The sequence below is a fragment of the Kitasatospora aureofaciens genome (assembly GCF_019192735.1).
GTDB lineage: Bacteria > Actinomycetota > Actinomycetes > Streptomycetales > Streptomycetaceae > Kitasatospora > Kitasatospora aureofaciens_A.
The window spans coordinates 1-56681 of the sequence record NZ_JAHTKP010000044.1; the positions used below are offsets into that span (position 1 = coordinate 1).

50 protein-coding genes, 2 tRNA genes, 1 pseudogene and 1 riboswitch (1 of these 54 running past the window's edge) are annotated in these 56681 nt (G+C 74.2%); of the genes and pseudogenes, 19 read left to right on the forward strand and 34 right to left on the reverse strand.

Annotated features, from left to right (window positions below; all coding sequences use genetic code 11):
• From KV557_RS30485 to KV557_RS30525, 9 genes and pseudogenes are all read right to left on the reverse strand, one after another.
• Positions 1-283 (reverse strand): annotated as a pseudogene (locus tag KV557_RS30485) (hypothetical protein); the annotation flags it as partial.
• Positions 280-714 carry a DUF6507 family protein gene (locus tag KV557_RS30490; RefSeq protein ID WP_218204777.1) on the reverse strand — a complete coding sequence of 145 codons (435 nt, stop codon included), beginning with the start codon at positions 712-714 and terminating at the stop codon, positions 280-282. The gene KV557_RS30490 and the pseudogene KV557_RS30485, both read right to left, overlap by 4 nt.
• A gap of 42 nt (positions 715-756) precedes the next feature.
• Positions 757-1074, reverse strand: coding sequence for a pore-forming ESAT-6 family protein (locus KV557_RS30495; RefSeq protein WP_218204778.1), 318 nt, complete (start codon positions 1072-1074; stop codon positions 757-759).
• Between the two features lie 99 nt (positions 1075-1173).
• Positions 1174-1506 (reverse strand): hypothetical protein, encoded by a 333-nt coding sequence (locus KV557_RS30500; RefSeq protein WP_218204779.1) that lies wholly within the window; start codon positions 1504-1506, stop codon positions 1174-1176.
• 141 nt (positions 1507-1647) lie between these two features.
• Complete coding sequence (locus KV557_RS30505) at positions 1648-3066, reverse strand: DUF6177 family protein (protein WP_218204780.1); 1419 nt, start codon at positions 3064-3066, stop codon at positions 1648-1650.
• A 17-nt stretch (positions 3067-3083) separates the two neighbouring features.
• Complete coding sequence (gene eccCa, locus KV557_RS30510; RefSeq protein WP_218204781.1) at positions 3084-7058, reverse strand: type VII secretion protein EccCa; 3975 nt, start codon at positions 7056-7058, stop codon at positions 3084-3086.
• Between the two features lie 2 nt (positions 7059-7060).
• Complete coding sequence (locus tag KV557_RS30515; protein WP_218204782.1) at positions 7061-8203, reverse strand: MinD/ParA family ATP-binding protein; 1143 nt, start codon at positions 8201-8203, stop codon at positions 7061-7063.
• Positions 8204-8330: 127 nt separating this feature from the next.
• Entirely contained in the window at positions 8331-9686 is a 1356-nt protein-coding gene (gene eccD / locus KV557_RS30520) for a type VII secretion integral membrane protein EccD (protein ID WP_218204783.1), read from the reverse strand.
• A gap of 62 nt (positions 9687-9748) precedes the next feature.
• The gene (locus KV557_RS30525; RefSeq protein ID WP_256178180.1) at positions 9749-10102 is read right to left on the reverse strand and encodes a hypothetical protein; all 354 of its coding nucleotides are present in this window, start codon (positions 10100-10102) and stop codon (positions 9749-9751) included.
• Positions 10103-10376: 274 nt separating this feature from the next.
• Here KV557_RS30525 and KV557_RS30530 point away from each other — a divergent pair, with 274 nt between their 5' ends.
• The 9 genes from KV557_RS30530 to KV557_RS43220 all read left to right on the forward strand — a co-directional run bounded on the left by KV557_RS30530 (position 10377) and on the right by KV557_RS43220 (position 20897).
• The gene (locus KV557_RS30530; RefSeq protein WP_218204784.1) at positions 10377-11075 is read left to right on the forward strand and encodes a hypothetical protein; all 699 of its coding nucleotides are present in this window, start codon (positions 10377-10379) and stop codon (positions 11073-11075) included.
• Between the two features lie 245 nt (positions 11076-11320).
• On the forward strand, positions 11321-13054 hold the full coding sequence (locus KV557_RS30535; RefSeq protein ID WP_218204785.1) for an LCP family protein: 1734 nt from the start codon (positions 11321-11323) through the stop codon (positions 13052-13054).
• 116 nt (positions 13055-13170) lie between these two features.
• Positions 13171-13620, forward strand: a complete 450-nt coding sequence (locus tag KV557_RS30540) for an SRPBCC family protein (protein WP_218204786.1) — start codon at positions 13171-13173, stop codon at positions 13618-13620.
• 235 nt (positions 13621-13855) lie between these two features.
• A complete protein-coding gene (locus tag KV557_RS30545; RefSeq protein ID WP_218204787.1) occupies positions 13856-14656 on the forward strand; it encodes a VOC family protein in 801 nt (266 codons plus the stop codon).
• Between the two features lie 145 nt (positions 14657-14801).
• Positions 14802-15548 carry an HAD family hydrolase gene (locus KV557_RS30550; protein ID WP_218204788.1) on the forward strand — a complete coding sequence of 249 codons (747 nt, stop codon included), beginning with the start codon at positions 14802-14804 and terminating at the stop codon, positions 15546-15548.
• A 177-nt stretch (positions 15549-15725) separates the two neighbouring features.
• Positions 15726-18134: a glycoside hydrolase family 65 protein gene (locus KV557_RS30555; RefSeq protein WP_218204789.1), complete on the forward strand. Its 2409-nt coding sequence runs from the start codon at positions 15726-15728 to the stop codon at positions 18132-18134.
• 156 nt (positions 18135-18290) lie between these two features.
• A complete protein-coding gene (locus KV557_RS30560) occupies positions 18291-20024 on the forward strand; it encodes a pyruvate dehydrogenase (RefSeq protein WP_308130148.1) in 1734 nt (577 codons plus the stop codon).
• A gap of 62 nt (positions 20025-20086) precedes the next feature.
• Positions 20087-20719: a helix-turn-helix domain-containing protein gene (locus KV557_RS30565; protein ID WP_218204790.1), complete on the forward strand. Its 633-nt coding sequence runs from the start codon at positions 20087-20089 to the stop codon at positions 20717-20719.
• Positions 20720-20729: 10 nt separating this feature from the next.
• The gene (locus tag KV557_RS43220; protein WP_256178181.1) at positions 20730-20897 is read left to right on the forward strand and encodes a DUF6126 family protein; all 168 of its coding nucleotides are present in this window, start codon (positions 20730-20732) and stop codon (positions 20895-20897) included.
• Between the two features lie 46 nt (positions 20898-20943).
• On the opposite strand, the gene pdxR is transcribed toward KV557_RS43220, so the two are convergent.
• Positions 20944-22371 (reverse strand): MocR-like pyridoxine biosynthesis transcription factor PdxR, encoded by a 1428-nt coding sequence (pdxR, locus tag KV557_RS30575; RefSeq protein ID WP_218204791.1) that lies wholly within the window; start codon positions 22369-22371, stop codon positions 20944-20946.
• Between the two features lie 153 nt (positions 22372-22524).
• Here pdxR and KV557_RS30580 point away from each other — a divergent pair, with 153 nt between their 5' ends.
• Together KV557_RS30580 and KV557_RS30585 are read left to right on the forward strand one after the other, a co-directional pair.
• Positions 22525-23409 carry a sigma-70 family RNA polymerase sigma factor gene (locus tag KV557_RS30580; RefSeq protein ID WP_218204792.1) on the forward strand — a complete coding sequence of 295 codons (885 nt, stop codon included), beginning with the start codon at positions 22525-22527 and terminating at the stop codon, positions 23407-23409.
• 109 nt (positions 23410-23518) lie between these two features.
• Positions 23519-24208 (forward strand): alpha/beta fold hydrolase, encoded by a 690-nt coding sequence (locus KV557_RS30585; protein WP_218204793.1) that lies wholly within the window; start codon positions 23519-23521, stop codon positions 24206-24208.
• A 94-nt stretch (positions 24209-24302) separates the two neighbouring features.
• On the opposite strand, the gene KV557_RS30590 is transcribed toward KV557_RS30585, so the two are convergent.
• The 3 genes from KV557_RS30590 to KV557_RS30600 all read right to left on the reverse strand — a co-directional run bounded on the left by KV557_RS30590 (position 24303) and on the right by KV557_RS30600 (position 26472).
• Complete coding sequence (locus KV557_RS30590; protein WP_218204794.1) at positions 24303-25223, reverse strand: undecaprenyl-diphosphate phosphatase; 921 nt, start codon at positions 25221-25223, stop codon at positions 24303-24305.
• A 140-nt stretch (positions 25224-25363) separates the two neighbouring features.
• Positions 25364-25558: a hypothetical protein gene (locus tag KV557_RS30595; protein ID WP_218204795.1), complete on the reverse strand. Its 195-nt coding sequence runs from the start codon at positions 25556-25558 to the stop codon at positions 25364-25366.
• A gap of 131 nt (positions 25559-25689) precedes the next feature.
• Entirely contained in the window at positions 25690-26472 is a 783-nt protein-coding gene (locus KV557_RS30600) for an NRDE family protein (protein ID WP_218204796.1), read from the reverse strand.
• 147 nt (positions 26473-26619) lie between these two features.
• Between KV557_RS30600 and KV557_RS30605 the strand changes: the two genes are divergently transcribed.
• Both KV557_RS30605 and KV557_RS30610 read left to right on the forward strand, forming a co-directional pair.
• A complete protein-coding gene (locus KV557_RS30605) occupies positions 26620-27108 on the forward strand; it encodes a carboxymuconolactone decarboxylase family protein (RefSeq protein ID WP_218204797.1) in 489 nt (162 codons plus the stop codon).
• A gap of 9 nt (positions 27109-27117) precedes the next feature.
• Positions 27118-27945, forward strand: coding sequence for an isocitrate lyase/PEP mutase family protein (locus KV557_RS30610; RefSeq protein WP_218204798.1), 828 nt, complete (start codon positions 27118-27120; stop codon positions 27943-27945).
• Positions 27946-27999: 54 nt separating this feature from the next.
• On the opposite strand, the gene KV557_RS30615 is transcribed toward KV557_RS30610, so the two are convergent.
• From KV557_RS30615 to KV557_RS30660, 11 genes are all read right to left on the reverse strand, one after another.
• Positions 28000-28257 carry a hypothetical protein gene (locus tag KV557_RS30615; protein ID WP_218204799.1) on the reverse strand — a complete coding sequence of 86 codons (258 nt, stop codon included), beginning with the start codon at positions 28255-28257 and terminating at the stop codon, positions 28000-28002.
• 43 nt (positions 28258-28300) lie between these two features.
• The gene (locus KV557_RS30620) at positions 28301-29407 is read right to left on the reverse strand and encodes a cytochrome P450 family protein (protein WP_308130149.1); all 1107 of its coding nucleotides are present in this window, start codon (positions 29405-29407) and stop codon (positions 28301-28303) included.
• Positions 29371-30834 carry a cytochrome P450 gene (locus tag KV557_RS43225; RefSeq protein ID WP_256178182.1) on the reverse strand — a complete coding sequence of 488 codons (1464 nt, stop codon included), beginning with the start codon at positions 30832-30834 and terminating at the stop codon, positions 29371-29373. Before KV557_RS43225 ends, KV557_RS30620 begins: the two co-directional genes overlap by 37 nt.
• A complete protein-coding gene (locus KV557_RS30625; RefSeq protein ID WP_374106695.1) occupies positions 30831-31457 on the reverse strand; it encodes a GTP-binding protein in 627 nt (208 codons plus the stop codon). The genes KV557_RS43225 and KV557_RS30625 overlap by 4 nt, the downstream gene beginning before the upstream one ends.
• Complete coding sequence (locus tag KV557_RS30630) at positions 31435-31782, reverse strand: DUF742 domain-containing protein (RefSeq protein ID WP_218204801.1); 348 nt, start codon at positions 31780-31782, stop codon at positions 31435-31437. The genes KV557_RS30625 and KV557_RS30630 overlap by 23 nt, the downstream gene beginning before the upstream one ends.
• The gene (locus KV557_RS30635; RefSeq protein WP_218204802.1) at positions 31779-32192 is read right to left on the reverse strand and encodes a roadblock/LC7 domain-containing protein; all 414 of its coding nucleotides are present in this window, start codon (positions 32190-32192) and stop codon (positions 31779-31781) included. Before KV557_RS30635 ends, KV557_RS30630 begins: the two co-directional genes overlap by 4 nt.
• Positions 32176-33447, reverse strand: coding sequence for an ATP-binding protein (locus tag KV557_RS30640; protein WP_256178192.1), 1272 nt, complete (start codon positions 33445-33447; stop codon positions 32176-32178). Before KV557_RS30640 ends, KV557_RS30635 begins: the two co-directional genes overlap by 17 nt.
• A gap of 285 nt (positions 33448-33732) precedes the next feature.
• Positions 33733-34842, reverse strand: coding sequence for a PP2C family protein-serine/threonine phosphatase (locus tag KV557_RS30645; RefSeq protein ID WP_218204804.1), 1110 nt, complete (start codon positions 34840-34842; stop codon positions 33733-33735).
• A 379-nt stretch (positions 34843-35221) separates the two neighbouring features.
• On the reverse strand, positions 35222-35791 hold the full coding sequence (locus KV557_RS30650; protein ID WP_218204805.1) for a TetR/AcrR family transcriptional regulator: 570 nt from the start codon (positions 35789-35791) through the stop codon (positions 35222-35224).
• Positions 35792-35825: 34 nt separating this feature from the next.
• Positions 35826-36653, reverse strand: coding sequence for an alpha/beta fold hydrolase (locus KV557_RS30655; protein WP_218204806.1), 828 nt, complete (start codon positions 36651-36653; stop codon positions 35826-35828).
• A gap of 139 nt (positions 36654-36792) precedes the next feature.
• Complete coding sequence (locus KV557_RS30660; RefSeq protein WP_256178183.1) at positions 36793-37071, reverse strand: YiaA/YiaB family inner membrane protein; 279 nt, start codon at positions 37069-37071, stop codon at positions 36793-36795.
• A gap of 256 nt (positions 37072-37327) precedes the next feature.
• Positions 37328-37486: riboswitch (cyclic di-AMP (ydaO/yuaA leader) on the forward strand.
• A 12-nt stretch (positions 37487-37498) separates the two neighbouring features.
• On the opposite strand from KV557_RS30660, the gene KV557_RS30665 reads away from it, so the two are divergent.
• Positions 37499-38332, forward strand: coding sequence for a M23 family metallopeptidase (locus KV557_RS30665; RefSeq protein WP_308130150.1), 834 nt, complete (start codon positions 37499-37501; stop codon positions 38330-38332).
• 143 nt (positions 38333-38475) lie between these two features.
• On the opposite strand, the gene KV557_RS30670 is transcribed toward KV557_RS30665, so the two are convergent.
• Positions 38476-39348, reverse strand: coding sequence for a hypothetical protein (locus tag KV557_RS30670; protein WP_218204808.1), 873 nt, complete (start codon positions 39346-39348; stop codon positions 38476-38478).
• A gap of 240 nt (positions 39349-39588) precedes the next feature.
• On the opposite strand from KV557_RS30670, the gene KV557_RS30675 reads away from it, so the two are divergent.
• Together KV557_RS30675 and KV557_RS30680 are read left to right on the forward strand one after the other, a co-directional pair.
• Positions 39589-40326 (forward strand): sensor domain-containing protein, encoded by a 738-nt coding sequence (locus tag KV557_RS30675; RefSeq protein ID WP_218204809.1) that lies wholly within the window; start codon positions 39589-39591, stop codon positions 40324-40326.
• A gap of 109 nt (positions 40327-40435) precedes the next feature.
• Positions 40436-41194 (forward strand): phage tail protein, encoded by a 759-nt coding sequence (locus KV557_RS30680; protein WP_218204810.1) that lies wholly within the window; start codon positions 40436-40438, stop codon positions 41192-41194.
• A 55-nt stretch (positions 41195-41249) separates the two neighbouring features.
• Here the strand turns inward: KV557_RS30680 and KV557_RS30685 are convergent, their stop codons facing one another.
• From KV557_RS30685 to KV557_RS30720, 8 genes are all read right to left on the reverse strand, one after another.
• Positions 41250-42398 carry a hypothetical protein gene (locus tag KV557_RS30685; RefSeq protein ID WP_218204811.1) on the reverse strand — a complete coding sequence of 383 codons (1149 nt, stop codon included), beginning with the start codon at positions 42396-42398 and terminating at the stop codon, positions 41250-41252.
• A 484-nt stretch (positions 42399-42882) separates the two neighbouring features.
• Positions 42883-42956 (reverse strand) — tRNA-Met (locus KV557_RS30690).
• A gap of 50 nt (positions 42957-43006) precedes the next feature.
• On the reverse strand, positions 43007-44317 hold the full coding sequence (locus KV557_RS30695) for a PrsW family intramembrane metalloprotease (RefSeq protein WP_218204812.1): 1311 nt from the start codon (positions 44315-44317) through the stop codon (positions 43007-43009).
• Positions 44318-44432: 115 nt separating this feature from the next.
• Positions 44433-45263 carry a tRNA (guanosine(46)-N7)-methyltransferase TrmB gene (gene trmB / locus KV557_RS30700; protein ID WP_308130151.1) on the reverse strand — a complete coding sequence of 277 codons (831 nt, stop codon included), beginning with the start codon at positions 45261-45263 and terminating at the stop codon, positions 44433-44435.
• Positions 45264-45354: 91 nt separating this feature from the next.
• Positions 45355-46623, reverse strand: coding sequence for an L-2-hydroxyglutarate oxidase (lhgO, locus tag KV557_RS30705; protein ID WP_218204813.1), 1269 nt, complete (start codon positions 46621-46623; stop codon positions 45355-45357).
• A gap of 235 nt (positions 46624-46858) precedes the next feature.
• A complete protein-coding gene (locus KV557_RS30710) occupies positions 46859-48436 on the reverse strand; it encodes a TROVE domain-containing protein (protein WP_218204814.1) in 1578 nt (525 codons plus the stop codon).
• Between the two features lie 417 nt (positions 48437-48853).
• Positions 48854-48915, reverse strand: a tRNA-Ser gene (locus KV557_RS30715).
• 73 nt (positions 48916-48988) lie between these two features.
• Entirely contained in the window at positions 48989-50416 is a 1428-nt protein-coding gene (locus tag KV557_RS30720; RefSeq protein ID WP_218204815.1) for an MFS transporter, read from the reverse strand.
• Positions 50417-51214: 798 nt separating this feature from the next.
• Between KV557_RS30720 and KV557_RS30725 the strand changes: the two genes are divergently transcribed.
• The 3 genes from KV557_RS30725 to KV557_RS30735 all read left to right on the forward strand — a co-directional run bounded on the left by KV557_RS30725 (position 51215) and on the right by KV557_RS30735 (position 54950).
• A complete protein-coding gene (locus KV557_RS30725) occupies positions 51215-53395 on the forward strand; it encodes an asparagine synthase-related protein (RefSeq protein ID WP_218204816.1) in 2181 nt (726 codons plus the stop codon).
• Positions 53396-53647: 252 nt separating this feature from the next.
• A complete protein-coding gene (locus KV557_RS30730) occupies positions 53648-54169 on the forward strand; it encodes a universal stress protein (protein WP_218204817.1) in 522 nt (173 codons plus the stop codon).
• A 76-nt stretch (positions 54170-54245) separates the two neighbouring features.
• Entirely contained in the window at positions 54246-54950 is a 705-nt protein-coding gene (locus KV557_RS30735) for a DsbA family oxidoreductase (RefSeq protein ID WP_218204818.1), read from the forward strand.
• A 39-nt stretch (positions 54951-54989) separates the two neighbouring features.
• On the opposite strand, the gene KV557_RS30740 is transcribed toward KV557_RS30735, so the two are convergent.
• A protein-coding gene (locus KV557_RS30740) for a sigma-70 family RNA polymerase sigma factor (protein WP_308130152.1) crosses the window boundary here: on the reverse strand, positions 54990-56681 show its 3' portion. Its footprint extends 594 nt past the window's final position; the window shows 1692 of its 2286 coding nt (coding positions 595-2286); its start codon lies off the right edge, out of view; it ends in the stop codon at positions 54990-54992.

Sequence of the window (56681 nt, forward strand, 5' to 3'; positions counted from 1 at the left end):
CGGCGTCCTTGGAGTACTGCCCCAGCGCGCCCGAGATCGTGCAGATGTCCTGGCTGAGCTTCAGCCCGAGGTCGGACACCGGCTTCGTCGTCGCGAACAGCTGGTCGGCCTCGGGCGCCTTGTAGAAGGCGCTCAGCCCGCCGAAGCTGGTGTGAACGTCCCCCGCGGCCGTGGCGATCGTCGCCCCGCCCGTCGAGATCGACTTGACCTTCTCGTCGAGCGTGGTCAGGTTGCCCGTGAAGACCGGCACCTCGGCCGGGTTCACCGGGTTTTCGTCGCTCACTTGCTCTTGTCCTCCGGCTGGATGCCGAGCGCCTTGAGGTCTACGGACTTCGCTGCGTTCTGGGCGTTCTTCGCGGCGGTCAGGTCACCGGCGATGTACTCGTTGACGGCCTTGACCGTGCCGGTCAGGCAGGCCTCGATGCGCTCCGACATCGACTTCAACTCGGCCTGTCGGCCTTCCAGGTACTGCGAGAGGGCTGCCGCGACCGGGCCCATCGCGCCGTGCGACAACGGAGGTGCGCCCACGGGCACCGGGCCCTGGATTTCGACCTTCGCATGCGAACCCGGCACTGCCGTACCGGCGGCCTGCGCCGCCGCCTGCATGTCCGTCACCAGGTTGTTCAGGGCCGTCGACAGATCGCCGGCGTGTCCGCCGACGATCTTCAACTGGCCCTGGACGCCCTGCGGTTGGATGTCCCAGTCACCCGCCATGTCGAGCTCCCCCGTTGTCCGTGCCTAGTGGATCGGCCCGCGTCAGCCGATGTTGTCGACGGCGGTCTTGGCGCGCGCGACCGTCTGCTGCGCGGTGCTGTCGTTCTGCTCCAGCGTCTTGCGCAGCAGCGCGATGATGTTGCGCACCTCCTGCGAGGCGTTCTTCCAGCGCTGCTCCTTGGCGTGGTACTCCTCCGACACGCCGTCCGCCTGGAAGTCGCCCATGACGGCCTTCACCTGCGCGTCACGCGCGGTCATCACCTGCTCCAGCTGGCCGATCACGCCCTGGATGTTGCGCTGCGCCTCGGACGAAGCACCGTGGTCGTACGAACGACGGTCCGAACCCCCGCCACCGGCCATGACAGATCACACTCCCCGTTGAAGTCCCGAAAATCCTGCTGGTCCTGCAAGTCCCGTAAGCCCTGCGGGTCCTGCAGGGAAAGAGCCGACCGGCTCCGGTCAGCGGGCGCCGAACCGAGCCGCGTCGAAGCGCGCGGACGTCATGTTCGTCTTCGCGTTCTGGCCCTGCTCCTGGTCACCCTGACCGAAGGCCTGCTCCATGCCCGACTGCCCGCCCAGGATCGCCGACAGCGACGAGTTCAGCGCGTTCGCGATCTCGTCCGCCCGCGACTTGAAGCCGTCGAACATCTGCTTGCCCTGACCGTTGAACTTGCCCTCCAGCGGCTCCGCCGCCGCCACGAGCTGCTTGACCAGCGCACCCAGATCCGTGTTCGAGGTCTTCGACCCCGACATCAGCGTCTGCAGCGCCTGGTTCCCCATGTCGAACTTCATACTGCTCCCCCGTCCGCTCGACGAATCGTAAGTATGTCCATTTCTATCAACCTATATCCCGGTCGCAAGGCGTGGCCCCAGGGTTGTGACCAACGTATGACACACCACCAGGCGTGTCGCCGCCGGTCGCCGCCGAGACCTTCACTCGCCCTTCAAATGCCGCACCAGACGCTCGAATTCCGCCCACCCCGAGAGGTCGGACGGATCCCCGGGCATCGGGTAGTAGTAGGCCGGCCGGGCCTTCGGACCCAGTCTGACAGGCTCCGCCGACAGCGGCGTCCGGCGGGCGCGGTCGTCCGGGATGGCCCGGACCTCCTCCGCGCCGAGCACGAAGGCCAGCGGCACGCCGGGGCCCTCGAAGTACGCGGGCACCGCCAGGTCGCGGCGGGCGCGGCGCAGCTGGAGCAGCATCGACTTGAGCCGGTGGCGGGTCACCAGCGTCTCGGCCATCCGCGGCAGGGCGTCCAGCGGCGGCTCCTCGCCGGGCCCGTAGCCGAAGGCGAGGGTCACCTCCTCCTCGACGCCGGACTTGGTGCGGGTGACCTTCAGCGTGGCCAGGCCTGGGCGTTCGGGGCTGCCGACGACGACGAACCAGGTGGGTTCGGGCGCCCGGGAGTACGCGAGGTCGGTGAGCCGGCCCGGGGACCAGGGCAGGTTGGCGGGTTCGGCGGTGCCCCAGCCGGCCGGCGGCTCGCCGGTGAGCTCGCGCCAGACGGTCTCCAGGGCGCCGCCGAGCACGAGGCGCTGGTCGGCGGGGTGGGCGGCGCGGAAGGTGACGGCCAGCTGGAGGTCGCCGGTGGCCGAGACCTCCTGGTAGGAGGAGGCGACCGGGGTGCGGGGGTCGTCCTCGATGCCCTCCGGGTTCACCACGGTGGCGAACATGCCCTCCTGCCAGCGCAGGACGGCACCGGTGAGGCCGTCGTAGTAGCCGTCCCGCTCGTCCTGGACGACCCAGCGGGACGGCCAGCCGGGCAGGTTGCCGCGCACGGCGGGGGAGAGGGTGGTGCCGGCCGGGGTGACGATCTGCAGGCCGCGGTTGGACTCGGCGGCGGCCCGGAAGGCGTCGGAGAGCCAGGCCGTCATGGCGACCACCGGGCGGTCCATGATGACCACGGCGACCTTCTCGGTCAGCACGTCGACGGCGGGCTGCGCGGCGGCCGGGGTGGGCGCGGCGGTGATCCCGGCGGTCTCGACGACGGCCAGCGAGCGGGTCGCCTCCCGCGGCCACGCGGTGCCGTCGGCGAGGTGGGCGACGCGGGCCGCGAAGGTGCCGGCGAGCTTCTCGGCGTCGGGCACGCCGGTGGTGGCGCGGGCCTCGGTCCACCAGTAGGGCACGCGCGGCGGAGTCGCGCCCAGCAGCCGCTCGGCCTCGCCCGGGACCTGCACCAGCAGCGGCGCCTCGACCGAGACCAGCGGCCGGGCCTGCTCGTCGAGGAGCTGGACGACCGCGCCCTCGCCCGTCGTGTCCAGGAGCTTGTCGGGGCCGCCGGAGAGGAGGCCGGCGAGCACCGTCCAGGCGTCCGGCATCCGCGGGGTGAGGGCGATGACGTCCTTGGTCATGTCGTCGAGTCCTTCGGTTACTCGGGCGTGTACACGGTCTGGACCAGGCGGTTCGGCTGCCCCCGGCGGATGATGACGCCGCGCCCGGCGGGCTGCTGCGCGGCGTACACGCCGGGGAACAGCTGTCCCTCGCCGCGGTCGCCGGTCATCACCAGCGCCGAGGCGCCGGACTCGCGCAGGCCCTGCACGAGCGGCTCGTACATGCCGCGCGAGGCGCCCGCGACGCGGCGGGTCACGACGAAGTGCAGGCCGATGTCGGCCGCGGAGGGCAGGTACGGCAGGAACGGCGCGAGCGGGCCCTGGCCGGCCGTGGTGAGGACGTCGTAGTCGTCGACGAGCACCACGATCCGCGGGCCGCCGCCGCGCCAGCGGCCCGGCTCCAGGTCCTCCAGCGGCGCGTTCTCGTCGGGCAGCCGCTTCTCCAGCTCGCCCGCGACGGCGGCGGCGAGGCCGGCGCACATCCGGGCGTTGTAGGCGTAGCCGCCGTTGTACTCCTCGGGGATCACGCCGCGCAGGCTGCGGCGCGGGTCCATCACGGCGAACACGATCTCGTCCTCGCCGTGCCGCTCGATCAGCCCGCCGGCGATGGTCTTCAGCAGGTTGGACTTGCCGCACTCGCTGTCGCCCATGACCAGCAGGTGCTGGTCGTGGTGGAACAGGTCGAGCAGGACGGGCGCGAGCGCCGCCTGGTCCAGGCCGATCGGCACCCGCCGCGGCTCGGCGACCGGGCCGGGCAGCAGGTGCGGCTCCAGGACGTGCGGCAGCACGCGGACCGGCTGGGCGAGCTCGCCGGTCCAGGTGGCGCGGACGGTCCTGGCGGTCTGCTCCAGGACGGTGCCGAGCTCGCCGTTGTCGGCGAGGCCGTCGATCCGGGGCAGCGCGACCTGGGCGAACAGCCGCCCGTCGGTCAGGACGCGGCCGGGCTCGTCGGCGGAGAGGGTCTCGGAGAGCTTGCGCTCGATGCTGGACTCGGTCGGGTCGTTGAGCCGCAGCTCGGCCCGGGTGCCGAAGTTCGACTGGGCGGCGATCCGGACGTCGTTCCAGCGCAGCATGCCCGCCACGACGTGGATGCCGTAGCCGCCGCCGCGCTTGAGGATGTCGACGACGGCGTCGTCCAGCTCCTCGAAGTCGTCGCGCAGCGCGCCGAAGCCGTCGATGACCAGGACGATCTCGGCGGAGGCGAGCTCCGGCAGCCGGCCCGCGGCGTGCAGGCTGCGCAGCTGGTCGACGGAGTCGATGTTGTGGTCGCGGAAGAGGTCCTCGCGGGCGGTGAGCATCGCCCGGACCTCCTCGACCGTGCGGGCCGCGCGCTCGCGGTCGGCCCGGCCCGCGATGCCGCCGACGTGCGGCAGTCCGGCCAGTGCCTGGAGGCCGCCGCCGACCAGGTCGAGGCCGTAGACGCCGACCTCCTGCGGCGTGTGGGTGAGCGCGAGCGACAGGACCAGGGTGCGCAGCAGGGTGGTCTTGCCGGACTGCGGGCCGCCGATGAAGGCGGCGTGGCCGCCGGCCACGGTCAGGTCCAGGAACCACTTGCCCTGCCACTGCCGGGTGGGGTCGTCGAGCAGGCCGAGCGGCACCTGGAGGCGGCCGCGCCGGCCGGTGAGCTGCATGCCGCGCGGGCCGACGTCGAGCGGCCCGGCGACGGTGTCCAGCGCGATCGCGGCGGGCAGCGGCGGCAGCCAGATCCGCCGGACCGGGGCCGCGGCGTTCTCCAGCTGCTCGACCACGACGCCCAGTTCGGTCGGGCCGGTGGTGCGGCGGCGGGCGGCCGGTTCCGGGCCGTCCTGGCCCTCGGCCTTGGCCGGGGTGTTGAAGGCGCCGTACTCCAGGGCGAGCGGGCCTGCGTCCTCGTCCTCGCGCTGGACCGGGCCGCGGTAGGCGCCGGAGACGTAGCTGGCCTTGAACCGCTCGTAGTGGCTGGTGTCGACCTTGAGGTAGCCGAAGCCGGGCAGCGGCGGGAGGTGGAAGGCGTCGGTGGTGTCGAGGACCGTGCGGGACTCGTCGGCGGAGAAGGTGCGCAGGCCGAGCCGGTAGGACAGGTAGGTGTCCAGGCCGCGCAGGCTGCCGCCCTCGATGCGCTGGCTGGAGAGCAGCAGGTGCACGCCGATGGAGCGGCCGATCCGGCCGATGGACAGGAACAGGTCGATGAAGTCCGGCTTGGCGGTGAGGAGTTCGCCGAACTCGTCGATGACGACGAACAGGTGCGGCAGTGGCTCCAGGTCGGGCCGGCGCTCGGCCCGCAGGGCGGCGTAGGAGCCGATGTCGGCGACGTTCCCGGCGTCCTTGAGGACCTGCTGGCGGCGCTTGACCTCACCGGCGAGCGAGGCGTGCACGCGCTCGACCAGACCGGCCTGGTTCTCCAGGTTGGTGATCACGCCGGCCACGTGCGGCAGGTTCGCGAACGGGGCGAAGGTCGCACCGCCCTTGTAGTCGACCAGGACGAGCGAGAGGTCCTCCGGCGGGTGCGTGGCCACCAGGGCGAGCACGAGGCTGCGCAGCAGCTCGGACTTGCCGGAGCCGGTGGCGCCGACGCACAGGCCGTGCGGGCCCATGCCCAGTTCGGAGGACTCCTTGAGGTCGAGCAGCACCGGCTCGTGGCTGTCGCTGATGCCGATCGGCACCCGCAGGAAGGCGCGTTCGCCGCGCGGGGCCCACAGCCGGGCGAGGTCGAGCCGGGCGACGTCCTCGATGCCGAGCAGGCCCGCGAACTCGACCGGCCCGCTCAGCGGGGCGTCGCCGAGCGACTCGGCGGACAGCCGCAGCGGGGCGAGCATCCGGGCCAGGCCCTCGGCGAAGGCGGGGCCGACCTCGTCCACGGTGCCGTGGGCGCTGATCGGCTGCTCCTGGCGGAGGTCCTCGATGAGCACCTGGTCGCCCTCGACGGTGATCCGCACGCCGACCTGGCCGGGCTCCTGGACCCGCCGCTCCAGCAGGTGCAGGACGGTGACGCCCATCTCGCGCAGGCCGACCGCGTCGTCCGGGCGCGGCAGGTCGACGGCGTCCTCGCCGTGCCCGTCGGCCACGACCAGCAGCCGGGAGGTCATCGACAGCGCGTCGGCGCCGGACAGGCCGCGGCGCACCTCGGTCGCGTAGGAGGCGCGGCGGCGCAGTTCGGGGCCGAGCTGGCGGGCCAGCTGCGGCATCGAGGGGGCGATGCGGCGGGCTGCGACCGGGCCGTCGTACTGGTCGGTGTCGAGCAGGTGCGGCAGCCACTTGGCCCACTCCCATTCGGCGAGCCGGTCGCCGGGCACGGCCAGCGCGACGGCGACGTCGTCGGGCGCGTGCAGGGCGGCGGCCTGCACCAGCAGGGCGCGGGCGACCCGCAGGCAGTCCTCGCGCGGCCCGATGACGCTGATGTCGCCGACCCGGTCGAGCGGGACGGTGAGCGGGAGTTCGGTGCCGGTGCGGAAGCGGGTGGTGAGGGCGGAGGCCTCGTTGAGCATGAAGCGGTCCGGCGGGGTCATCGCGGACGAGCTCTGCTGGCCGATCCGCAGGTCGCGTACGGGCATCTCGCCGGTGCCGACGCGCACCCGCAGGAAGTCGCCGTCGACGCGGCGGCGCTCCCACAGCCGGGCCGGGTCGCGGACGATGTCGTACAGGGCGCCGGGCGGCGGGTTGAGCACGTCGGCGTGGTCGCCGCGGGCGCGCTCCTCGGCGGCGAGCTCCTCGCGCAGGTCCTCCAGGTACGTGAGGTAGGCCTCGCGCTGGGTGCGGCGGGTGCGCTGGGCCTTGCCGCGCTGGGAGAAGAGCAGGCCGACCGAGCCCATGACGGTGACCAGCAGGATGATCGCGCCGAGCCCGGCGAACTGGCTGTTGCGCACGACCGTCATCATGACGACCGACGACATGACGCCGGCCATCGGCAGCAGCGACATGGCGATGTTGCCCGCTTTGCCCTCGGGCAGGTTGGGCGGGGCCTCGATGGTGCGGGCCTCGGGGGCGGCCGGCGGGCGGACCGTCCGGGCCGGGCGGTGGATCAGTCGGGTACTCATCGTCAGTGGCGATTCTGGGAGAGCTGGAAGACGTCCGCAGCGAGCCGGGTGACGGTCGCCCTGGTCGCGCGGGCGAGCAGGTCGGTGCGGATGGCGCCGCCGGCCGCGAGGTGGCGGTCGTACGGGAGGACGTGGACGGTCGTCCCGGTGGAGCGGAGGGTGCGCACCGCCGCGTCGACGTCGACGCCGGGGTGCGGGGTCAGTTCGGTGAGCACGACCACCGTGCCGGCCATGACGTGCGGGGGCAGGCCGCGCATCCACTGCAGGACCGCCTGGGTGCTGGCCACGCCGTCCAGGGTCGCCGGGGTCACCAGCACCCGGGCCTGGGCGGCGGAGAGCGCGACGCGGGCCACCTCGGCGGGCAGCGTCGGGCAGTCGACGACGGTGACGCCGAAGTACCGGCGCAGCGCCACCATCACCCGCTGGTAGCCGCGGGTGTCGAGCATCGCGCCGATCTGGCCCTGACTGCCCGGCAGCAGCCAGGAGTTGTTCTGCAGCTGGACCAGGTAGCCGGTGACGTCGAGCAGCGACATCTGCGGCTTCACGATCTCGGCGACGTCGCTGGCGGTCCAGCGCAGCGTCTCGGCGCCGAGCCGGATGGGCAGCGAGCCGAGCGCCGGGTCGGCCTCCACGAACAGGACGGGGTCCTGACGGTAGTGCGCGTACGTGGTGCCGAGCAGGGCCGCGACCGTGGACTTGCCGGCGCCGCCGCGGATCGAGGTAACGGCGATCTGACGGCCGGTCGTCACCGGCTGCTGGAGGATCTCCGCGATCCTCGTGATCTCGGCGACCTCGCGGGAGGCGGACGAGGAGACGTTCTTCCAGACCGCGTGGGCCGCCTTGGCCGCGAACGGCTCACCGCCGCGCGGCTTGCGGCCCAGGGCGGCGAGGTTCCGGTCGACGGTGGGACGGGAGTCGGGCGTCCGCTGCGCCGTCACCTGCGGCTGCTGCGGGGGCGGGCCGGGGGTCGGCGGGGGGTACTGGGCCGCGGCGATCCGATCGTGGACCTGGGCGGGGACCCGGTCCTGCGGCTCGACCGGAGCGGTGAGCGCCGGGTCGGGCGGGACGGCACTCCAGGTGGGCTCGTCGAGCTGCGCCCGCAGATCGCGCAGGACGTCGCCCTGCCAGTTCTCCCCGTTCGGCATGGCTACCCCTGCCCCTCCAACATCCGACTAGTGCCCCGCCCGGAGCGCCTGCGTTGACCCTCGAACCCGGCCGAAACCGGCTGAGCCCGGCTGACCGGCTGAACCCCGCTGACCGGCTGAACCCGGCTCAGAACTTGGTGAGCAGCTGCCCGTACACCCCGAACACCCCGACGGCCAGCGGGAACAGTCCCACCATCCCGATGGACTCCACCAGGTCCGCCAGTCGCCGCAGCCGCACCTGGGTGTGCTCCGGCGGCTGCACGGCCAGCGCCATCAGCGGCAGCAGCGCGGCGACACACAGGACGGCCAGCGCCCCGGCACCCCCTCCGTGCCCGATCCACAGCACCACCAGACGCACCACCAGCACCCCGGCGGCGGCCAGCAGCGCCACCACCTCGGCGACCAGCGGGAACGCCCGCGCCCGCGACAACAGCACCACGGCGACGAGCGACGGTAGCACCACCGTCCACGCCGTCGGCTTCGCGGCCAGGGTCAGCAGCCAGCCCCCGGCGGCGGCCGAGACCGCGGTCGCGATCGTCGCCAGCGCCAGACCGCGGTGCGTCGCGGCCAGCGCCGTGCCCACCGCGTGCCGGCTCACCGACGCCCCGCTCGAACGGCGGTCGTCCAGCGCGGTCAGCCCCGAGGCCATCAGGGCCAGCCGCGGCAGCAGCCCGAGCAGCACCACCGAGAGCACCGCCATCAGGGCGCCCACCCGGGCCGGATCCGTCTGGACGGCGGCAACGCCCTCCCACACGGCGGTGACCGCCGTGACGGCCACGGCACCGATCAGACCGCCGCGGCCCAGCGGGGAGAAGAAGCCGAGCATCACGACCGTGACGATCAGCGCGCCCGCGACGGCGGCCAGCCGCAGCGGCGGCGCCCAGTGGAAGGCGTCGGCGGCATTCCACGCGCCGAGGATGCCGAGCCCGCCCGAGGCGAGCAGCAGCGCGGTGGCCAGACCCCGGTTGCCCTGGCCGATCCGGGCGACCAGCGCCCCGGCCGCCAGCAGCACGAGCGCGACCGCCGCCAGCCCGCCGGCCAGCGCGTCCAGGGCGAGCTCGTGACGGGCCAGCAGGGCGGCCGCCACCGAGAACGCGACGGTCGCCACCCCCGCACTGCCCCGGCGGGCCGCCGGACGCCAGCGCCACGCTTGCAGATCCAGATCGTCGGCCACCAGGTCGACGACGTCGTGCACGACCGGGGCGGGCGGAGCGGAGTGCGTCCGCACCAGGCGCAGGACGGCGCCGTCGGCCACCCCCGCCGAGTCCAGGGTGCTGTCCTGCGGCAGCGCGGAACCGTCCGACGTCACCAGCTGGCGGGTCATCGGACGGGACGCGGCCTGATCGTCCAGCAGCTGCAGGATGTCCGGGAGCAGCAGCCCGATCGCCGTGTCGGAGGGCAGGACCACATCGGCCTGGCGCCGCTCCCCGATCAGGGTCACCCTGCTCAGCCGGGCCGGGGACGTCGTTGCTGTGCTCACCACTTGCGGGAACCTATCATCGCGACCTTTGCGACCTCTCGGGCCGATGCTTCTCCACGAAGCCTCTACGAATGGACCGGCTCAGGGGCCTTCGACGGGGCCGCCGACGGGAGCGCCGACGGGGGCACCGGCGGGGCCGGCGACCGTGACGGCTGCTCCGTCGGGTACCGCGGCACCTGGACCTGCTGTTGCTGCTTCTGCTGCTCGGCCTTCTGCTTCGCCAGCGTGGCCTGGAGGAACGACCAGCCGACGCACCCGGCGCACAGCACAGCCGCGATCGCGATCCCCGCGAACACCTTCCCGAACCGCTCGTCCGCCGTCCGCCGCACCCGCTGCGCGCCGAACAGCAGCGCGTCCCGCAACCTGCGCCGGCGCACCGCCACCGACTCCAGCAGCTGACTGTCGTAGTCCCGTGCCATTCGCCGCCCGCCGTCTCCCCCGTGTCTTGCCTGTGCAACATAAAGCATGCATCCGCCCAAAGCACACTCTCCCGGCGCCCCGGGCGGACCTCTCCCCCTTTCCTCCTTATTACTGGCGATCCCTCACACCGACCCCGCCGCCTGCCGTTCGGCTGCCGACCACCGGCCGACCGGCGCATCGTCAGCTTCCTGCCAACATTTCCGTGGAACGGCCAGTCGGCGGTCATCGCCGTTTACGCTCCCTGGCGATCACCCACCAGGAAGGCCCGGAACTTTGCGAAACCGTACAACTCTCGCTGCCGCGCTCGCCGCTGGAGCCCTGGCCCTGGCGGCCGCTCCGGCCACCGCCGCCACCGCCGGGACCGGGGCGGCTGCGGCCCCGGCCCCGGCCGGGAAGGACTGCGGTGAGCTGAAGCTGACCGGCGCGCTGCCCGCCCCGCCGGCCGGGATGGCCGTGCAGCAGCAGGTCACCGTCGGCGCGGACTGCAAGCCGGTGCTGGGCGAGGTCAAGTTCGTCCCCGCCAAGGGCGGTGTCACTCCCAAGGCCCGGACGGCCGCCGCCGCGGACGCCGGCACCACCCGCCAGTTCAAGAGCTCGAACGAGTGGTTCGACTGCTGCAACATCCGGATGACCGGCCTGTACACGTCGTCGTCGTGGACCACCGACGGCACCAGGATCAGTGCCGCGAACACCGACGCCACCCAGCAGTGGAACCGTGAGCCGTGGGACGCCGGCTGGTCGCTGAAGTCCGCCACGAAGAACACCGACCTCAACGCGGACGCCACCGTCTCGCACACCCAGGCCGACGCCGAGTTCACCTACAAGGGGATCTTCGACGTTACCGGGCTCTGGTACGCGAACACCCTGCACTCGTACATCGACCTCAACGCGGACGGCACCGCCACCTGCCGTTTCGAGACCGAGACCCGGCACACCTTCATCGGCTGGAACTGGCAGCACAGCTGCCAGTGACGGCGCCCGACCCCTGGTGATCCCGGTCCACCCGCGGTGGGCCGGGATCGTGTCGTTCCGCGTCCGGGCGGCCGGGGGAGACCCGGGTCACACGGTTCACGATCGACCGGCTTGTATCCTCCGATGATGTTCGTTGGTCATTACGACCTTCGTATTGTGCAACCTGGGCGCGGTCCCGACCGTCTCCCAAAGTACGGTGTGCCCGATCATCACGGGCGTCGCTTCCGTCGGTGAAAGGTACGCGGATGTCAGGTCAACGGGGCGAGAGCCCGGCTCGTGGCGAGGACGTGTCCGACGGGCCCACCACGGAGGACGGCGCCGTGCCGCGGCCGCGGACCGGTGGCCGGGCCGAGGCCCGGCGTGCGACGCAGGGCAAGGGCGGCAAGGACGCCCCGCCGACGGGCAGCGGCCGGGCGGCGGCGCGCAACAGCCGCAAGCCGAAGAAGAACGTCAAGAAGATCGTCGCCTGGTCGGCGGCGGGCGTGCTGGTGCTGATAGCCGGCGCCGGCGGCGCGATCTACTTCAAGCTGAACAGCAACATCAAGTCCTTCGACGCGGACGCGATAGCCACCGACCGCCCGCCGGAGGCGCAGGCCGACGCGGACGGCAACAAGCCGGTGAACGTGCTGCTGATCGGCTCCGACAGCCGCGGTGGCAACAACTCCGACCTCGGCGGCGGCGAGGACGGCGGCGCCCGCTCGGATACGACGATCCTGCTGCACGTCTACGCCGACCACAAGCACGCCGTGGGCATCTCGATCCCGCGCAACGCGATCGTCCAGATCCCGCCCTGCAAGCTGCCGAACGGCAAGTGGACCAAGGGCGGCAGCGACCTGTTCAACGCGGCCTTCTCGGTCGGCGGCAGCGACGCCGGCAACCCGGCCTGCAGCCAGAACACCATCGAGAAGGTCACCGGCATCCGGGTCGACCACACCATCGTGGTCGACTTCAACGGCTTCTCCTCGATGACCAAGGCGGTGGGCGGCGTCGACGTCTGCCTGCCTAAGCCGATCTACGAGGGCGACATCAACCCCAACCTGCACAAGAAGGGGGACCTGGTCCTCCCGCAGGGCAAGCAGACGGTCGACGGCCAGAAGGCGCTCGACTACGTGCGGCTGCGGCACGGCATCGGCGACGGCTCCGACATCGGCCGGATGAAGCGCCAGCAGGCGTTCATGAGCTCCCTCGCCACCAAGATCAAGAAGGAGGGGCTGAGCCCCACCAACCTGCTGCCGCTCGCCGACGCCGCCACCAAGTCGCTGACCGTCGACCCCGGGCTGAGCTCCGCCGACAAGCTGCTCTCCTTCGGCCTGTCGCTGAAGAACATCGACATGCACGACCTCAAGTTCGTGACGGCGCCCTGGCGTTACCGCACCCAGGACGCCAACATCGACCTGGTCCAGCCAGACGTCCAGAAGCTCTGGGACACCCTCAAGGCCGACCGCACCCTCGACGGCCAGAACGCCACCGGCCAGCAGGGCGACGCCCCGGCGAGCCCGGCCGCGGCGAACCCGTCCCAGCCCGCCGCCCCGAGCTCGGCCCCCGCGCCGGCCGGCGACACCGCCAACGAGGCGATCAAGGTGGCCGTCTACAACGGGACGCTCAGCAACGGCCTGGCCGGCAAGGCGACCGACCAGCTGAAGGCCGCCAAGTTCACCGCCACCACGGCGGGCCAGGCGGCGAGCACCAAGTACAGGACGACCATGATCGAGTACGGCTCCGGGCAGAAGGCGAACGCCGAGAAGGTCGCCGCGATGTTCCCCGGCGCCACCGTCGAGGCCGGCACCTCGTCGGGCGTGACCGTGATCGTCGGCAAGGACTTCGCGGCGGCCAACGGCGGCGCCGCCGGTACCCCCACCGGTGCCGCGGGCGCCACCACCCCGGCCACCCCGGCCCCGCTGCCCACCACCGTCACCAACGACGCCCGGTCGGCGGACGACGACATCTGCGCGAACACCACCTACGGCAGCGGCGGCTGACCGCACCCGTCCCGCAGGAGACGACCCCCGGGCCGGCGCCCTCCGAGGCGCGTCGGCCCGGGGGTCGTGCCATGGTGGCCGAAGAGGGGGTTGCAGGCCACGGAAAGGCGGACCTCATGCCCGAGATCGCCATGCAGATCGACATCGCTGCACCCCGGGACGTCGTCCTCGCCGCGCTGAACACCCACGACGGGCTGACCAGCTGGTGGACCACCGGCGTCGACCGGGACGGCGACACCCTGCTCTTCGACTTCCCCGACGTCCCCGAGCCGTTCCGGCTGCGCCGCGAGCGCGCCGACCTCGACCGGGTGGTGTGGGCCAACGCCGGCGCCTTCCCGCCGCACTGGGCCGGCACCTGGATCAGCTGGGACCTCGCCGAACAGCCCGGAGCCCCCGACCGCACCCGGCTGCTGTTCCGCCACGGCGGCTGGCAGCCCGGCAGCGAGGACGGCGTCCCGATGGTGGCCGGCACCTGGGCCGAACTCCTGGTCCGGCTCAAGGACTACGCGCAGAGTGGCAAGGTGCAGCCCTACTTCGTCACGGCCAAGCGCCACGACCCCGCGTAGCGTCCCCGGGCCTGGCTTCAGACCCCGGCCACCGCTCGCCCGCCAGGGCGCCGTCCGGTGGCGGGATCGCGGCGGCGGGCCGATCGTGGGCGGTGTACCGCCGTCCGCGCGGACGGCAGGAAGCCGGACGGCCGGAAAGCCGGCAAGCCGGAATGCCAGATGCCGGCACCGGACGGCCGAGCCCGTCCGCCCCGGCGCGCGCCGCCGGCGACCACTGCCTTCGGGAGGCCCCGCAATGCCCGCAGTCACCGCTCCGTACAAGCCCGGCACCCCGTGCTGGATCGACCTGATGGCGAGCGACCAGCAGGCCGCGCTCGACTTCTACCGCGACCTGTTCGGCTGGCAGGGCGAGGTCGGCCCGGCCGAGTTCGGCGGCTACGCCGTGTGCACGCTCAACGGCAGGCCGGTCGCCGGGATCATGGCGCGGTCCGCGCCCGAGGGCCAGCCGCTGCCGCCCGTCGCCTGGACCACCTACCTCGCCTCCGACGACGCCGACGCCAGCAGCCGGGCCGTCGCCGACGCCGGCGGCACGATCCTCTACCCGGTGATGGACGTCGGCACGGTCGGCCGGATGCTGGTCGCCGCCGACCCGACCGGTGCGGTGTTCGGCGTCTGGCAGAAGGTGGACTTCATCGGTGCGGGCGTGGTCAACGAGCCCGGCGCGCTGACCTGGAACGAGCTCAACACCACCGACACCGACGCCGCCGGCCGCTTCTACCACCAGGCCCTCGGACTGCGCCCGGCCACCATCCAGGGCATGGAGGGCTACTTCTCGTTCAACGTCGGCGAGCGCACGGTGGGCGGCATGCAGCTGCTTCCCCCGTACCTGGCCCCGCAGACGCCCCCGCACTGGATGGCGTACTTCTCGGTGGACGACACCGACTCCACCGTGGACGCCCTGGTCAAGGCGGGCGGCTCGGTGCTCCAGCCGCCGTTCGACATGCAGGCCGGCCGGTTGGCCGTCGTCCAGGACCCGCAGGGCGCGGTCTTCGCGGTGATCGCGGCGCCCGAGGGGCAGACGCCCGACTCGCCGTGAGCCGGTGTCCGTGACCACGTCGGTGCCCGTGACCACCGCCGGTCCGGCCGCCGTTCAGGCCGCCGGCCAACCGGAAGCTGCCCTTCCCGCGACGCGCCGCCGGGAAATGGGCGGCTTCCCCGCGTTCCCGGGTAAGACTGCACCCATGCTGGGCCTACCGGACGACATCCGCGCTTTCCTCTTCGACCTCGACGGGGTCCTCACCCAGACCGCCAAGGTGCACGCCGCGGCCTGGAAGGACACCTTCGACTCCTTCCTCCGCGCCGAAGCCGCCCGCACCGGCGGGCAGTTCGTCCCCTTCGACGCCGTCACCGACTACGACGCCTACGTCGACGGCCGCCCGCGCCTCGACGGCACCCGCGAGTTCCTGCACAGCCGGGGCATCGACCTGCCCGAGGGCACCGACGCCGACCCGCCCAACGCCCGTACCGTGCACGGGATCAGCCTCGCCAAGAACAACACCGTGCTGCGCATGATCCGCGAACAGGGCGTCCAGCCCTACGACGGCTCGGTCGCCTACGTGCGCCGGCTGCGCGCCCTCGGACTGCCCAGGGCGGTGGTCTCCTCCAGCGCCAACTGCCGGGACGTGCTGCGGGCGGCGGGCATCGAGGACCTGTTCGACGTCATCGTGGACGGCATCGTCGCGAAGCGCGAGGGCCTGCCCGGCAAGCCGGCCCCCGACACCTACCTGCACGCCGCCCGCACCCTCGGCGTGGAACCCGCGCACGCCGCCGTCTTCGAGGACGCGCTCGCCGGCGTCGCGTCCGGCCGGGCCGGCGGCTTCGGCGCGGTGGTCGGCGTGAACCGCACCGACCAGGCCGCCGAACTGCGCCGGGACGGCGCCACCGTGGTCGTCGAGGACCTTTCCGAACTGCTGGGGGAGCAGGCATGAGCGAGCGGTGGGGGTACCCCCGGCCGGAGGCTGGGGGAGAGAGAATCGTCGAGAGGTGCGCGTTGCGCGAAGCGTCCACCGAGGGCAGCGGGGTGGGCGCATGAGCGAGCGAAGCGAGAGAATCATTGAGAGGTGCGCGTTGCGCGAAGCGCCCACCGAGGGCAGCGAGGTGGGCGCATGAGCGTGTCCGACAACTTCGCCGTCGACCCGTGGCAGATCGCCGAACCCGGCCTCGACCTGACCGCGATGGCTCGCGCCGAATCCGTCTTCGCGCTCTCCAACGGGCACATCGGCCTGCGCGCCAACCTGGACGAGGGCGAGCCGCACGGCCTGCCCGGCACCTACCTCAACGGCGTCTTCGAACTGCGCCCGCTGCCGTACGGCGAGGGCGGTTACGGCTACCCCGAGTCCAGCCAGAGCGTCATCAACGTCACCAACGGCAAGATCATCCGGCTGCTGGTCGACGACGAGCCCTTCGACCTGCGCTACGGCGAACTCATCAGCCACAAACGGTGGTTGGACTTCCGCGACGGCCTGCTGCACCGCGAGGCCGAGTGGACCTCCCCGGCCGGGTGCACCATCCGGGTCCGCTCCACCCGGCTCGTCTCGCTCACTCAACGCGCCATCGCCGCCGTCGAGTACAGCGTCGAGGCGGTCGACGGCCCGGTCCGGATCGTGCTCCAGTCCGAACTCGTCGCCAACGAGCAGCTCCCCGGCGGCCCCGAGGGCGACCCGCGCGGCGCCGCCATGCTGGAGGCGCCGCTCCAGCCCGAGGCGCACCACGCCGACGGCACCAAGGCCGTCCTGGTGCACCGCACCCGCTACAGCGGCATCCGGGTCGCGGCCGGCATGGACCACGTCATCGAGGGTCCGGAGAAGCTCGACACCGTCGCCGAGGCCGGCGCCGACCAGTGCCGGATCAGCGTCACCACCGTCCTCGAACCCGGACAGCGGCTGCGGCTGGTCAAGTTCATGTCCTACGGCTGGTCCGCGACCCGCTCGCTGCCCGCCGTCCGGGACCAGGTCGAGGCCGCGCTGACCGCCGCCCGGTACACCGGTTGGGACGGCCTCGTCGCCGAACAGGCCGACTACCTGCGGGAGTTCTGGGAGACCAACGACATCGAGATCGAGGGCGACGTCGAACTCCAGCAGGCCGTCCGGTTCGCCGTCTTCCACGTCCTCCAGGGCGGCGCCCGCAGCGAGGAACGCGCCATCCCCGCCAAGGGGTTGACCGGCCCCGGCTACGACGGCCACAGCTTCTGGGACACCGAGGCCTTCGTCCTGCCGGTGCTCACCTACTGCCTGCCCGGCGCCGTCAAGCAGGCCCTGCGCTGGCGGCACACCACCCTCCCGCTCGCCCGCGACCGGGCCGCCCAACTCGGCCTGTCCGGCGCGGTGTTCCCCTGGCGGACGATCCGCGGCGAGGAGTGCTCCGGCTACTGGCCGGCCGGCACCGCCGCCTTCCACATCGGCGCCGACATCGCCGCCGCCGTCGCCCGCTACGTCCGGGCCACCGCCGACATCGACTTCGAGCGCGAGTACGGGCTCGAACTCCTCGTCGAGACCGCCCGGATGTGGCGCTCGCTCGGCCACCACGACGCCGCCGGCAAGTTCCGCATCGAGGGCGTCACCGGCCCCGACGAGTACAGCGCCGTCGCCGACAACAACGTCTTCACCAACCTCATGGCGCAGACGAACCTGCGCGCCGCCGCCGAGGCCGCCGGCCGCCACCCCCGCGAGGCCGCCGGCCTCGGCGTCGACACCGAGGAGACCGCCGCCTGGCGGGACGCCGCCGCCGCGATGTACATCCCGTACGACGAGAGCCTCGGCGTCCACCCGCAGGCCGACGGCTTCACCCACCACCAGGTCTGGGACTTCGAGCGCACCCCGCCCGAGAATTACCCGCTCCTGCTGCACTACCCGTACTTCGACCTGTACCGGAAGCAGGTCGTCAAGCAGGCCGACCTGGTGCTCGCCATGCAGGTCCGCGGCGACGCCTTCACCGACGAGCAGAAGGCCCGCAACTTCGCCTACTACGAGCGCCTCACCGTCCGCGACTCCTCGCTCTCCGCGTGCACCCAGGCGGTGATCGCCGCCGAGGTCGGCCAGCTCGACCTCGCGTACGACTACACCGCCGAAGCCGCCCTCATGGACCTGCACGACCTCGGTGGCAACACCCGCGACGGCCTGCACATGGCCTCCCTCGCCGGGGCCTGCATCGCCCTGGTGGCCGGCTTCGGCGGGCTGCGGGACCACGGCGAGACGCTGTCCTTCCGGCCCCGGCTGCCGGCCGGGCTGATGAAGCTCGGCTTCTCGCTGCTGGTCCGGGGCATGCTGCTCGGCGTCGAGATCACCCACGAGGGCACGACGTACACGCTGCGCCGCGGCGAGGTGATCCACCTGCGGCACGACGGGGAGGGGGTGCAGGTCAAGGCCGGCGAACCGGTCACCCTGCCGACCACCGCCCCGCCCGCCCAGGAGCGCTGCACCCAGCCCCCCGGCCGCGAACCGGCCCGCCGCCAAGCCCAGGCCGGCCTGGCCACCGGCAAGGTGGGCCAGTCCCCGGACCACCTCGCGGCGGAGTAGCCCGCCCGGGCCCGCCCCCGGTCCTGGTGGGCGGGCCCGGCCTTTTTGGCGGCCCCCGCCCCTCACCCGTTCGGCCCGCCCCGCCGTGCGGGGCGGGCCTTCGCGCCGGAGGGTGCAGGTGTCCTGTGGCAGCCGGTGGCCGATGGAGGAGCACCCGTGGCGAGCGTGGCCGAACAGATGGTGGAGGTGCTCCGGCAGGCCGGGGTGGAGCGGGTCTACGGCGTGGTCGGCGACAGCCTCAACCCCGTCGTCGACGCCATCCGCCGGGCGGAGGGCATCAGCTGGGTGCACGTCCGCAACGAGGAGGCCGGTGCCTTCGCCGCCGCCGCCGAGGCCGAGCTCAGCGGTCGCCTCGCCGTCTGCGCCGGCTCCTGCGGCCCCGGCAACACTCACCTGATCCAGGGCCTCTACGACGCCCAGCGCAGCGGCCTGCCCGTCCTCGCGCTCGCCTCCCACATCCCGTCCGGGCAGATCGGCACCGGCTTCTTCCAGGAGACCCACCCCGAGCGGGTGTTCACCGACTGCAGCAGCTGGTGCGAGATGCTCTCCACCCCCGCCCAGCTGCCCCGGCTGCTCCGGATCGCCATCCAGCACGCGCTCGGCGCCCGCGGCGTCTCCGTGCTGGCCTTCCCCGGCGACGTCGCCGCGCTGCCCGCCGCCGGCCCCACCGGCACCGGCGGCTTCCTCACCGAGCAGGCCGTCGCCGCGCCGCCCTGGTCCCAGGTGCAGGCCCTCGCCGAGGCGCTCAACGCGGCCCGCCGGGTGGCCCTGTTCTGCGGCGCGGGCGTCCGCGACGCGCACGCCGAGGTGCTGGCCGTCGCGGAGGCGCTGCACGCGCCGGTCGGGCACTCGCTGCGCGGCAAGGAGTGGATCCAGCACGACAACCCGTACGACGTCGGCATGAGCGGCCTGCTGGGCTACGGCGCCTGCCACGAGGCCCTGCACTCCGCCGACCTGGTGCTGCTGCTCGGCACCGACTTCCCGTACGACTCCTTCCTCCCGCAGGCCCACACCGTCCAGGTGGACCACGACGCCACCCGGCTCGGCCGCCGGACCGTCCTCGACCTGGCCGTCCACGGCGACGTCGCCGCCACCCTGCGGGCCGTCCTGCCGCTGCTGGAGCAGAAGACCGACCGCGGGTTCCTCGACGAGATGCTGCGCAAGCACTGCAAGGCCCTGGAGGGCGTCGTCAGCGCCTACACCCGGGACATCGAGAAGCACCTGCCGATCCACCCCGAGTACGTCGCCTCGGTGCTCGACGAGGTCGCCGCCGACGACGCCGTGTTCACCGTGGACACCGGCATGAACAACGTCTGGGCCGCCCGCTACCTCCAGCCGAACGGCCGCCGCCGGGTCATCGGCTCCTTCCTGCACGGCTCGATGGCCAACGCCCTCCCGCACGCCATCGGCGCCCAACTCGCCTGCCCCGGACGGCAGGTGATCGCGATGGCGGGCGACGGCGGGATCGGCATGCTGCTCGGCGAACTGCTCACCGTCGCCAAGCACCGGCTGCCGGTGAAGACCGTGGTCTTCAACAACGGTGCGCTCGGCATGATCAAGCTGGAGATGCTGGTCTCCGGCTACCCCGAGTCGGAGATCGACAACGGCGACGTGGACTACGCCGGGATCGCGCGGGCCATGGGCATCCCGGCCAAGCGGGTCGCCGAGCCGGGGCGGGTCGGGGAGGTGCTGGCCGAGGCGCTGGAACGGCCGGGCCCCGCGCTGGTGGACGTCGTCACCGACCCGAACGCGCTGTCCATCCCGCCGTACATCACCGCCGCCCAGCTGAAGGGCTTCGCGCTGGCCGCCGGGCGGACGGTCCTCTCGGGCGGGGTCGGCCGGATGATCGACCTGGCGCGGAGCAACCTGCGCAACATCCCGCGACCATGAGTCCGTTTTGCCTCTGAGGCAATGTCCTTGCCCGCGCGGCAGGTGAGGTGTCCACTGGTCACATGACCACCAGCGCTACCGGTCCCGCCACCGGCGACCAGCTCGACGATCAGGAGGTCGCCGGCCTCGCCGCCCGCCTCCGCGAGCACCGCCTCAGCAGCCGCCTCACCCTGGAGGTGGCAGCCGCCCGGATCGGACTCTCCCCAGCCTATCTGTCCCGGCTGGAGACCGGCCGCCGTCAGCCCTCCCTCCCTGTCCTGCTCGGCCTCGCCCGCGCCTACGGCACCTCCGTCTCCGGCCTGCTCGGCGAGACCATGGCCGAACCCGACCCGGTGGTCCGCGGCGGCGCCATCGAACCCGGCCGGGCCGGCGGCTGGGGCTACCGCCGCGCCGGCGCCCCCGGCCGGGCCATGCAGGCCCTGCGCGTCCACGTCCCCCCGGGCGTCCAGGACGCGGTCGTCCGGGTCCACCCGGGCGAGGAGTGGCTGTACGTCCTCCAGGGCCGGCTCAGGCTGACCCTCGGCGACCGCGGTCACCACCTCGACCCCGGCGACTCCGCCCACTTCGACTCGCTCACCCCGCACTGCATCGCCGCCGACTCGGCGGACGGCGTCGAACTGCTCTTCGTCCACACCCTGCTGCAGAGCCCCGGAGGCGAACTCTGCCTCGGCGGCGGCCCTGCCGCACCGCACTGAGGAGATTCCCATGGCCGATCCCACCACCACCTCGACCCCGGCCGCGCCCAAGACCGTCGACGCGGGCAAGTGGGCCGACCGCCGCGTCGGCATCCGCCTGGTCATCTACACCGCCGGCATCCACGCCTTCGCCGGGTTCATCATGCTTCTGTTCGAACTGGGCGGCCGCAACAGGTAGTTCAGCGGCTCCCCCTTCACCCCTCCCGCTCTCACCCCTCCCGTTCTCACCCCTCGCGCAGCAGCTCGCAGAGCGCCTCCAGCGCCGCCGGGAACACGTGCTCCGGCGGGGTGCCGTAGCCGATGACGAGGGATGGCGGCAGGTCCTCCATACCGGCGGCGTCCTCCGCGCGGTGCCAGGTGAGACCGTTGAGAGAGAGCCCGGCGGCTGCGGCGCGGGTGAGGAGGCCGGCCTCGGGGGTGGAGCCGGGCGGCAGCCGGAGGACGGCGTGCAGGCCGGCCGCGATGCCGGTGACGCGGACGTGCGGGGCGTGTTCGGCGAGGGCGGCGACCAGCCGGTCCCGGCGGCGCCGGTAGTGCAGGCGGCAGCGGCGGACGTGCCGGTCGTACGTGCCGGAGGTGATCAGTTCGGCGAGCGTCAGCTGGTCGAGCACCGGCGACATGGTGTCGGCCAGCTGCTTCAGCCGCGCGACCGGTTCGACCAGCGCGTCCGGCAGGGCGAGCCACGCCAGCCGCAGCCCCGGCGCGAGGCTCTTGGCGGCCGTCCCGGCGTACACCACCCGCTCCGGGTCGAGCGCCTGCATCGCGCCGAGCGGCTGCCGGTCGTAGCGGAACTCGCCGTCGTAGTCGTCCTCGATGACGTACCCGTCGTGCTCGCGCGCCCACCGCACCGCGGCCGCCCGCCGCTCCGGGGCCAGCGGTACCCCGGTGGGGAACTGGTGGGCGGGGGTGAGCAGGACGGCGCCGGGGCGGTCGTCCAGCCGGTCGACTTGGGCGCCGGCCTCGTCGAGCGGGAGCGGCACGGTGGCGAGCCCGGCGGCGCGGGCGACGGCGAGCTGCGGCGGCAGCCCGTACGCCTCGACGGCGAGTTCGCGCGCCCCGCGTTCGCGGAGGGCGGCGCAGAGCAGGCCGAGCCCCTGGGTGACGCCGTTGCAGATGAGCAGGTGGTCGGGGTCGGTGCGGACGCCGCGGACGCGCGCCAGATAGTGGGTGAGAGCCTGCCGCAGTTCGATCCGTCCGAGCGGGGTGCCGTACCCGAACACATCGTGCGGCGCGGTGGCGAGGGCCCGGCGGGCGGCGGCGAGCCAGGCGGTGCGGGGGAAGAGCGAGAGGTCGGGCCGCCCGGACATCAGGTCGTACCGGGCGGCCCGCCCCTCCGGTGCCGGCCGGGCGGCCCGTCGGCCGGCGGACGGCGCGGCCCGCTCGGCGACGGTGGTGCCGGAGCCCTGCCGGGAGGTGAGCCAGCCTTCGGCGGTGAGCTGCCCGTACGCCTCGACGACGGTGTTGCGGGCGATCCCGAGGTCCTCGCCGAGGGCCCGGGAGGACGGCAGCCGGGTGCCGGGTGCGAGCCGCCCGTCCTGGACCGCCTCGCGCAGCGCGTCCTCCAGGGCCGCCCGCAGCCCGGCCCCGGCGGCGCGCCGCTCGGTGAGGTCGAGGTGCAGGTCGCCGCCGAAGGTGGTCCAGGAGGTGCTCATCACCGGGATTATCCCGTGACGTCCCCGCGAGGGTTCAGCCCTGCTGCGCCAGGCGGGGCTGGTGGCGGTGCATCGCGGCCAGGACCTCTTCCTCCTTGTGATCCGTTAGCGTCCGTCATTGAACCGACGGATCCCGACGCGAGGATGTGACAGGTGAACGGGGAGATGTTTTTGGCCGAGCGCTTCGAGGCGGAGCGGCCCCAACTGCGCTCGGTGGCCTACCGGATGCTGGGCTCGGTCGTCGAGGCCGAGGACGCCGTCCAGGAGGCCTGGCTGAAGCTGAGCCGCAGCGACGTGAGCGACGTGAAGAACCTCGGCGCCTGGCTGACCACGGTCGTCGGCCGGGTCTGCCTGGACCAGCTGCGCTCGCGCGCCTCGCGCCGCGAGGACCCGTTGCCCGAGCACGAGGGGCTGGTCCGGCTGCCGGACCCGGTCGTCGGCGGGCCGGCCTCGATCGACCCGGAGCGGGAGGTCCTGATCGCGGACTCGGTCGGCATCGCGCTCATGGTGATCCTGGAGACCCTCTCCCCGGCCGAGCGGCTGGCCTTCGTCCTGCACGACATGTTCGACGTGCCCTTCGACGAGATCGCGCCCGTCCTCGGCCGCACCTCGGCCTCCACCCGCCAGCTGGCCAGCCGCGCCCGTCGCCGCGTCCAGGGCGCCACCCCGGCCGCGGACACCGACCTGGCCCGCAAGAAGCAGGTGGTGGAGGCCTTCCTGACCGCCGCGCGCGGGGGCGACTTCGACGCGCTGCTCACCGTCCTCGACCCCGAGGTGGTGGCCCGCTCGGACGGCGGCACGCTGGTGCCGAGCGTCCTGCGGCGCGGTGCGGCCGACGTCGCGTCCCAGGCGATCACCTTCGCCCGGTTCGCCGCCGACGCCCGCTTGGTGCTGGTCAACGGCTCGCCCGGGGTGGTCTCGTTCGCCGAGGGGCGCCCGCTGTCGGTCATGTCGTTCACGATCCGGGACGGCCGCATCACCGGCCTGGACATCCTCACCGACCCGGCCCGGCTGGCGGCGCTCGGCCTGGCCGGCTGACCGGCCCCGGGGACCGGCCGGTTCGCGCCGGCCGGCCCCCGGCCAGTGGTGTGCCGCAGCGCTGTTGGCGTCCCGATGCTCTGTCACATCCTCGCGCTACGGTGCACCCATGGCGAACTTTGTACTCGTGGCAGGCGCGTGGCTCGGCGCGTGGGCGTGGGACGAGGTGGCGGCGGAGCTGCGGGCCGCCGGGCACCAGGCCTACCCGCTGACGCTGTCCGGGCTGGCGGAGCGGCGAGGCGTGCCGGCCGGGCAGCGGACGCACGTCGAGGACGTCGTGGGCGAGGTGGAGCGCCTCGGCCTGCGGGACGTCGTGCTGGTCGGGCACAGCTACTCGGGCATCCCGGTGGGCCAGGCCGCCGAGCTGATCGGTGACCGGCTGGCCCGGGTGGTGTTCGTGGACGCCAACGTGCCGCAGGACGGCGTGTCCTTCGTCTCGGAGGCCGGGAACGGGCAGGAGGTGGCGGTGGCGATCGCGACGAACGACGGCTTCTGGCCGCCGCTCACCGCACCGGACTTCGCCGACCAGGGGCTCACCGACGAGCAGATCGCCCGCATCGTCGCCGGCTCGACGCCGCACCCGGGCGCCTCGCTGACCGAACCGGCCGTGCTGACCGGTGCGATGGCCGATCTGCCGGCGACGTACGTCAAGTGCCTGCTGGACTGGCCGGAGCCGTTCGGCCACGTCGTCGGGCTGCTGGAGAGCGAGCACTGGCGGCTGGCCGAACTGGACACCGGGCACTGGCCGATGTTCTCCGCGCCGCGCGAACTCGCCCGGCTCCTCGCGGCGGAGGTGTGAGCGGAGCAGCTCACATCGTGAGCCGAGCGGCCCGGATCGTGCGCGGAGCGGCCCGGATCGTGCGCGGAGCGGCCCGGATCGTGCGCGGAGCGGCTCAGATCGACAGGTAGACCGCGCTGCCGACGCCGGCCACGAAGCAGTAGATCGCGAACGGCGTCAGGCTGCGGGTCTCGAAGTACTTGGTGAGGAAGCGCACCGAGACGTACCCGGCGACGAAGGCGGCGATGCTGCCCACCACGACCGGGCCGAGGACGGCGGAGTTCTCCGGCTTGAACAGCTCGGGCACCTTGAGCGCGGAGGCGGCGATGATCACCGGCGTGGCGAGCAGGAAGGAGAACCGGGCGGCGTCCTCGTGGTGCAGCCCGCGCAGGATGCCGGCGCTCATGGTGACGCCGGAGCGGCTGATGCCGGGGAACAGCGCGAGGATCTGGGCGGCGCCGATCCAGGCCCCCTGGCGGAAGGTGAGCCGGGCGAGCCGGTGGTCGGAAGCGATCGCCGGGTCCATGCCGGGTTCCCCGGCCGGCGGGGCGGCGTGCCCGGCCCGGCGGCGGCCGGTACCGCCGCGCTTGAGGCGCTCGGCGCCGAGCAGCACCAGCCCGTTGAGGGCGAGGAAGATCGCGGCGGGGACGGGCTTGCCGAGGGCGTGTCGCAGGGCCTTCTCCAGGGCGAGGCCGGCGACGCCGACCGGGATGGTGGAGATGATGAGCAGCCAGGCGAGCTTCTCGTCCCGGGTCTGGACCCGGCGGTGGCGGATCGAGGAGAACAGGCCGCTGATGACCCGGATCCAGTCCTTGTAGAAGAAGACCACCAGCGCGAGCGCGGTGGCCAGGTGCAGTCCGACCAGGACGGCGAGGTAGGACGAGCCGTCGGCGGTCATGTCCAGGTCCTGCTGGATCTTCCCGCCGATGATCGCGGGCAGCAGGATGCTGTGGCCGAGGCTGGAGACCGGGAAGAGTTCCGTCACACCCTGCAGCAGGCCGACGCCTATCGCTTCCGGGTAGGTCAGGGTGGACATCGCGCACCTTCGCTCGGGGATCTGATCAGGGGGAGCCCACGCGAACCTACTACCGCCATGTAGACGCCCGGCAGGCCTGCTGCCGGAAGTTCATCGAGTGGACGCCTCGGCGACACCCGGACACCCGGACCGTCCGTCGGTCAGTGGGCAGCCGGGTGCGCGACCCGGACGTACGTGATCAGCAGGTGCAGCCAGGCGGCGAGCAGTGCGGTGGACGACATCGCCCGCTCGGCCGCGTGGCTGAGCACCAGCGCGGCTCCGGCGGCGACGAGCGCGGTGCCGGCCACCAGGAGGGCGGCGGGCAGCACGGTCGCCGGGCGGCGACGGTTCTTCATCGGGACCTCCTTCGCGGTCGACGGACATCACGATGCAGCCTCCCGCAGGGGAAGGTTCAAGTGGGTTGTGCCGGCAGGTCGTTCCCTGACAGCAATTTCGTCTGCGGGAGCTCGTGCCGCCGACGCGGCTGTCAGCCGAGCGGCACCCGCCGCCACGCCCCGCCCCCGGCGGGCACCGGGGCCGGCCCGAAGTCGTAGCGCAGCCGGTCCGGCCCGACGGCGAGCAGCGAGACGGAGGACGAGCCCCAGATCCGCCCGTCGCCGAAGTCGCGCCGCTGGATCAGCGCCGCGTCGTCGTCCAGCGCCAGCCCGTCCCCGGAGACGATCGGCAGCCAGGCGCCCCACGCGGCCTCGGTGGGCCCGTCGCCGGCCGGTTCGGGCCGGGGCGCGGCGGCGAACCGGGCGCGGAAGTGGTCGGCGCGGGCGGCCATCAGGGCGCGGATCCGTTCGGAGGTGGTCCGGCTCTCGGCGAGGCCCTCCAGCCCGTCGTTGAGCACCACGCTGAGGCCGGCCGACAGCTCGCGCTCGGACAGCCGTCCGTCGCCCCAGCTGGTGACCCGGGCGCCGTGCGGCCCGGCCAGGACGAGGTGGAACGGGTCGTACGGGGTGAGGTCGAGGTGGCCGATGCCGCCCTCCCGGACGGCCGTGAGCGGGAGTTCGCCGCGGGAGAGCCGGGTCTCGGCGGGGGCGAGCGGCCCGAAGCCGTTGAGCAGGCAGGCGGCGGCCCGGCGCTCGGGGTCGACGGCGAACCAGGTGCCGCCCGCGGCGAGGTCGAGCCCGCCGATCAGGGACGGCCGGTCCGGCCAGTGGTGGTCCGGCGGGAGCCAGCGGCGGCCGAGGTACTCGTCCCGGACGGAGAGCAGCAGGACGGGTACCGCCGCCCCCGGCTCGATGCTGACGAACGCCGTACACACGATCCTGGCCCCCTGACCTCGTCCTGCCAGTGATCCTCGCACGTCCGTTCGCACACCGGAATGGCGAGTCGCGTCCGGAATTGGCCCAGGGACGCGGGTGGTGAATGCACCAGGCCAGGGGGCCACTCCCTGCCTAGGCTGGTGGCCATGACGACGACGAACGAGACCGCAGCCACCGACACCCCCGTGCCCGCCCCCGAGCAGCGCATCTCCGTCCCGCAGCTCGCCCCTGACTACTACCAGGCGATGTTCGCCGTGGACCGCGCCTCCCGGATCGGCCTCGACCCGAAGCTGGCCGAGCTGGTCAAGGTGCACGCCTCGATGATCAACGGCTGTGCCTTCTGCATCGACATGCACGCCACCGACGCCGTGAAGAACGGCGAGCAGGACCACCGCCTGGTCTCCCTCCCGGCCTGGCGCGAGACCCCGTGGTTCACCGCGAAGGAGCGCGCCGCGCTGGCGCTCACCGAGTCGGTCACCCTGCTGACCCAGGGGCACGTGCCGGACGCGGTGTACAACGAGGCCGCCGCCCAGTTCGAGGAGGCCGAGCTGGCCCAGCTGATCGCGCTGATCGCCACCATCAACGCCTGGAACCGGATCGGCGTCGCCTCCCGGCTCAGCCCGGCCGCCAAGTAGGGGCCGGCGATGACGAGCACCCCACAGGAGAAGGCCCGGCTCCTCCGCGAGCTGCACCGCCCGGGCGAGCCGCTGGTGCTCGCCAACGCCTGGGACGCGGTGAGCGCCCGGCTGGTCGCCGCCGCGGGCGCCCGGGCGGTCGCGACGGCCAGCGCGAGCGTCTCGTGGACGCTCGGCAGCCCGGACGGCGGCGGCGCCGACCGCGAGCAGGTGCTGGCGCAGACGGCGCTGGTGGTCCGCGCGGTGGCGGAGCTGCCGGTCACGGCGGACCTGGAGAGCGGCTACGCGGCGACGGCCGCCGGAGTCGGCGAGACGGTGGCCGCGCTGCTCGCCACCGGCGCGGTCGGCGTCAACCTGGAGGACGAGGGCCGGCCGCTCGCCGAGGCGGCCGAGCGGATCGCGGCGGCCCGGGCGGCGGCGGACGCGGCGGGCGTCCCGGCCTTCGTGAACGCGCGAACCGACGTGTTCCTCCACCAACTCGGCGATCCGGATGGCCGGTTGGACGAAGCGGTGCGTCGACTGCTGGCCTACGTCGAGGCGGGCGCGGACGGCGTGTTCGTCCCCGGCGTCGCCGATCCGGCGACGATCGCCGCGCTGGTCGAGGCGGTCCCCGCGCCGCTCAACGTGCTGGCGGGGCCCGGCTCCCCGTCCGTCCCGGAGCTGGCGAAGCTCGGCGTCGCCCGGGTCAGCCTCGGCCCGGGCCTGGCGAAGGCGGCGTTCGCGGCCGTCCGCCGGGCCGCCGAGGAGGTGTACGCGAGCGGCACGTACACCGCCCTCGACGGCGGGCTGACCTACCAGGAGCTCAACGAGCTCTCCCGGAGCCGACGGCAGGGCTGACGGCAGGGCTGACGGCAGGACTGACCGGACGGGGGTCGGTCAGTGCGGCCGGGCTCAGCCGATCTGCCCGCTGAGCCCCGGGTGGGTCATCTGGTTGGTCCCGACCTGCTCCACCTCATGGGCGGTGTGCCCGACCACCGGCAGCTTGCCGGCCGCGTGGATGGCGAGGTCGGCCGGGGAGAGGTTGAGGCCGTCGGTGAGGCCGCCGGTGGCGTCCGGCGAGGCCGCGGTCTGGGTGGTGGCGGAGGCCGCCGGGGCGGCGAGGGCGAGGCCCGCCATGGTGAGGGCGGCCAGGGTGGCGAGTTTCTTCATGCCCTGCCGAACGACCCGGGCCGCCCTCAGGTAACCGGGTGGCTCAGACCGTCACCCGCAGGGTCCGCACGCTGTTGCTGATGAACGAGGCGATCGGCTCCGGCGCCTCGCCCTCCGCGAGGGCGAGGCCCGGGAAGCGCTCGAACAGGTGCCGCAGCGCGGTCTCCGCCTCCAGCCGGGCCAGCCCGGAGCCGAGGCAGAAGTGCGGGCCGTGGCCGAGCGACAGGTGCCGGTTCGGCCGCCGGGTGAGGTCGAAGCGGTCGGCGTCCGCGTGGTGCCCGGAGTCGCGCCCGGCCGCCGCGTACGAGGCGATCAGCGCCTCGCCGCGCGGGATCACCACGTCCCCGACCTCGATGTCCTCGATCGCGTACCGCAGCGGGAACTGCCCGACCGGGGAGTCGTAGCGCAGGGTCTCCTCGACCACCGCCGACCACGGCTGCTCGCCGTCCAGCACCAGCCGCAGCTGCTCGGGGTGGGCGAGCAGGGCGCGGACGGCGTTGGTGATCAGGTTGAGCGTGGTCTCGTGCCCGGCGACGAGCATCAGCAGCAGGGTGCCGACCAGCTCCGCCTCGCTGAGCCGGTCCCCGGACTCGCGGGCGGCGATGAGGTCGGTGGTCAGGTCGTCGCCGGGCTCGGCGCGCTTCGCCGCGACCACGGACGCGAGCAGCGTGTTCAGTCCCCGCTGCGCGGCGACGGCCGCTTCGGGGGTGGCCGCGCTGGAGACCAGCGTGTCGGACAGCTCGTGCAGTTCGTCCTGCTGCTGCACCGCGAGGCCGAGCAGTTCGCCGATCACCTGCATGGGCAGCGGGTAGGCGAAGTGCTTGCGCAGATCGAACTCGCCGTCCAGCTCGGCGACCTCGTCGAGCAGTGCGACGGTCCTGGCCTCGATCGCGGGCGCCAGGTCGGCGATCCGGCGCGGTGTGAAGGCCTGGCTGACCAGGCCGCGCAGCCGCCGATGGTCCTCGCCGTCGGCGGTGACCATGCCGGGCACGGTGATGAAGTTGAGCAGCGGCCAGCCCTCCGGCAGGCGGCCCTCCCGGAACGTCGTCCACAGCTGGGCGTTCTTGCCCACCCGGGGATCCGCGAGCAGCGCCTGCAGGGTGTCGTGGTGGGTTATCGCCCAGACCACCACCCCGCCAGGGAGCTCCACCTGGACCGCCGGGCCGGCTTCCCGGAGCCGGGCGTTCTCTCCGTGCTGGTCGCGTCCGAAGGGGTCGAGCCGGACGGGCCGGACGGGCCGAGGGCCGGTTCCGGGGGGAGTGGCGGCGGAGTCCATGCGGGCCTCTCGGGGGCTGGCGGGCGGGGCGGGGTGAAGGCGCTGTAGAGCACCGGCAGGCCGAGCAGGGCGCGCGACCACGGCGACGGGCGCCAGGACAACTCACTTGGCGGGACGGCGAGTTGGAGGTCGGGCAGGCGGTGCAGCAGGGTCTCGACGGCGGTCTCGACGATGATCCGGGCCGGGTGCTGGGCCGGGCAGACGTGCCGGCCCGCGCCCCAGGCGAGGTGGGCGCGGTTGCCGCCGAGCGAGCCCTGCGCGGCGGAGGCGACGCCCTGGGCGGCCGGGTCGGCGTTGGCGGCGGCCAGGCCGAGCACGAGCATGTCCCCGGCGCTGATGTACTGGCCGCCGAGCACGGTGTCGGTGGTGGCCCAGCGGCCGGGGAAGTTCTGCGTCGGCGGGTCGCGCCAGAGCACCTCCTCCAGCGCGTCGGAGACGGTGAGCCGGCCGCCGGTGAGGGTGGCCCGGAACCGGCGGTCGGTGAGCAGCAGCCGCAGCGTGTTGCCGGTCCAGTTGATGCTGGTCTCGTTGCCGGCGACCAGCATCACCACCAGGTGGTGCACCGCCTCCTCGTCGGTCAGCGCGGCCGGGTGGGCGAGCAGCCAGGAGGTGAGGTCGGCGCTCGGGGCGGCCCGGCGGCGTTGCACCAGGTCGACCAGGATGGCCTGGAACTCGGCGTTGGCGCGCACCGATTCGGCGCTGCTGTCCACGAAGTGGCTGATCAGCTCGATCAGGTGCGGGCCGGCCGCGGCGGGCAGGCCGACCAGCTGGGTGAAGACCAGGAGCGGCAGGGCGCGGGCGTACTGGGTGACCAGGTCGGCGGTGCCGTCCGGACCCCAGCTGTCGATGAGGTCGTTGGCGGCGGCCTCGGTGGTCTCGCGCAGCTGGCGGTGGTCGATCTGGGCGAGCGTGTCGGCGACGGCGGCGCGCAGCCGCTGGTGCTCGGCGCCGTCCAGATTGAGCAGGGTGGGCCGCCACGAGGTCATCGGGGCGAGCCGCGAGTCGGGGGCCAGCCGGCCCTCGGCGGGCACCCGCCAGCGGCGCGAGTCCTTGGAGAACAGCTCCTCGTTGCGGGTGAGTTCGAGCAGTTCGGCGTAGCCGAGGACGAGCCAGGCCTCGACCCCGGGCTCCAGCTCGATCGGCGCGACCGGTCCGTACCGGGCGCGCAGCCGGGCGTACAGGCCGTGCGGGTCGTCGGCGACGGCGGCGCCGTACAGGGGCGTCAGCGGGACGCCCGCCGGCAGGCCGGCGCCGTGCGCGACCGGGCAGCCGGAGGCCCTCGGCGGTTCGGGCGCGGTCATCCGTGCAGCTCCAGGACGGACATCCGGTGCAGGTGGTCGACGAAGTCGATCAGCAGGTCGTACGACTGGCGGCGGTCGCGCGCGTCGCAGTACAGGATCGGCACCTCGGGCAGCACGTCGAGCGCCGAGCGCAGCTCCTCCTCCGGGTAACTCGGCGTGTCCGGGAAGGTGTTGACGGCCACCGCGAACGGGATCCGCTGCTCCTCCAGCCGGCCGAGCACCTCGAAGCTCTCGTCCGGCCGGCGCAGGTCGACCATCGCGATGGCGCCGAGCGCGCCGCGCGACAGGTCCTCCCACAGCGGCCAGAACCGCTGCTGCCCGGGCGTGCCGAACAGGTACAGCGCGAGCCGCGGGTTGAGCGTGATCCGGCCGAAGTCCAGCGCGACCGTGGTGGTGGTCTTGTCGCCGCGCCCGGTGAGGTCGTCGACGCCGCTGCTGGCGGCCGTCATGGTCTCCTCGGTGCGCAGCGGGGTGATCTCGCTGAGCGAGCCGACCAGCGTGGTCTTGCCCACCCCGAACGGGCCGGTGACCAGGATCTTCACCGCGCCCTGGACCGAGGACGGCAGGTACTGCGGGTCGGCCGGCATGTCGGCGGGGGCTTCAGCGGAGTTGGCGGAGGCCAACGAGCACCTCTTCCAGAAGGGTTGTGGGCAGGCGTTCGGCCTGCGGGACGGGCGGGAGCACCTGGACGGCGCCGAGGTCCCAGAGGTCGCCGACCAGCACCTTGACGACGCCGAGCGGCAGCCCCAGGTGGGCCGCCACCTCGGCGATGGACAGCAGACTCCGGCAGAGGCCGAGGATCCGCCGGTGCTCCCGGTTGAGCAGTCCGTGCTCGGGGAGCTCGGGCGGGTCCGGTAACACGCTGACCAGGCTCTCGATGGCCAGCTCGGCCCGGGTGGACCGGCTGCGGCCACCGGTGATGACGTACGGCCGGACCGGCCCGTTCACCGAAGGCCCCCCGCCGCGTGGTCGACCCGCGGCGGGCTGGTGAGGTGGCTGCCGATCCGCTCGACCAGGACCTGCATCTGATAGGCAACCAGGCCGGCGTCCACCGCCTCGCCGGTCACCACGGCCAGGTGCGCGCCGGCCCCGGCGGCCACGATGAACAGGTAGCCGCCGCCGTACTCGATGATGATCTGCCGGGTGGCGCTGCCCGGGCCGCCGAAGCCCGTCGCGACCCCGCGGGCCAGCGACTGCAGGCCCGAGCAGGCGGCGGCGAGCCGCTCGGCGTCCTCGCGCACGATGCCCGGGGTGCGGCCGATCTCCAGGCCGTCGTTGGAGACGACGACGGCGTGCTGGACCTCGGGGACGGCGACGATGTCGGCGAGCAGCCAGCCGAGATCAGGGGTGGTGGTCATGGAACTCTCCGGAGCGCTGGGGAAGTCGGGGGGACGCGGGTTGGGAAGGGTCGGTGTGGGCCTGCGCCCGGGCGGCCGAGCGGCCGCTGGCGGTGCCGGCCTGGAACATCGCCATGAACGCCTGCGCGTCCCGGGCCGAGCGGTACGGCGGGGCCGCCGGCGGCGCGGGAGCGGCGTGCTGCGCGGGGCGGTCGGCGCGGTCGCGCCGGTGGCTCCGGCGGGGCAGCGGCGGCGGAGTGGGGCCGCCCGCGGGGGGAGGGCCGGCGGGCGGTGGGGTCTCCACCAGGGGGTGGCCGCCCGCCGGGGAGGGCTGGCGGGGGCCGGTGCTGAACGCCCGGTCGTCCGGCCCGAGGCCGGGGACGGTGGGCGGCAGCGGCTCGGTGAGCAGCGCGTTCGGCAGCAGCACGACGACGCGCACGCCGCCGTACGGTGACGGCGCGGAGCTGAGGGTGACGCGGAAGCCGTACTGCTCGGCGAGCCGGCCGACGGCGGCGAGGCCCAACTGCGGGACCTCGCCCAGCCGGGACACCTCCAGCGTGCTGCCACCGGCGAGCGCGGCGGCGGCCTTGGCGACGGCCTGTTCCGGCATGCCGACGCCGCCGTCGTCGATCTCGATGACGGCGCCGTTGTGCACCGGCATGAGGGTGACGAAGACCTGGGTGCTGGGCGGGGAGTAGCGGGTGGCGTTGTCCAGCAGTTCGGCGACGGCGTGGATCAGCGCCTCGGCGGCGGCGCCGACCACGGCGGTCTCGATCCGGCTGCGCACCACCACCCGCTGGAACGGCAGGATGCGGGACTGGGCGCCGCGGACGACGTCCTCCAGAGAGACCGGTTCCGGCCAGTGCCGCCCGGCCCGCGCGCCGCACAGGACCGCCAGGGTCTGCGCCAGCCGGGCCTGTTGGGCGGCGGCGTGGTCGGCCTTGAGCAGGCCCTCCAGGAGCGCCGGGTCGTCGTGGGTGCGCTCCATCTCGTCGAGCAGGGCCTGCTGGTCGTGGGCCATGACGAGGATCCGGCGGGCGACGCTGAGGAAGGCCCGCTGGGTGGAGGCGGTGAGCTCCTGCTCCTGCTGAACGGCGGCCAGGTCGGCGCCGCGGAGGGAGAGTTCGGCGGTGAGCTGCTCCTGGAGCCGGGCGACGTCGCGGCGCAGCCGGTCGGCCCGGCGGCGGTGCGTGACGGAGACGGCGCGGTAGTGGGCGGCGGCCACGAGGGCGAGGGCGGCGAGCGCGCCGGTTGCCGTTACGCACCACTGAGTCATCGTCACGCGGCGAATTCTAGGGTGATGATCCTACGAAGGTGTGAACGGATCTCGCCAAGTGACCGGATCTCGTCAATATCCAGTCAATACGGCCTCATTCCAACCTCGTTCGCCCCCGATCCGGACGCCGAGCGGGCCCGCTTTCCCCCGGAGCAGGGCATGGCGGGCACTTCGGGCACATGCCGGTTGGCCGAGTTGCGTCCCGGGATATGTGGGGAACGTGTGCACGGTGTTACGGGAGAGGTGACATCCGGTGCAGGAGCAGCAGGGCGAGCCCGTGAATGGTCACCCGGGCGTTCCCACCCGTCGCACCAGCACCAGCGTCCGGTCGTCCGAGACGTTCCGCGCCACCGTCCGGACCAGCCGCTCCGCCGCGCCCCGGGTCAGCTCCTGCTGCGTCCGGGGGGTCCGCACCTCCGGCTCCGCGGCCGCCAGCAGCCGGACCACCCCCTCGTCCAGATCCCGGCCCGGCACCTCCACCAGACCGTCGCTGAACAGCAGCAGCGAATCCCCGTGCGCCAGCCGGCCGGTCGTCCCCGGATACGGTGCGCCCGGAAGCAGGCCCAGCGCCGGGCCGCCCGGTCCGGACAGCTCCCAGGCGTCGTCCGCCCGTTGGTACTGCACGGGCTGCGGGTGGCCGGCGTTGAAGAGGCGGTACTCGCCGGTCGCCGGGCGCAGCGCGAGATGGACGGCCGTCGCGAAGTGGTCCTCCCAGCCCATCCGGACCAGGTGGTCGTTGGCCGCCGGCAGGAACGCCTCCGGCGGCACCCGGCCCAGCAGCATCGCGAACGCGCCCGACAGATGGGTCGACCGGGCGGCGGCCCGGCTGCCCTTGCCCGACACGTCCACCAGCAGCAGCTCCAGCAGATCGTCCTCGGGGCGGTGGGCGCAGAGCAGGAAGTCCCCGGAGAACGAGGCGCCGCCGGCCGGGGCGAGCGCACTGTCGAAGTGCCAGTCCAGCAGACGGTCCGGCAGCCGGGCCAGGGTCCGGGTGTGCTCGGCGAGTTCCAGCAGCATCGAATCGCCCTGGGTGCCGCGCAGCCCCAGCCGGTGCCGGAACCGGTTGGCCACCAGCACCGTCGCCCCAGTCGCGGCCAGCACGACGGTCACCCCGAGCCGCACCCCGACCGGATCCTGCATCACCGCGCCCAGGACGCTCCCCGCCAGCGCCGCACACACCAGCACCAGCAGCCGCCCGCGCGGCAGGACCAGCCCCCCGACCACCAGCGGCAGCACCAGCGCGGACGGCGGCCAGCTGTACGGCAGCACGATCGGCAGCAGCCCGAGCACCACTGTCAGCGCCAGCAGCACCACCAGGGTGTCCCGCCCCGCCCGCGCATCCCCGTCCAGCAGCCGCCGATACCACCGCCGCACCCTCGCTATCAGTGCGGGCACAAGGGACCTCCGCCAGAGGGGGCGGTCCCCGGTCATGACCACCATTCAGCCCGGCCACACTAACCCGTCCACCCCCACCAGGAAGCCCCCCGCCCCGCTTCCCTGCGCGGCCCCCCGCCCACGCCCGCAGGAAGCCCCCCGCCCCGCTTCCCTGCGCGGCCCCCCGCCCACGCCCGCAGGAAGTCGGCGGGCCCGACTTCTCGCGCGGGGCGCCGCTTGGCCGTCCGGCCCGTTCGCGCTCCTGAGTGGTGCTGCTTGCCCGTGTTGGTGCGGTCGTCGGGCGCCGGAAGTCGGCGAGGCCGACTTCCGGCGCAGCGTCCGGCCCCGCCCCGCCCCGCCCCGCCCCGCCGATCGGCGGCGCGGGCCGGCTTTCAGGGGCTCAGGGCTTGGGCCAGGTGTGGAGGCCGCTGGTGAGCGTGGCGATGAGGCGGTCGTGGGTGGTGGTCAGGTCTTCGGCCAGTTGGAAGGCGCCGGCGATGCGGAGGGAGGCGAAGCCGTGGGCGAGGGAGCGGACGGTGCGGGCGGCGTGGATGGCTTCGGAGCCGTCGAGGCCGTACTCCCGGAGGACCGCGACGATCACCCCGACCAGCCGGGCCGCGGCCTGGTTGAGGTCGTCGTCGGGCTGCGGTGCCTGGGGGAGGGCGTTGTAGCGGTGCGGGTGTTCGGTGGCGTAGGCGTGGTAGGCGCGGAGAACGGCGGCGACCGCCGCGTCCCCGCTGCGGCCGACGGCGGCGTCGGCGAGGCGGGCGGCGAGTTCCTCGGTGACCCGGACGGCGATCAGCCGCCGCAGTTCGGTGAGCCCACCGCGGACGTGCTTGTACAGCGAGGGGGTGGCGACGCCCGCCCGGGCGGCGACGGCGGCGAGGGTGAGGGCGTCGGGGCCCTGCTCGTCGATGAGGGTGAGGGCGTGGTCGACGACCTGCTCGGGGGTCAGTCCGACTCGGGGCATGGTTCGGTCTCTCCGTGAAGCGTGGTGGCCGGGATCAGGCGATCTCGGCGAGGAAGGGCAGCAGGGCGTCGGCGGTGGCCTGCGGGTTGTCGGCCATCGGGTAGTGCCCGGACCCCTCGATCATCACCTTCCGGGCGTTGAGCGCCGCGACCTGCCGGTCGGCGACGACCTCCGGCTTCGGGAAGTCGGGGTCCTCGCTGCCCATGACGACCAGCGCCGGGCACCGCACCGCGACCGTCCAGCCGATCGGCGAGGCGTCGCCGCGGACGTGCCCGCGGATGGCGGTCCTGCGCCCCGGCGTGCGCATCGCGGCGACCAGCCCGTTCACGTACGCGTCGAAGTCGGCCGGCCGGTTGCCCGGGTAGGCCATCTTGCGGTGGTAGAAGCCCCAGAACGCGGGCGAGTGGACGAGCATCGTGCCCATCACCCGGACGACGCCGCGCATGAGGGCGTTCTGCGGCAGGTTCTCGACGAAGGCGTCGATCAGGGCGATCCCGGCGACCCGCTCGGGGGCGTCCCCGGCGACCTTGACCACCGTCGCGCCGGTGTAGGAGTTTCCGACCAGCGCGGCGCGCTCGATCCCGAGGTGGCCGAGCAGGGCGAGGACGTCGGTGGCGATGGCGGCCGGGGTGTAGTCGTCCCAGACGATCGAGGACTCGCCGAAGCCGCGCAGGTCCATGGTGATGACCCGGCGGCCGGCGGCGGTGAGCAGCGGGCGGAGGTGCCGGTACGCGGCCCGGGTGTCGAGCATCCCGGGAAGCAGGACGACGGGGACGCCGTCGCCCTGCCGGGTGTCGTCGAAGGCGAGCCGGCCGCCGGGGACGTCGAGGTACTGGGTCGCGGGGGTGACGGTGCCGTTCATGGTGGGCCTCCTCGGTCCGCTGCTGCGGGTCATCGGCGGTGCTGCCGATAGCCATAAAGCTAAGGCTAATAGCCTTAGCCGTCAAGCTGTCGGCGCGACGAGGCCGCGGAGGCGCTCCCTCGGGTCCCCTCGGGTCCCCTCAGGCCCCCTCGACCCTGAACGGGTCGTGCTCGCTGAGCAGCTTCTCCAGCCGGGCCTGGTCCACCCGCGTGACGATCTCGTTGGACTCCTGCCGGTCCCGGATCACCTTGGCGAGCGTGAACGAGGAGGTGACGGTGTAGAGCAGGCCGAGCCCGAGGAAGGCCCGGGTCCAGCCCTCGACCGGCAGGTAGGCGATCCCGACGGCGAGGGTGGTGCCGGACAGGGCGAAGGAGAGTACGGCCTGGACGTAGTACGCGGCCGTGGTGCGTGACTGCATCGGTGCGTTCATGGCGCCAGAATGGCGGCGGCCCGGCCGGCCGCGCATGAGTAGAAGTACTCAAATGCTGGGTCGTTCGTTGACGTCCAATCACGTTAAGTAGTGTCAGGGGTGGTCAAGAGCCGCAAAACGGCCATAGGGCACAAGCCGCCCGTGCGGTTGTCGGCCGTCCCGGGCGGATGGCTTGGAATCAGGGGCTCCTGGGATTAACGTCTGATAACGCAGCGCGGTCGTCAACGCCGTACCCAGACGGCACCGTGCGCCGTCGCCTAATCCCGCCGGCCGGCCTCCGGGCAGGTCAGGGAGCCGGGGAACCACGTTCCTTGGGGTGAATCGGCGGGGCTCCGGCCCGGCCGTAGGAGACCTTCCTGCTCCGAACCCGTCAGCTAACCCGGTAGGCGCGAAGGAAGGAAAGGAGCACGCCTCCGTGGCGTCGACGCACACCCCGGCACACCCCGCCGGCTCCGCAGCCGGTACCCAGCTCCTCGACCACCCGCGCCCGGCCGAGAGCGAGATCGCGGCCCCGGAGGCCGAGGCCAACCGGCACCGGATGCCGCGTCAGACCCGCGGGGCCTCCCCGCTGCTCGGCGTCACCGCCGTCGCCGCCACCCTGGGCGCCACCGGCTTCGCCTCCGCCACCCCGGCCGCCGCGCCCGCCATCGAGGCCTCGGACGAGGCCCCGGCCGGCCTCTCCGCCGACCCCGGCCTCGCGCTCGCCGCCCGCATCCAGCAGCAGGCCGACGGCCAGCGCACCGCCGCCGACGAGAGCGCCCGCCTGCAGGCCGCGAAGGAAGCCGAGGCCAAGGCCGCCGCCAAGGAGGCCGAGGCGAAGAAGGCGGCCGCGGAGGCCGAGCAGGCCAAGGCCGCCGCCCTCACGCTGCCGGTGCGCGACTACAACCTCTCCGCCCACTACGGCCAGAGCGCCCGCTACTGGGCCCACCTGCACACCGGCCTGGACTTCGCCGCCGACACCGGCACCGCGGTCTACGCGGTCGGCCAGGGCACCATCACCTCGGCCGGCTGGTCCGGCGCGTACGGCTACCGGATCGTCGAGACCCTGCCCGACGGCACCGAGATCTGGTACTGCCACCTCTCCTCGATCATCAAGGGCTCGGGCCAGGTCGCGTCCGGCCAGCAGATCGGCAAGGTCGGCGCCACCGGCAACGTCACCGGCCCGCACCTGCACCTGGAGGTCCGCCCCGGCGGCGGCGCCCCGGTCGACCCGGAGACCTGGCTCCAGCAGCGCGGCCTCAACCCCTGACGAGTACCCCTGACGAGTACCCCTGACGAGTACCCCTGGCGAGTACCCATGATGGGAACTCCGACGGACGAGAACCCCTGACGCCTCCCGTCGAGCCCCGGCCGTACGCGACGGCCGGGGCTCGACGGCCGGGGCTCGACGCCTCACTCCTCCAGCAGCTGCGCCACGTACGCGTCGATCTCCGCCTGCCCCGGCTCCGGCGCGAGCTCCGGGAACTCCTCCACCAGCAGCCGCGGCAGCCCCGGGACCGTCCACTCGCCGTACAGCGCGAGCGCCGCCTCCGCCGCCGCGTCCTCGAACTCCCCGAAGTCCCCGGCCAGTTCGTCCGGCATCGGCCGCCCCAGCGCGGTCAGCTCGGCCAGGTTGCGGTAGCTGCGCCGCATCAGGCCCTGCTCCAGCAGCCGCCGCGCGCCGTCCGTGGCCATGCCGACCGAGAGCACCCGGGCCGGGCTCCAGCCCTGCTCGTCCGGCTCGTCCAGCCACCCGGCCGGCGCCAGCGCCGCGAACGCGGCCAGCCGCTCCTCCTCCGCCAGCTCCCGGAACGCGGCGAGCCAGTCCCGTACGGCCGCCTCGTCCGCGACGTCCACGCCGTGCGCGTGCAGCAGCAGCGCGTACAGCCGGGGCCAGGTCACCAGGTCGGCCCGGCGCAGCAGCCCGGCCGCGACCTCGCCCTGCCACTCGGCCTCGGCGTGCAGCCGCTCCTGGCGCTTGGCGTTGAGCCGCTTCGCCGCCCGCTGATGGTCGATCAGCAGCCGTACGGCCGCGCCGTACGCCAGCGGGTCCTCGTCCGGCGCGGGCTGGACGTACAGGTAGAGCCGCTCGTAGAGCAGGTGCTCCACCGCGGGCGAGGTGAGCTCGGGCCAGCCGTCGTGCATCCTGCCCTCGCCCAGCTCCAGCAGCGCCAGCACCGAACGCAGCGGCGCCTCGGCCACCGGGGTGCGGCCCTCCGCCGCCGCCCAGGCGAGCAGGTCGGCGGCCTTGGTGCGCGGGGCGAGCCGCAGGTCTTCGTCGTTCATAAGCCGAACGGTAACCGCTGACCGGGGGTAGGGTCGGCAGCCATGGTCCCCGTACGACTCACAGGCCCCAGGCCGGCCATCCGCGAGTACTCGCTGCTCGCCGACGAGTGGCCGGGGGCGGGGGGTTAACCCCACCCCGGATCCGCCAGGCCTCCGGATGCCCCCGGCGACGCCTCCCCGGAAGACTGGGACACGTCAGCATCCGAAGCACCGAACGACGACGAGACCGAGGCCGGGGACATGAGCAGCAGCCACACCACGCAGGACCGCGAGCAGGACGGCCTCCACGGTGACAGCGGCCTCCACCCCACCCGCGCCCGCCGGACGGAGGAGCCGCCGCCCTTCTGGCGGGCGCCGTTCTCCGCGCACTACTACCGCGAGGTCGGCTACGTGCTCACCGGCCTGCCGGTGGCGATCGCCGGCTTCGTTGTCGCGATCCCGCTCTTCGCGCTGGGCCTCGGCACCATCGTCACGGCCCTCGGCCTGCCCGTGCTGGCCGGGCTGACCGTCGCCGCCCGCGGCCTCGGCCGGCTGGAGCGGTCGCGGGTGCGGACCATGCTCGCCCTGGACGTGCCCGCCCCGGCGCCGGTGCGCCAGGTCCGGCCGGGCACCTGGGGTGCGATCACCGCGCGGATGGCGGACGCGGCCGGGTGGAAGGCCGTGCTGTACCAGGTGCTGAACTTCCCGTGGGCGGTGCTCAGCTTCGTGCTGACCCTGGTGTTCCAGGTACTCGGCTGGGCGCTGCTGCTCTACCCGCTGTACCACTGGGTCTTCGCGACCTACACCCCGTGGCCGGGCGCCCGGCTGTTCGACTACCGGGACAGCAAGGGCGTCGAGCATGTCTACTACATCCAGGGCGTCTGGCAGATCGCCGGGCTGGCGGTGGCCGGTCTGCTGATCATCCTCCTCACCGCGCAGCTGGTCCGCGCCCTGACCAACGTCAACCGGGCCGCCGCTCGGGGCCTGCTCGGTCGCTGAGCCCGACCGACTACAACGGCCCCGACGGCCCCGACCTACCGCAACGGCCCCGCCCGCGCCCCGGACCACTCCGGATGCGGGCGGGGCCGGCCCGTGTTCGGATGGCCGGGTGGCCGACGACACCCCCGCCGTGGACCCGGGCCTCCTGGTCACCTCCCGCCCGCTGGACGAGTACTGCGGGCTCTTCGGCCTCACCCGCGCCCGGCTCGCCGCCGTGCCCGGACCGGTGCTCGACTGCCCGGGCGGCGCGGCCGGTCTGCCCGCCGAGGCCCGCGCACTCGGCTGCCACGTGATCGCCGCCGACCCGGCGTACGCCCTGCCCCCGCCCGAGGTCGCCGCCCACGCGCTGGCCGCCCGGGCGGCGATGGCCGCCGCGATGGCCGCCCGCCCCGAGCTGTACCCGCCCGCACGGCTGCGCCCGTACGACCGCTACCTGCGCAGCTGGGACCGCGCCCGCCGGCTGTACACCGCCGACTCGGCCGCCCACCCCGAGCAGTACGTGGCCGCCGCACTGCCCCGGCTGCCGTTCGCGGACGGCGCGTTCGCCCTCACCCTGAGCGGCTACCTGCTCTTCGCCTACCCCGAACGCTTCGGCCCGCGGCGGCAGTTGGACGCGCTGGTGGAACTGGTCCGGGTGACCGCCCCGGACGGCGAGGTGCGTGTCTACCCGCTGCACGACGGCCACGGTCGCCCCTGCGGCCGCCTCGACGCCCTGCGGTACGCCCTCGGGGAGCGCCGGATCGCCAGCGAGATCCGCCGCTTCCCGCGCGCCGAGGACGGCCGCACCCGCCGCGTCCTGGTGCTGTGCGCCGCCGACCACCGCCGTCGGGCCGCCGGTAATAGCCAGCAGGCGGGCGGGTGCATCTGATGATCGCCTCGCCCATGGAGACGAGGTGGGAGCAGCCCGAACTGCACTTCGCAGTCTAGGAGTTATCCGCAGCGGTCGGAGCCGGAGCCGGAGCCGCAGCCGGAGCAGGAGTCGAGACGGCCGGCGGCTGCTGCTGCGGCGGCAGGAAGGCCGTCCCCTCCAGGCGGGACAGTATTTTCTCCGCCAGCCAACTCCGGTCGCTGCCGTACGGAATGCCGTCAGGCAGCACCAACTGCCCCGCCACCGCGTCCCGCAGCCGCTGCCCGTCGGCGGCGGGAAGCCGGGAGAGCAGCCCCCGGGCGGCCAGCAGCGCGTGGTACTGCTCGAAGCCCGAGCGCGGGTGCTCGATCGCGTCCAGCACGCTCGGCAGGTCGGCCAGCGCCGAATCGCCCTGCATCAGTGCGAGCGCCTGGATCCGTCGCCCCTCCGAGCCGTCCGCGTACAGCTCCCGCACCTGATCGGCGGTGAGCGCCGAGCGGCGCGCGGTCGACCGGACCTCGGCCACCACGCCCTCCGGCCCGCAGGACGTGGACGACGCGGGCGCCGACGAGGGCGGCAGCTGCCCGGCCAGCGCGGCCGGCTGGTCCGCGCTGCCGCCCAGCAGCCCGAGCTGCTGCATCGCGCGCACCCGCAGGTCGTCCGCGCCCACCTTGTCGCCGCGCCGGTCGCGGTCCTGCCCGGCCAGGAAGAGGTCCAGCGCCTGGTCCGCGTCGGTCAGCACCTGCGGCAGCGCGAGCCTGGTCACCAGCCAGCCCGCCAGGAAGCCGAAGACCAGGAAGTACAGCACCAGCGCCGCCGCGAACGGCACGGCCGCGTCCTCCCCGCCCAGCGCGGGCGCCAGCGCCGTGCCGAGCTGGTGCAGCCGCTCGCCGAGCGAGCCGAGCTGGGTCAGCCCGACGCCGAGCAGGACCTTGGTCAGCCAGTCCGACACCTGCTCCAGGTTGGTGTTCGGCGCGTACGAGCCCTGCGGCTCGGCGGAGCCGCTGCGTACGCGCGGCACCCCGAACAGGAAACCCAGCGCACCGCCCACCACCGTCGACGCCCCGGCCACCACCAGCCCGCCGCCCAGCGCCTGCCAGGCCTGCGCCCGCCCGAGCGAGAACAGCAGCAGCCCGAGCAGCCCGGTCCCGAGCAGGACCCCGGCCGCGGTCCACTGCGCCGTCCGCAGGGCCGCCGTGCCGCCCCGCCGCCGCGTCTTCGCCATCGCCTACCCCCTGTGCCCGCGCCGCTCCGCTCCGGAACCCGGGCCGACTCTAGCGCTGCGGCCCCACCACGGGAACGCCTCCGGGCCGCCCCCGCTACGACGAAGGTGCACCGGAAGAGACAAAGGCGCACCTGAGAGACAAAGGTGCCCGGAAAAGCAGACAGCCCGCGGGCTGCTCCTCCGCGCCGGCCCGTGCACTGGCCTGGCGCCGAGGCACCGGGGATGAACCGGTGAGCCCGCGGGCCGGGTGACTGCTATGGATTTCGCCTGCCGGGGACCTGGGGTCCCACCCTGCGCAGGCAGGGGCGGCTCTAGCGAGCAGCCACCTCACACATCCTGATGGAACTCAACTCAGGATCACCTCCTTTCAGTGTGCGGCCACGATAGGCAGGTCACCCGGAGGAGGGCAACGGATTATTCGCGGCCGGCCCGGGAAACGCGAAAGGCCCGGAGGACGAATCCTCCGGGCCTTTCGGCTACTGAGTAGCGGGGACAGGATTTGAACCTGCGACCTCTGGGTTATGAGCCCAGCGAGCTACCGAGCTGCTCCACCCCGCGTCGGTGAACACAACAATACGTGGAAGTCGCCCGGATGGGAAATCGGTTCTTCACCGGGGCTCGGCGGAGCGCTTCCCGCCTCTGGCGGCGTGCCGGGCGGTTCGGGATCTGGCCCAGGCGGCGAAGCAGATCAGCGCGGCGAAGCAGGGCACCATCAGCACCGCGTACACCAGCAGGAAGCCGTGCGTGCCGAGGTCGGCGGCGGCGTTCCAGGTGCCGTGCAGGACCATCGCCAGCAGCAGCCCGATCGGGGCGGCGATCCGGGCCAGCCAGCGGCGGTGGGTGGTGAGCGCGACGGCGAGGCCGAGCCCGGTGAGGGCGGTGAACAGCGGGTGGGCGAAGGGGGAGAGCAGGCCGCGCAGGACGAAGGTCTGGACGGTGCTGTCGAAGTCGCGCAGGCTGGGCGGCTCGCCGAGGCCGATGCTGTCCAGCCGCTGCTGCTGGTCGCTGGTGAAGGCCCGGCCCAGGTAGAGGGCGTTCTCGGTGAAGGCGAAGCCGCAGGCGGCCATCCCGCCGAGGACCACCCCGGCGGCCAGGGTGCGCGGCCGGGAGCGGGGGTGCCCGCGGTCGCCGGGCGGCGGGGCGGGGCGCAGGTACGGCAGCGGGCGCAGGTAGGGGCGCAGCCCCAGCCGTCCCCGGGCGTGCGGACCGGCGGGGCGGCGCGCGTACGGTCGGGGGCGCCGGGGGCCCGGCAGGCGGTACAGCAACGGCGCGCAGGGGCGCCCGTCCCGGAGGCCGCGGCAGCGGAGCCGTCCGCCGATCGGTAGCAGCAGGACGAGCAGGGCGGTGCCCTTGGCGGTCTCCTCGATCACCGGGGTGACGATGCCGGCGCCCAGCAGTTCGCCGAGCGGGCCCTGGTGGGCGGTGAGGTGGCTGCTGGTCCAGTTGTTGGCGAGGATCGCGACGGTGGTCGCTGCGCAGGCGCCCCAGCCGAGGCAGAACACGGTGTGCCGCAGCGGCACCCGGGCGGTCAGGTTGAGCCAGGCGAGGCCGCCGAGCACGAACGGCAGCGGGACCATTGCCAGGCCGAGGCCGACCAGCAGCCCGGTGGTGCCGGTCTGCCGCTGGACCAGCTGCAGGATCAGGACCCCGCAGCCGGCCAGGGTCAGGACGGCGGTCGCGGTGACGGAGGGAAGCGCCAGCGAGCGGGTGCGCCGGAGGAGAGTGGACTGGAGGAGGGCGGACCGGAGGACGGCGGGCCGCGCCGGGGCGGACCCGGTCGGCCACGGCACGAACCGCTGGACCCGACGCCTCCGGGGCCCCGGGATGGTCCAGGTGCCGCCGGTGCGCGGGGCCGTCTCCGGTGCGTCAGCGGCGGCCTGGACGGTGGCCCGGAACCCGCCGCCGGACGGGCTGCTCACCCGGCACAGGGTAGGCCACGGCACGGGCCCGCCGGGAGGACTCGGGACGAATCGTCCGCGTCGCGCGGGGCCCGTCGATCATGGCGGGGAGGGCCGTTCGAACGGCCCCGGAGGTTCAGCGGCGGCGGAACAGCAGGTCGTGGACGACGTGGCCCTTGGCGATCCCGGCCCGCTCGAACTTGGTGACCGGCCGCCACGCGGGCCGCGGCGCGTACCCGGGGATGCTGCCGTCCGGGTGGTCCGCGGGCTCCAGCCAGCCGGTCCCGTCACCCTCGGGGTGCAAGTTCTCCAGCTCCGGCGAGGCAGACAGCACGGCCAGCATCTGCTCGGCGTACGGCTCCCAGTCGGTCGCGCAGTGCACCAGGGCGCCGGGGGCGAGGCGGGGCAGGACGAGGTCGAGGAAGGACTCCTGGATCAGCCGGCGCTTGTGGTGCTTGGGCTTGGGCCACGGGTCGGCGAAGTAGACCCGCAGGCCGGCCAGCGAGGCGTCCGGCAGCATGTCGCGCATCAGGATGACGGCGTCGCCGGCGGCCAGCCGGACGTTGTCGGAGCCGTCGCGCTCCAGCAGGCCGAGCAGGTTGCCGTGGCCGGGCGTGTGGACGTCGGCGGCGAGGATGCCCATCGCCGGATCGGCGGCGGCCATCGTGGCGGTGGTCTCGCCCATGCCGAAGCCGATCTCCAGGGTGACCGGCCGCTCGCCGAACAGCTCGCGCAGGTCGAGCGGGCTGCCGTCGATCGGTATGCCGTAGGTCTCCCAGCCCCGGTCCAGGGCGCCCGCCTGGGCGTTGGTCATCCGCCCCCGGCGCGGCTGGAAGCTGCGGATGCGCCGCTCGCGGTGCTGGGCCTCGGTCGCCTTGTGCGGGTACATCGGCGCGGGGTAGCCGGCCGGCGCGGCGGACAGGCGGGCGGACGGCGTTTGCTGGGGGATGGGGGCGGTGGCAGTCACAATCCCCCGAGTCTACGGGGCCGCTGGGCACCTTCCGCAGGGCCTGTGACCGGGCTCATTCCCGGGCTCGCCCTCAGGCTTGTCCCCGCGCTCACCCTCCGGCCTCCAGTGCCGCCAGCGCCCGCCGGGCCACCTCCCGGCCGATCGGCAGGGAGGCCGTCGCGGCGGGGGAGGGGGCGTTGAGGACGTGCACCAGGCGGCGCGGGGAGCGCGGGTCGTCCGGGTCGAAGCCGGCGAAGGCGAAGTCGTCCAGCAGCGAGCCGTCCCTGGCCACGGCCTGGGCGCGTACCCCGGCGGCGGCCGGCACCAGGTCGTCGGCGGTCACCGCGGGCAGCAGCCGCCGGACGGCGAGGGTGAACGCCCGCTTGGACAGCGAGCGGTGCAGCTCGCCGACCTCGTACCGCCAGTGCCGCCGCACGATCCGCCAGGTGCCCGGGAAGGCGAGCGTCCCGGCCAGGTCGCGCGGGCGGACGGTCCGCCAGTCGTACCCCTCGCGGGCCAGCGCGGGCACCGCGTTCGGGCCGACGTGCACGTCCCCGTGGATGCCCCGGGTGAGGTGCACGCCGAGGAAGGGAAACGCCGGGTCGGGTACCGGGTAGACCAGGCCGCGCACCAAATCCCGTCGCTCCTTGGTGAGTTCGTAGTACTCGCCGCGGAAGGGGACGATCCGCACCCCCGGGTCGTCGCCGGCCAGCCGGGCGATCCGGTCGCTGTGCAGCCCGGCGCAGTTCACCAGCACCCGGCAGCGCAGCTCCCCGGTGGAGGTCTGCACCGTCACCCCGTCCGCCCGCCGGGCCACCGCCCACAGCTCGATGCCCGTTCGCAGCTCCGCGCCGGCCTCCCGGGCCAGCCGGGCGTACGTCGTGGCGACGGCCGGGAAGTCGCAGATGCCGGTGGTGCCGACGTGCAGCCCGGCCAGACCGGCGACCTCCGGCTCGTACCGCGCGATCCCGGCCCGGTCGAGCTCGGTGACCGGGATGCCGTTGGCCCGGCCGCGCTCGGCCAGCGCCGCCAGCCGGGGCAGTTCGGCGGGGTCGGTGGCCACGATCAGCTTGCCGGTCACCTCGTACGGGATGCCGTGCTCGCGGCAGAATTCCACCAGCTCGGCGGCGCCCGCCACGGCGAACCGCGCCTTGTACGAGCCGGGGCGGTAGTAGACGCCGCTGTGGATCACCCCGCTGTTGCGCCCGGTCTGGTGGGCGGCGAAGCCGGGCTCCTTCTCCAGCACCGCGAGTCGCAGCCCCGGCCGGGCCCGGGTGAGCGCGTACGCCGTGGCGAGGCCGACGATCCCGCCGCCCACCACCAGCACGTCGAAGTCGTACGCCACCGCCCGCTCCTCGCAGTCCGTCCGGCCCGCCATCCTTGCCCGCCATCGGGCAGGAGGGGCCTGGCCAGGCCGATGGTGCCACGGCGCGCTGGGCCGGTCGAGGGCGCACCGGCTCACGCCCGCCCCGGCCGGGGGCCCCGGCGTGGGGTGGGCCTTGGGCATCGCGCCGCGGTGCCTCCCGGTGCCGCCTGAGGCTCGGGACGCCGGACGGCGACGCGCTGGGGCTCCCCGCCCCCGCGCGTCGCCACCGTCCCCCCCCCCCGCGTCGCTATGCCTCCCAGGGCCATCCGGCGCTGGTGCCGGCCTCCAGGAGCGGGATCAGCCGGAACGCGGCGTCGCTCAGGCCGCCGAAGGTGTGCCGGTGGGCGCTGCCGCTGGGGCCGTGGCCGGGCGTGTAGCCGGCCAGGTTCCAGGTGTAGACGGGCACCTGGGCCGGGACGGCCGCGAGCGGGTCGCCGCCCCAGTGGGCCGGGCCGGTCTGCTCGTCGGTGACGATCACCACCCGGTCGTGGCCGCGGTAGTGCACGCGGACGGCTTCGGCGGTGTTGGTGCCGCCGAGGTCGGAGAAGCGGTCCAGCACCCGCAGCACCGCCTCGCCCCGGTCGACCTTCACCACCCGGCTGGTGGTGCCGAACTCGATCAGGTCGGCGTCGGCGGCCCGGATCTTCAGCGCGGTACCGAAGATCGCCGCCGAGTCGGCCCGGTTGAGTCGGGTCTGCGCGCTGGGCCGGTCGAACATCGAGCCGGAGCGGTCCACCAGGATCAGCGTCCGGCCGGGCAGCTCAGGCACATTGGCGAGCGAGTGGCCGAGCGCGGTCTCCAGTGCGTGCCCCCAGCGCAGCGAGGGCGCGTGCCGGTACGCGGCCAGGTAGCGGAACGGGAACTGGCGCGAGCGCCGCACCTCGCCCTTGTCGGAGATCCGCAGGGCCACCTCGGCCGCGACCGCGTCCGACACCCCGGCCTGGTCGAAGTTGCGCAGGTTGCGCACCAGCGCCATCGGGCCCATCGACGGGATGACCGCCTCCCAGGCGGCCGCGTCGAGCGGGCCCTGCAGCCAGCCGGCCAGCGCCTCCCAGGTCAGCCCGGCCGTTGCCAGCCGCTCGGCGCCGTCCTTCGCGGTGACGGCGGCCCGGCGTTTGGCGACCGGCAGCGCGAGCAGCTCGCGGTTGGCGGTCAGCAGCCGGTCGGCAGCGGGCGGGACGGCCTCCTCCGGCCGGTGCCGACGGTCCAGCGCGTGGGCGAACAGCGCGCCCTGCCACGGCTTCTCCGGATCCGGCGCGGGGTGCGTCAGCTCCAGGACGTCGCCGAAGCGGTAGCCCTTGCCGGCGGTGTCGTACTTGAGCAGCGAGCGGGCGTCGTAGAGGCGGCGGACGGCGTCCGCGACGCCGCGCTTGAGCGGCTTGGGCAGCGCCCGGCCGTAGCGCGAGGTCCAGTACGCGAGCATCTCGCCGGGCTCGTCGGGGCGCTGCAGCACCGCGTCGACGGCCTGCCGCGAGTAGCCGTGGGCGCCGGCGTCCAGCCGGGCCCGGGTGAACTCGGCGGCCCCGACCAGCGCGGCGGTGCGCAGCTGGGCGCCGTAGCGCAGCCAGCGCAGCAGCCCGAGGGTCCACTCCGGGTCGGCGACGGCGAGTTCGCGCACTAGCGTGGTGTAGCGGTCGTCGCGGTCGCCGCCGCGCTCGTAGAAGGTGTCCTGGCCGACCATGTTGGCCACCGAGAGCAGGAAGAGCTCGGACTTGCGGTCCCGGACGAAGCCGAGGCCGCCATTGTGGTTGACGGTCCGCTGCCCGGTGGTGGTCACGGGCGAGGTCGGACCGGCCTTGGCCTTGCGGACGTTGAATCGAGACATGGCGAAGCCCCCCTGGCCTGCTGGTGGAACGGGAGGGAGGCATCGCGGAGAAAGGGGTGCCCGAGATCGTGCCGACCCGGCGGCCGACGTCGGCGGAGGTGTGTATGCCTTGTGCTCTTCCGAATTGAGCTAGCGGCTGCTCTCGCGCACGGCACGCCCGGGACTTGAACCCGGAACCGCAAGATCCGAAGTAACCCCCGCCTGCGCACCGGGCACTCCGGCGCACTGCCTCCCGAGATCAAAGGTGGCCGCGGTCGATGGAACTCAGCTTCAACGCGCCCCGTTGGGGGCACTCGACCGAAGTAACCGCTGCCGTCGCACCGGGAGGTGCGGAAACCTATTCACGTATGGGTGTCCAGAGATCGAAGGCGGCTGAGGTGACGTAGCTGCTCTACCGAACTGAGCTACACCGGCGAGTACCGGCGGCGGGATTCGAACCCGCGACACGCCCATTAAGAGTGGAAGTAACCTCTGCCTGCGCACCTGGACGAGAGAGACCATAGCGAGGCCTCTCCCGTAGGCGCATCCGAATTACCGTCAGGACCTCTGGGGTCACGCCGGGGCGACGATCACCGCCCGGGCGCGCTCGGCCAGTTCGCGGACCCGCCGCTCGCCCTGGAAGGGCTCCAGCCGGCGCAGCATCTCGACCACGTACTCCCGGCTGCGCTGGGAGGAGATCCGGCCGGCCACCTCGACGGCGCGCTCGCCGGCGGCGACCGCGGCGTCCAGGTTGCCCGCCTCGGCCTCGGCCATCGCCGAGACCACCAGCCGCAGGCCGTGTGAGCGGACGAAGCCCTCGGTGGGCTTGGCCAGCGCCTCGCGGGTGAACTGCCGGACCTTGGAGGGCACTCCGAGGTCGCGGAAGCACTCGGCAGCGTCGGCGGCGAGCCGGTCGTAGGCGTAGAAGTCGATCCATGCCGGATCGGGATCCCCGGCGCGCGCTCGTTCAAGTGCGCTCTCTGCGGCGCCGAGCGCCGTCGCACACGCCGCGGCATTGCGGGCCTTGGCCTGGGCCCGTGCCTCCACCAGGTGGAAGAAGCTCATCGTCCGGGCGGTGGCGAGGCCCCGGTTGCGCTCCAGGGCGGCCTGCGCGAGGTCGACCGCCTCCTCGGCGAAGCCCCGGTAGCCGGCCTGCAGGCTCATCGAGGCGAGCACGTAGCCGCCGAGCGGCACGTCGGCGGCGGCCCGGGCCAGCCGCAGCGCCTGGATGTAGTAGCGCTGGGCGGCCTCGTGCTGCCCGGTGTCGAAGGCCATCCACCCGGCCAGCCTGGTGAGTTCGGCGGTCGCGCCGAACAGCGCCCGGCCGACCGCGTCGCTGTACGAGGCGAGCAGCAGCGGCGCCGCCTCCACCCGCAGGCACTCCGGCACCATGGACGAACGCCAGTCCCCGCCGCCGTACTTGGAGTCCCAGCGGCGCGCCTCCTGGGCGGCCTCGCGGAGTTTGGCGGCGTCCGAGTGGCCGACCCGGTACGACGACGTCTCGCTGGCGGCGCGCGGCGCCTCGCGGGCCACCGAGCCGTCCGCCGGGGTGATCAGCCAGCGGGAGACGGGTGTTGCGTAGGCGGCGACCGAGAAGGTGCCGGCCAGGCTGTCGCTCCAGCGTCCGCCGCCGGGTCCGCGGCGCAGGTCGAGGTCGACCCGCCACAGGTCGGTGGCCGAGCGGACCGCCTCGCCGACGTCGCGCGGGAAGGCCAGGCCGAGTTCGGGCGCGGGGTCGGTGTCGCCGAGGCCGATCTCCTCCAGCGGGACGGGCCGGCCGAGCTTGCCGCCGATGGCGGTGGCGATCAGGTGCGGGACGGGCCCCTGCGGGACCATGCCCTTGCCGACCCAGCGGGCCACCGACGTCTTGTCGTAGCGCAGTGTCAGCCCGCGCTGGGCGCCGAGGTCGTTGACCCGGCGGGCCAGCCCCGCGTTGCTGATCTGGGCGAGGGTCAGGAGTGTGCCGAGCCGTTCGTTCGGTCCTCGTGGGCTGACGGTCATGGTGGCGGCGGCACCTCCTGCGGCCTTGTGCGCGGGGCCCGGGCGGCACCGGGCCGTAGCTGCTGTACCTAGAGTAGTCGGACGCGTTCCGACGGTTAAGAGGCCGCATTCCGGATGGCGGGATCGCGCACCCGGCGGCCCTGCGCGGGGAGTTCGCGGGGCTTGGTCCGGACCGCCCGGAATCGACCGGGGGCGCCGCGCGCCGGAGCGTCGTGCTCCGGTCCCGTGTTCACGTGCGCCCGGCCGTGCCCCCTGGCCCGACCGGCGGCGCGGCGATTCGCTGGTGGTCGTGGGTCGGCCCGCCGTCGAGGACCCGGCGGGCCGGGGGAAGCCGCTGCCTCAATCCCCGCGGGCGGCGGTGAGGTCCGGGAGGGCATGCGGATGCCCTCCCGGGCTGGACGACGCCTTTCGGCCATCTCGCGATGCCCATGACAAAGGCGTCCTCGTGGGCGGTCCGGGCCAGGGAGGGGGAGGCCCGGCCCGCCCGGCGGGAGGCCGCGGCTCACCGCCCACCGAACGGATCCGGCCGCATGCCGGGGCCCCGGTGTCGGCCGCGGGAGCCCCCGACGGCGAGGCGCGGGGGCCCCAACAGCGGGGGCACGGGAGCCCCCAACGGCGGGGCACGGAACCGGAACCGACAACACCGGTCACCGCGGCGCCAACCGGTGGCACGATGTCTCCTGACGGCGCGCCGGAACGGACCGGACAGCCGCCACGGCACGACACGGGCCGGCCCGAGCCGCTTGCCGGGCGGCGGACGTGCCGCACGGCGGCAGGTCCTCGTCCGGTGGAGGCGCGATGCGGTGGCTGACGGGCTGGAGCACGGACGCGCCCCGGGCGGGCGTACCGGCGCACGAGGCGCTCGGCACGGTTGCACCAATTGCCGCGCGCCCCCTGTGGACCGGCCCCAACCCGCTCTGGGCGGTCGGCGACTGGCGCCCCGAGGAGATCCGCCTGGCCACCCTCCGCCCCGGCGCCCGGGCCGCCGTCAGCGCCGGCTTCGCCGCGCCCGACCCCGTCGAGGACACCCCCGCCACCACCCGGCTCGCCGTCCTCGGCCACTGCGGTGCCACCGACGCCGAACTCGCCGCCGGCCTCGCCGCCGCCCGCGGCGGTGCCGTCCGCCACCTCACTGCCTGGCCCGGCAGCTACACCGTCGTCCTGCGCACCGGCACCCGCTCCACCCTGCTGCTCACCGACCTGGCCGGCGCCCAGCCGGTCTTCCACACGCCCTGGTGCGGCGGCACCGCGTACGCCACCGCCGCCCTCCCGCTCGCCGACCTGGTCGGCGCGCCCCTCGACACCGGACACCTCGCCGCCCGGCTGGCCTGCCCCGAATCGCCCGAGGCGCTCGGCACCGGCACCCCGTACCTCGGCGTCCAGCGGGTGCCGCCCGGCCACGTGCTCGCCGTCCGCGGCGGCCGGGCCTACGTCGACGCCTACGACGAGCCCGGCGGCGGTGGCGAGCAGCAGCGCGGCGAGGCGCCCGCCGTCCGCGAACTCACCCGTGCCCTGCTGGAATCCGTCCGCTCCCGGGTCCGAACCACCGTGCCTGCGCCGCGCGGCAGCGGACGGGCGCGGCTGGGCGTCGACCTGTCGTACGGCACGGCCTCCGCGACCGTCGCGCTGCTCGCCGCCGCGGTGCCGCTCCCGGCGGCGCCTGCGGCGGGTTCCACGGAACCGGTGCCCGGTCTCGGGGCCGATGCGCGGAACGGACCGCGAAACGGGCCGAGAAACGGGGCGCGGACCGAAGCGCGGACCGGCGCGGTGAAGGGCTCCTGGGCGCGTGCGGCTCCTCACGAGCCCCCCACGCCCGAACAGTTGGCCGCCGTCACCCTCGGCGAGACCGACCCCCCGGCCACCCTCGCGCTCGCCCCCGACACCCCCCGGCTGCGGCACACCGTCCTCGACCCCGGCCCCGACACCCTGCCCTACGCCGGTCTGCGCGCCGACCCGCAGCACGGGCGGCTCACCGACGAACCCGGACCCGAACTCGTCGCCGCCGCCCGTGCCGAGGCCCGCTTCGACGCCGGCGGCACCGACCACCTCACCGGCTACGGCGCCCGCCAGGTCCTCGACGGCCACCCGGCCCGGCTCGCCGACCTGCTCCGGGCCGGCCGGCCGCGCGAACTCCTGCCCCCGGTCGCCGCCCTGGCCGGCGCCGACCGGGCCACCGCGGGCGTCCTCACCGGCGCGCTGCGCACCCCGCTCACCGTGGTCCGGGCCGCCCACCGGCTCTCCCGGATCCGGTACGCGGAGGCGCTCGACGATGCCGCCGCCAAGCTGACGGCCCGCCATGCCCCCGACGGCGCCGGAACGGCCGGCCACCGCTCCGCCGACGACCTCGCCTGGTGCGTCCCCGGGCCCGCCGCCCGGTGGCTCTCCGACGACGCGCTCTCCGCTGTCGCGCTCCGGCTGCGCCTGGCGGCGCGCAAACCAGCGCCCGAGGAACACCCCGGCGCGAGACGGGCCCGGCACGCTCTCTACCGGCACGCGCGCTCCTTCCGCACCCTCGTCCACGCCGCCGAACAGCCCGGCCAGCGGCTCCACGCGCCGTTCCTCGACAACCAGGTGGTCCGCGCCGCCCGCCTCCTCCCCGACGACGTCCGCCTCCAGCCCGGCGCCCGGCACGCCCTCCTGCACGCCGTCCTCACCGGCGCCGGCCGCACCGACCTCCCACCCGACTGGGGCCGCGGCCCGCGCCCTGACCGCACCGCCCCCGCCCGCGCCGGCCTCCGCCTGGCCGCCGACGGCCTCGCCGAACTCTTCGACGCCCCCCTCCTCGCCGAAGCCGGCCTCATCGACCTCCCCGCCGTCCGCGCCGGCCTCACCGACCCCGCCACCCTCCTCTCCCCGACCGCCCTCGCGGGCCTCGCCGACCTGGTCTCCACCGAACTCTGGCTCCGCCGCCTCCGCGCCCGCCGCCACGGCGCCTGCTGGACGGGCCTTCCCCACCCCACCCACCCCGCCCTCCCCTGACCCACCTGGTGACCAGCCTTCGCCCCTGGCCTGCCCCTCCCCGCCGTGCCCGCCCGCCGCCTCACCGCCTGCCGAACGGGCCCGCCGGCCTCCGCCGCCCCGCCATGCCACCGTCTGCCGATCGACCTGCCCGCACTCCCTCCTTCACCCGACACCCGGCGTCGGCAGGGTGCGGCGCGGCTCGGGGTGGGGGGTGGTGGGGCAGGTGATGATGGCGGGGTTGCGCTGGGTGTGTTGCGGGAGGAGGCCGGGGTGGTGGGCGTCGGGCGGGAGGAGACGGTTCCGGTGGTGCTGTCGGTGCTCGGGCGGCCGCCGACGGGGCGGCCGCCGGGGGTGTTGGCCGCGTGTGACGGGTCGGACGGATCGCTGTGGGCGCTGGACCGGGCGATGACGGAGGCGGAGCTGTTCGGGCTGCCGCTGTACGTGCTGGCCGTGGTCAATCCGGCGCCCGCCGGCTATCCGCCCGGGATGGCGGAGCTGGTGCAGGAGAGCGTGGAGACGCTGGTGGAGAGCATGGCGGACGGCCTGCGCCGCTCGGTCGCCGTCGTGCAGGAGCAGCGGGCGCGCCCGTACGCGGGGGAGCTGTCGCTGCACGTCGTGCTCGGCAACGTGATCGAGGTGCTCCTGGAGGCGTCGACCCGGCAGCACACCCTGGTGGTCGGCGCCCGCGGCAACGGCGGCTTCAGCCGTCTGCTTCTCGGCTCGGTGAGCACCGCGGCGGTCCACCACGCCGCCTGCCCGGTCCTGGTGGTCCCGGCGCCGCCCCAGGCCTGAGGTGTCGGGAATGTACCGAGATGGTTCATCGTTCACCTATCTCGACACACCCCGTCCCACCCCTGGAGCCCCCGTCATGAAGGTCGAGATCTACTCCGACATCGCCTGCCCCTGGTGCTACATCGGCAAGCGCCGCTTCGAGGAGGCGCTGGACGGCTTCGCGGGCAAGGAGGACGTCGAGGTGGTCTACCGGCCGTACCAGCTGGTCCCGGACGCGCCGGCGACGGCGAGCCCGCACCGTGCGTGGCTCGCGGAGCGGTACGGCCCGCAGTCGGTCGCGATGGACGCGCGGGTGGCAGAGCTGGGCCGGGCCGAGGGCATCACGTACGACTTCGACGCCGCGCTGCACGCCAACACCTTCCTGGGCCACCGCCTGCTGCACCTCGCGGAGACGGAGTACGGCGCGGCCGTCCAGGGCCGGCTGAAGGAGGCGCTGCTGAAGGCGCACTTCACGGACGGCGTGGACGTCGGCGACCGCGCCGCCCTCACCGACATCGCGGCGGCCACCGGCCTGGGCCGCGAGCGGGTGGCCGCCTACCTGGCGGGCGACGAGGGCACCGCCGAGGTGCGCGCGCAGCTGGCGGAGGCCCGGGAGCTGGGCGTCACCGCCGTGCCGACCTTCGTGTTCGAGGGCAAGTGGGCGGTGCAGGGCGGCCAGGAGGCCGAGACCTTCCGCAAGGTGCTGGAGCAGGTCGCCACCGAGATCGGTGAGCGCCGTCCGGCGCCGGTTCCGGTCGCCCCGGCCGGCGAGGCCTGCGCGGACGGCTCCTGCGCGATCTGACGGCCCCCCGAGGCAATAGCGACCCTTCCGAGGCCCGCTTCAGGAACACCTGAAGCGGGCCTCCGCCCAGTCCGCGACGTTCAGCGCCGACCAGATTCCGTGCACCGGGGTGACGACCAGCCGGATCGAGGTCTGCCCGGCGAGGGGCACGTGCACCGGTACCGCGTCGTCGCCCGCGCCGAGGGCGCGGGAGTGCCACAGCGTGCTGCCGTCGCCGCCCTGCACCGAGAAGATCACGCCGCCGGGGGAGGCCGTCAGGTCGTCGACGCCGGCGACGGCATCGAACGATGTGCAGCTGCGGTTGAGGTCGATCCGGGTGGTGGCGGGCGCGTGCACGGTGATGGCGTGCGGGTGGTAATCGCCACCGATCCAGGCGCCGCTGCGCTGCCAGAACCAGTCGCCGTCCTTCTGCCGGATGCTCGGGCCGGGCGGGGGCACCCGGTGGTTGCTGGGCTTGACGACGGGCAGGGAGTCGGCCCAGAAGTCGGTGGGCGCGGGCGGCGACGGCGGGGTGACGGTCGGGGTCGGCACCGGGGGCGGGGTCGGCGTGGGGACGACGGGCACCTCGGGCGTGGGCACCGGCGGTACCTCGGGCGTCGGCACGGGCGGCACGGTGGGGGCCGGCGGGGCCGGTGGGGCGGGCGTGGACTTCGGGGGCGGCGCGCCGGTGGGCGCGGGCGTGGGCGCGGGCGCGGTCCTGGCCGTCGGGGTCGGCGTGCGGGTCGGCGACGGGGACGGCTTCGCGGCCGGGCTGGGCGTGGATGCGGGCTCCGGCGTCGGGTCGGCGCTGGTGGGCGCAGGCGCGGGTGCCGCGGGTACGGGCGCCGCCGGGCTGGGGGCGGCCGGGGCGGTGGTGGCGACCGGAGCTGCCACCGGGGGCTTGGGCTCGGAGGAACTGGTGAGCGCGTAGGCGGCGACGGCGGCCGCGGCCACCGCGACGGCGGCCGCGATGCCGGCCTTGGCGGCGGTGCCGAGACCCTCGCCGGCCACGGCAGCGGCACTGGATCCACTCCCGCCCGCGGCACCACCGGCCGCACCAGCACCACCGGCACCCGCACCCGAAGCACCCGCACCGGCCGCCGAGCCGGCCGTGGACCCCGACGTCGCCGCCGTCGTGCCGGCTGCCGCACCGCCGACCACGGCGGCACCGCCCACCGCGGCCGCGGCGGCGCTGAACCCGGCGACCCCGACCCAGACGAGCACGCCACCGGGCAGCAGGGCGCGCAGACCGGTGTTGATCTCGGACAGTTCCAGGCACGCGGCCGTGCAGCGGTCGCACTCCTTGAGGTGCCGCCCGACCTCCGCCGACGCCCGCTTGCGCAGCGAGCCGCGCGCGTACGCGCCGAGCCGGCCGGCGTACGCCTCGCACGAGCCGTCCTGGCTGCCGGAGACGTGCGCCTGGAGGAACCCGGCGGCGAGCCGGTCACGGGCCCGGTGGGCCTGGACGGCGGTCGCGTTGGCGGTCTTGCCGAGCATCACCGCGACGGTCTTGGGGGATTCCCGCTCGACCTCGGTGTGCCAGAGCACCACCCGGTCGTCCTCGGGCAGTTCGGCGTACGCCTGCATGACCATGCGCTGGTCGGCCATCGCCATCGTCCAGGCGTCGGCGCCGGGGTCGGCCAGGTCGAGGTCGACGACGGCGGCCGAGGTCTGGGCGAACACGCTGAAGTCGTCGACGAGTTGCTCGCGCCGCTCGCTGCGGGTCCAGGCCGCGGCGACGTTGCGCACGGC

Bases quoted from the DNA above. Each gene is read 5' to 3' on its own strand.
- KV557_RS30490 (WP_218204777.1), bottom strand. From the start codon at position 714: ATGGCGGGTGACTGGGACATCCAACCGCAGGGCGTCCAGGGCCAGTTG.
- KV557_RS30495 (WP_218204778.1), bottom strand. From the start codon at position 1,074: ATGGCCGGTGGCGGGGGTTCGGACCGTCGTTCGTACGACCACGGTGCT.
- KV557_RS30500 (WP_218204779.1), bottom strand. From the start codon at position 1,506: ATGAAGTTCGACATGGGGAACCAGGCGCTGCAGACGCTGATGTCGGGG.
- KV557_RS30505 (WP_218204780.1), bottom strand. From the start codon at position 3,066: ATGACCAAGGACGTCATCGCCCTCACCCCGCGGATGCCGGACGCCTGG.
- eccCa (WP_218204781.1), bottom strand. From the start codon at position 7,058: ATGAGTACCCGACTGATCCACCGCCCGGCCCGGACGGTCCGCCCGCCG.
- KV557_RS30515 (WP_218204782.1), bottom strand. From the start codon at position 8,203: ATGCCGAACGGGGAGAACTGGCAGGGCGACGTCCTGCGCGATCTGCGG.
- KV557_RS30525 (WP_256178180.1), bottom strand. From the start codon at position 10,102: ATGGCACGGGACTACGACAGTCAGCTGCTGGAGTCGGTGGCGGTGCGC.
- KV557_RS30535 (WP_218204785.1), top strand. From the start codon at position 11,321: ATGTCAGGTCAACGGGGCGAGAGCCCGGCTCGTGGCGAGGACGTGTCC.
- KV557_RS30540 (WP_218204786.1), top strand. From the start codon at position 13,171: ATGCCCGAGATCGCCATGCAGATCGACATCGCTGCACCCCGGGACGTC.
- KV557_RS30545 (WP_218204787.1), top strand. From the start codon at position 13,856: ATGCCCGCAGTCACCGCTCCGTACAAGCCCGGCACCCCGTGCTGGATC.
- KV557_RS30550 (WP_218204788.1), top strand. From the start codon at position 14,802: ATGCTGGGCCTACCGGACGACATCCGCGCTTTCCTCTTCGACCTCGAC.
- KV557_RS30555 (WP_218204789.1), top strand. From the start codon at position 15,726: ATGAGCGTGTCCGACAACTTCGCCGTCGACCCGTGGCAGATCGCCGAA.
- KV557_RS30565 (WP_218204790.1), top strand. From the start codon at position 20,087: ATGACCACCAGCGCTACCGGTCCCGCCACCGGCGACCAGCTCGACGAT.
- KV557_RS43220 (WP_256178181.1), top strand. From the start codon at position 20,730: ATGGCCGATCCCACCACCACCTCGACCCCGGCCGCGCCCAAGACCGTC.
- pdxR (WP_218204791.1), bottom strand. From the start codon at position 22,371: ATGAGCACCTCCTGGACCACCTTCGGCGGCGACCTGCACCTCGACCTC.
- KV557_RS30585 (WP_218204793.1), top strand. From the start codon at position 23,519: ATGGCGAACTTTGTACTCGTGGCAGGCGCGTGGCTCGGCGCGTGGGCG.
- KV557_RS30590 (WP_218204794.1), bottom strand. From the start codon at position 25,223: ATGTCCACCCTGACCTACCCGGAAGCGATAGGCGTCGGCCTGCTGCAG.
- KV557_RS30595 (WP_218204795.1), bottom strand. From the start codon at position 25,558: ATGAAGAACCGTCGCCGCCCGGCGACCGTGCTGCCCGCCGCCCTCCTG.
- KV557_RS30605 (WP_218204797.1), top strand. From the start codon at position 26,620: ATGACGACGACGAACGAGACCGCAGCCACCGACACCCCCGTGCCCGCC.
- KV557_RS30610 (WP_218204798.1), top strand. From the start codon at position 27,118: ATGACGAGCACCCCACAGGAGAAGGCCCGGCTCCTCCGCGAGCTGCAC.
- KV557_RS30615 (WP_218204799.1), bottom strand. From the start codon at position 28,257: ATGAAGAAACTCGCCACCCTGGCCGCCCTCACCATGGCGGGCCTCGCC.
- KV557_RS43225 (WP_256178182.1), bottom strand. From the start codon at position 30,834: ATGACCGCGCCCGAACCGCCGAGGGCCTCCGGCTGCCCGGTCGCGCAC.
- KV557_RS30635 (WP_218204802.1), bottom strand. From the start codon at position 32,192: ATGACCACCACCCCTGATCTCGGCTGGCTGCTCGCCGACATCGTCGCC.
- KV557_RS30640 (WP_256178192.1), bottom strand. From the start codon at position 33,447: ATGACTCAGTGGTGCGTAACGGCAACCGGCGCGCTCGCCGCCCTCGCC.
- KV557_RS30650 (WP_218204805.1), bottom strand. From the start codon at position 35,791: ATGCCCCGAGTCGGACTGACCCCCGAGCAGGTCGTCGACCACGCCCTC.
- KV557_RS30655 (WP_218204806.1), bottom strand. From the start codon at position 36,653: ATGAACGGCACCGTCACCCCCGCGACCCAGTACCTCGACGTCCCCGGC.
- KV557_RS30660 (WP_256178183.1), bottom strand. From the start codon at position 37,071: ATGCAGTCACGCACCACGGCCGCGTACTACGTCCAGGCCGTACTCTCC.
- KV557_RS30670 (WP_218204808.1), bottom strand. From the start codon at position 39,348: ATGAACGACGAAGACCTGCGGCTCGCCCCGCGCACCAAGGCCGCCGAC.
- KV557_RS30675 (WP_218204809.1), top strand. From the start codon at position 39,589: ATGAGCAGCAGCCACACCACGCAGGACCGCGAGCAGGACGGCCTCCAC.
- KV557_RS30685 (WP_218204811.1), bottom strand. From the start codon at position 42,398: ATGGCGAAGACGCGGCGGCGGGGCGGCACGGCGGCCCTGCGGACGGCG.
- lhgO (WP_218204813.1), bottom strand. From the start codon at position 46,623: ATGGCGGGCCGGACGGACTGCGAGGAGCGGGCGGTGGCGTACGACTTC.
- KV557_RS30710 (WP_218204814.1), bottom strand. From the start codon at position 48,436: ATGTCTCGATTCAACGTCCGCAAGGCCAAGGCCGGTCCGACCTCGCCC.
- KV557_RS30720 (WP_218204815.1), bottom strand. From the start codon at position 50,416: ATGACCGTCAGCCCACGAGGACCGAACGAACGGCTCGGCACACTCCTG.
- KV557_RS30725 (WP_218204816.1), top strand. From the start codon at position 51,215: ATGCGGTGGCTGACGGGCTGGAGCACGGACGCGCCCCGGGCGGGCGTA.
- KV557_RS30735 (WP_218204818.1), top strand. From the start codon at position 54,246: ATGAAGGTCGAGATCTACTCCGACATCGCCTGCCCCTGGTGCTACATC.